The 55,193-nt window shown below is 62.3% G+C and carries 54 protein-coding genes and 2 pseudogenes (2 of these 56 running past the window's edge); 22 read left to right on the top strand and 34 right to left on the bottom strand.

The features are described from left to right. A protein-coding gene (locus B9A31_RS16105) for a purine-cytosine permease family protein (RefSeq protein WP_084297143.1) crosses the window boundary here: on the bottom strand, positions 1 to 1,072 show its 5' portion. The gene continues 341 nt to the left of window position 1, outside the view; only the first 1,072 of its 1,413 coding nucleotides appear in the window; it begins with the start codon at positions 1,070 to 1,072; the stop codon falls past the left edge of the window. 294 nt (positions 1,073 to 1,366) lie between these two features. Then, on the bottom strand, positions 1,367 to 1,819 hold the full coding sequence (locus B9A31_RS16100) for an Lrp/AsnC family transcriptional regulator (RefSeq protein ID WP_016715700.1): 453 nt from the start codon (positions 1,817 to 1,819) through the stop codon (positions 1,367 to 1,369). 112 nt (positions 1,820 to 1,931) lie between these two features. Here B9A31_RS16100 and B9A31_RS16095 point away from each other — a divergent pair, with 112 nt between their 5' ends. Both B9A31_RS16095 and B9A31_RS16090 read left to right on the top strand, forming a co-directional pair. Then, positions 1,932 to 2,546 (top strand): LysE family translocator, encoded by a 615-nt coding sequence (locus tag B9A31_RS16095; protein WP_016715701.1) that lies wholly within the window; start codon positions 1,932 to 1,934, stop codon positions 2,544 to 2,546. A 66-nt stretch (positions 2,547 to 2,612) separates the two neighbouring features. Further along, positions 2,613 to 3,245 carry a LysE family translocator gene (locus B9A31_RS16090; protein WP_025754496.1) on the top strand — a complete coding sequence of 211 codons (633 nt, stop codon included), beginning with the start codon at positions 2,613 to 2,615 and terminating at the stop codon, positions 3,243 to 3,245. A 3-nt stretch (positions 3,246 to 3,248) separates the two neighbouring features. On the opposite strand, the gene B9A31_RS16085 is transcribed toward B9A31_RS16090, so the two are convergent. The 10 genes from B9A31_RS16085 to B9A31_RS16040 form a co-directional block, all read right to left on the bottom strand. Beyond that, positions 3,249 to 5,030, bottom strand: coding sequence for an ATP-binding protein (locus B9A31_RS16085; RefSeq protein WP_016715703.1), 1,782 nt, complete (start codon positions 5,028 to 5,030; stop codon positions 3,249 to 3,251). Positions 5,031 to 5,130: 100 nt separating this feature from the next. Continuing rightward, positions 5,131 to 5,694, bottom strand: a complete 564-nt coding sequence (locus tag B9A31_RS16080) for an NUDIX hydrolase (RefSeq protein ID WP_084297142.1) — start codon at positions 5,692 to 5,694, stop codon at positions 5,131 to 5,133. Positions 5,695 to 5,715: 21 nt separating this feature from the next. Continuing rightward, on the bottom strand, positions 5,716 to 6,462 hold the full coding sequence (locus tag B9A31_RS16075) for a GntR family transcriptional regulator (RefSeq protein ID WP_016715705.1): 747 nt from the start codon (positions 6,460 to 6,462) through the stop codon (positions 5,716 to 5,718). An 88-nt stretch (positions 6,463 to 6,550) separates the two neighbouring features. Continuing rightward, positions 6,551 to 6,940, bottom strand: coding sequence for a carboxymuconolactone decarboxylase family protein (locus B9A31_RS16070; RefSeq protein ID WP_016715706.1), 390 nt, complete (start codon positions 6,938 to 6,940; stop codon positions 6,551 to 6,553). 72 nt (positions 6,941 to 7,012) lie between these two features. Beyond that, on the bottom strand, positions 7,013 to 7,498 hold the full coding sequence (locus tag B9A31_RS16065) for a flavin reductase family protein (RefSeq protein WP_016715707.1): 486 nt from the start codon (positions 7,496 to 7,498) through the stop codon (positions 7,013 to 7,015). Between the two features lie 12 nt (positions 7,499 to 7,510). Continuing rightward, the gene (locus B9A31_RS16060) at positions 7,511 to 8,992 is read right to left on the bottom strand and encodes an aldehyde dehydrogenase (protein WP_016715708.1); all 1,482 of its coding nucleotides are present in this window, start codon (positions 8,990 to 8,992) and stop codon (positions 7,511 to 7,513) included. Then, positions 8,989 to 9,822 carry an alpha/beta fold hydrolase gene (locus B9A31_RS16055; protein ID WP_019097888.1) on the bottom strand — a complete coding sequence of 278 codons (834 nt, stop codon included), beginning with the start codon at positions 9,820 to 9,822 and terminating at the stop codon, positions 8,989 to 8,991. The genes B9A31_RS16060 and B9A31_RS16055 overlap by 4 nt, the downstream gene beginning before the upstream one ends. A gap of 69 nt (positions 9,823 to 9,891) precedes the next feature. Beyond that, complete coding sequence (locus tag B9A31_RS16050; RefSeq protein WP_016715710.1) at positions 9,892 to 10,488, bottom strand: amino acid synthesis family protein; 597 nt, start codon at positions 10,486 to 10,488, stop codon at positions 9,892 to 9,894. A gap of 282 nt (positions 10,489 to 10,770) precedes the next feature. Beyond that, positions 10,771 to 11,811, bottom strand: a complete 1,041-nt coding sequence (locus B9A31_RS16045) for an LLM class flavin-dependent oxidoreductase (RefSeq protein WP_016715711.1) — start codon at positions 11,809 to 11,811, stop codon at positions 10,771 to 10,773. Between the two features lie 75 nt (positions 11,812 to 11,886). After that, positions 11,887 to 12,372, bottom strand: coding sequence for a flavin reductase family protein (locus B9A31_RS16040; protein ID WP_019097851.1), 486 nt, complete (start codon positions 12,370 to 12,372; stop codon positions 11,887 to 11,889). Positions 12,373 to 12,689: 317 nt separating this feature from the next. Between B9A31_RS16040 and B9A31_RS16035 the strand changes: the two genes are divergently transcribed. Continuing rightward, a complete protein-coding gene (locus B9A31_RS16035; RefSeq protein WP_019097850.1) occupies positions 12,690 to 14,096 on the top strand; it encodes a purine-cytosine permease family protein in 1,407 nt (468 codons plus the stop codon). A 52-nt stretch (positions 14,097 to 14,148) separates the two neighbouring features. On the opposite strand, the gene B9A31_RS16030 is transcribed toward B9A31_RS16035, so the two are convergent. Both B9A31_RS16030 and B9A31_RS16025 read right to left on the bottom strand, forming a co-directional pair. Then, entirely contained in the window at positions 14,149 to 15,774 is a 1,626-nt protein-coding gene (locus tag B9A31_RS16030) for a methyl-accepting chemotaxis protein (RefSeq protein WP_016715714.1), read from the bottom strand. 232 nt (positions 15,775 to 16,006) lie between these two features. Then, complete coding sequence (locus B9A31_RS16025; RefSeq protein WP_019097849.1) at positions 16,007 to 17,203, bottom strand: NAD(P)/FAD-dependent oxidoreductase; 1,197 nt, start codon at positions 17,201 to 17,203, stop codon at positions 16,007 to 16,009. 257 nt (positions 17,204 to 17,460) lie between these two features. On the opposite strand from B9A31_RS16025, the gene B9A31_RS16020 reads away from it, so the two are divergent. Further along, the gene (locus tag B9A31_RS16020) at positions 17,461 to 18,000 is read left to right on the top strand and encodes an RrF2 family transcriptional regulator (protein ID WP_019097848.1); all 540 of its coding nucleotides are present in this window, start codon (positions 17,461 to 17,463) and stop codon (positions 17,998 to 18,000) included. A gap of 28 nt (positions 18,001 to 18,028) precedes the next feature. Here B9A31_RS16020 and B9A31_RS16015 read toward each other — a convergent pair whose 3' ends face one another. Next, on the bottom strand, positions 18,029 to 18,940 hold the full coding sequence (locus B9A31_RS16015) for an AraC family transcriptional regulator (protein WP_084297141.1): 912 nt from the start codon (positions 18,938 to 18,940) through the stop codon (positions 18,029 to 18,031). A 102-nt stretch (positions 18,941 to 19,042) separates the two neighbouring features. Here B9A31_RS16015 and B9A31_RS16010 point away from each other — a divergent pair, with 102 nt between their 5' ends. The 5 genes from B9A31_RS16010 to B9A31_RS15990 all read left to right on the top strand — a co-directional run bounded on the left by B9A31_RS16010 (position 19,043) and on the right by B9A31_RS15990 (position 23,533). Then, on the top strand, positions 19,043 to 19,603 hold the full coding sequence (locus B9A31_RS16010) for a carboxymuconolactone decarboxylase family protein (RefSeq protein WP_025754491.1): 561 nt from the start codon (positions 19,043 to 19,045) through the stop codon (positions 19,601 to 19,603). 100 nt (positions 19,604 to 19,703) lie between these two features. Continuing rightward, positions 19,704 to 20,768, top strand: coding sequence for an acyl-CoA dehydrogenase family protein (locus tag B9A31_RS16005; RefSeq protein ID WP_019097847.1), 1,065 nt, complete (start codon positions 19,704 to 19,706; stop codon positions 20,766 to 20,768). Then, the gene (locus B9A31_RS16000) at positions 20,765 to 21,586 is read left to right on the top strand and encodes an ABC transporter ATP-binding protein (RefSeq protein ID WP_025754489.1); all 822 of its coding nucleotides are present in this window, start codon (positions 20,765 to 20,767) and stop codon (positions 21,584 to 21,586) included. The genes B9A31_RS16005 and B9A31_RS16000 overlap by 4 nt, the downstream gene beginning before the upstream one ends. Next, positions 21,573 to 22,778, top strand: coding sequence for an ABC transporter substrate-binding protein (locus B9A31_RS15995; RefSeq protein WP_019096625.1), 1,206 nt, complete (start codon positions 21,573 to 21,575; stop codon positions 22,776 to 22,778). Before B9A31_RS16000 ends, B9A31_RS15995 begins: the two co-directional genes overlap by 14 nt. Next, a complete protein-coding gene (locus tag B9A31_RS15990) occupies positions 22,778 to 23,533 on the top strand; it encodes an ABC transporter permease (RefSeq protein WP_027609059.1) in 756 nt (251 codons plus the stop codon). The genes B9A31_RS15995 and B9A31_RS15990 overlap by 1 nt, the downstream gene beginning before the upstream one ends. Positions 23,534 to 23,582: 49 nt before the next feature. Here B9A31_RS15990 and B9A31_RS15985 read toward each other — a convergent pair whose 3' ends face one another. Together B9A31_RS15985 and argC are read right to left on the bottom strand one after the other, a co-directional pair. Next, positions 23,583 to 24,269: a GNAT family N-acetyltransferase gene (locus B9A31_RS15985; protein WP_016715721.1), complete on the bottom strand. Its 687-nt coding sequence runs from the start codon at positions 24,267 to 24,269 to the stop codon at positions 23,583 to 23,585. A gap of 80 nt (positions 24,270 to 24,349) precedes the next feature. Further along, the gene (gene argC / locus B9A31_RS15980) at positions 24,350 to 25,291 is read right to left on the bottom strand and encodes an N-acetyl-gamma-glutamyl-phosphate reductase (RefSeq protein WP_027609058.1); all 942 of its coding nucleotides are present in this window, start codon (positions 25,289 to 25,291) and stop codon (positions 24,350 to 24,352) included. Positions 25,292 to 25,407: 116 nt separating this feature from the next. Between argC and B9A31_RS15975 the strand changes: the two genes are divergently transcribed. The 3 genes and pseudogenes from B9A31_RS15975 to B9A31_RS15965 all read left to right on the top strand — a co-directional run bounded on the left by B9A31_RS15975 (position 25,408) and on the right by B9A31_RS15965 (position 27,016). Then, on the top strand, positions 25,408 to 26,289 hold the full coding sequence (locus B9A31_RS15975) for a LysR family transcriptional regulator (RefSeq protein WP_016715723.1): 882 nt from the start codon (positions 25,408 to 25,410) through the stop codon (positions 26,287 to 26,289). Between the two features lie 75 nt (positions 26,290 to 26,364). Beyond that, positions 26,365 to 26,658, top strand: a pseudogene (locus B9A31_RS15970) (LysR substrate-binding domain-containing protein); the annotation flags it as partial. Positions 26,659 to 26,752: 94 nt separating this feature from the next. After that, positions 26,753 to 27,016: a hypothetical protein gene (locus tag B9A31_RS15965; protein WP_084297140.1), complete on the top strand. Its 264-nt coding sequence runs from the start codon at positions 26,753 to 26,755 to the stop codon at positions 27,014 to 27,016. 123 nt (positions 27,017 to 27,139) lie between these two features. On the opposite strand, the gene B9A31_RS15960 is transcribed toward B9A31_RS15965, so the two are convergent. Beyond that, positions 27,140 to 27,790 (bottom strand): TIGR04211 family SH3 domain-containing protein, encoded by a 651-nt coding sequence (locus B9A31_RS15960; RefSeq protein WP_027609057.1) that lies wholly within the window; start codon positions 27,788 to 27,790, stop codon positions 27,140 to 27,142. 200 nt (positions 27,791 to 27,990) lie between these two features. On the opposite strand from B9A31_RS15960, the gene B9A31_RS15955 reads away from it, so the two are divergent. Further along, entirely contained in the window at positions 27,991 to 28,470 is a 480-nt protein-coding gene (locus tag B9A31_RS15955; RefSeq protein ID WP_027609056.1) for a VOC family protein, read from the top strand. 262 nt (positions 28,471 to 28,732) lie between these two features. Here the strand turns inward: B9A31_RS15955 and B9A31_RS15950 are convergent, their stop codons facing one another. Continuing rightward, positions 28,733 to 30,478, bottom strand: a complete 1,746-nt coding sequence (locus B9A31_RS15950) for a BCCT family transporter (protein WP_019096413.1) — start codon at positions 30,476 to 30,478, stop codon at positions 28,733 to 28,735. A 316-nt stretch (positions 30,479 to 30,794) separates the two neighbouring features. Here B9A31_RS15950 and B9A31_RS15945 point away from each other — a divergent pair, with 316 nt between their 5' ends. The 4 genes from B9A31_RS15945 to B9A31_RS15930 all read left to right on the top strand — a co-directional run bounded on the left by B9A31_RS15945 (position 30,795) and on the right by B9A31_RS15930 (position 32,984). Continuing rightward, positions 30,795 to 31,112: a hypothetical protein gene (locus B9A31_RS15945; RefSeq protein ID WP_019096412.1), complete on the top strand. Its 318-nt coding sequence runs from the start codon at positions 30,795 to 30,797 to the stop codon at positions 31,110 to 31,112. A gap of 8 nt (positions 31,113 to 31,120) precedes the next feature. After that, positions 31,121 to 31,321 carry a DUF1289 domain-containing protein gene (locus B9A31_RS15940; protein ID WP_025754486.1) on the top strand — a complete coding sequence of 67 codons (201 nt, stop codon included), beginning with the start codon at positions 31,121 to 31,123 and terminating at the stop codon, positions 31,319 to 31,321. 51 nt (positions 31,322 to 31,372) lie between these two features. Next, positions 31,373 to 32,014 carry a LysE family translocator gene (locus B9A31_RS15935; RefSeq protein WP_019096410.1) on the top strand — a complete coding sequence of 214 codons (642 nt, stop codon included), beginning with the start codon at positions 31,373 to 31,375 and terminating at the stop codon, positions 32,012 to 32,014. 181 nt (positions 32,015 to 32,195) lie between these two features. Further along, a complete protein-coding gene (locus B9A31_RS15930) occupies positions 32,196 to 32,984 on the top strand; it encodes a substrate-binding periplasmic protein (RefSeq protein WP_084297139.1) in 789 nt (262 codons plus the stop codon). Here B9A31_RS15930 and B9A31_RS15925 read toward each other — a convergent pair whose 3' ends face one another. From B9A31_RS15925 to B9A31_RS15910, 4 genes are read right to left on the bottom strand one after another with little or no spacing between them, the layout of a single operon-like run. Then, positions 32,985 to 34,007 (bottom strand): XdhC family protein, encoded by a 1,023-nt coding sequence (locus B9A31_RS15925; protein WP_084297138.1) that lies wholly within the window; start codon positions 34,005 to 34,007, stop codon positions 32,985 to 32,987. It lies immediately after the preceding gene. A gap of 12 nt (positions 34,008 to 34,019) precedes the next feature. Then, a complete protein-coding gene (locus B9A31_RS15920; protein WP_084297137.1) occupies positions 34,020 to 35,363 on the bottom strand; it encodes a c-type cytochrome in 1,344 nt (447 codons plus the stop codon). A gap of 18 nt (positions 35,364 to 35,381) precedes the next feature. Beyond that, positions 35,382 to 37,631 (bottom strand): xanthine dehydrogenase family protein molybdopterin-binding subunit, encoded by a 2,250-nt coding sequence (locus tag B9A31_RS15915; protein ID WP_084297136.1) that lies wholly within the window; start codon positions 37,629 to 37,631, stop codon positions 35,382 to 35,384. Then, on the bottom strand, positions 37,631 to 38,086 hold the full coding sequence (locus B9A31_RS15910) for a (2Fe-2S)-binding protein (RefSeq protein WP_016715736.1): 456 nt from the start codon (positions 38,084 to 38,086) through the stop codon (positions 37,631 to 37,633). Before B9A31_RS15910 ends, B9A31_RS15915 begins: the two co-directional genes overlap by 1 nt. A 245-nt stretch (positions 38,087 to 38,331) precedes the next feature. Here B9A31_RS15910 and B9A31_RS15905 point away from each other — a divergent pair, with 245 nt between their 5' ends. Then, on the top strand, positions 38,332 to 40,518 hold the full coding sequence (locus B9A31_RS15905; RefSeq protein WP_019098311.1) for an OsmC domain/YcaO domain-containing protein: 2,187 nt from the start codon (positions 38,332 to 38,334) through the stop codon (positions 40,516 to 40,518). A 250-nt stretch (positions 40,519 to 40,768) separates the two neighbouring features. Then, complete coding sequence (locus B9A31_RS15900) at positions 40,769 to 41,584, top strand: class I SAM-dependent methyltransferase (RefSeq protein WP_028699604.1); 816 nt, start codon at positions 40,769 to 40,771, stop codon at positions 41,582 to 41,584. A 268-nt stretch (positions 41,585 to 41,852) separates the two neighbouring features. Here the strand turns inward: B9A31_RS15900 and B9A31_RS15895 are convergent. From B9A31_RS15895 to tssB, 11 genes and pseudogenes are all read right to left on the bottom strand, one after another. Further along, positions 41,853 to 42,113, bottom strand: a pseudogene (locus B9A31_RS15895) (contractile injection system protein, VgrG/Pvc8 family); the annotation flags it as partial. 74 nt (positions 42,114 to 42,187) lie between these two features. Then, positions 42,188 to 42,712 carry an Hcp family type VI secretion system effector gene (locus B9A31_RS15890; protein WP_019098308.1) on the bottom strand — a complete coding sequence of 175 codons (525 nt, stop codon included), beginning with the start codon at positions 42,710 to 42,712 and terminating at the stop codon, positions 42,188 to 42,190. Between the two features lie 132 nt (positions 42,713 to 42,844). Further along, the gene (icmH, locus tag B9A31_RS15885; protein ID WP_027615143.1) at positions 42,845 to 43,708 is read right to left on the bottom strand and encodes a type IVB secretion system protein IcmH/DotU; all 864 of its coding nucleotides are present in this window, start codon (positions 43,706 to 43,708) and stop codon (positions 42,845 to 42,847) included. 1 nt (position 43,709) lies between these two features. Beyond that, entirely contained in the window at positions 43,710 to 45,047 is a 1,338-nt protein-coding gene (gene tssK, locus B9A31_RS15880; protein ID WP_084297135.1) for a type VI secretion system baseplate subunit TssK, read from the bottom strand. Between the two features lie 56 nt (positions 45,048 to 45,103). Next, positions 45,104 to 45,904: a type VI secretion system lipoprotein TssJ gene (tssJ, locus tag B9A31_RS15875; RefSeq protein ID WP_027609049.1), complete on the bottom strand. Its 801-nt coding sequence runs from the start codon at positions 45,902 to 45,904 to the stop codon at positions 45,104 to 45,106. Then, positions 45,901 to 46,470 (bottom strand): FHA domain-containing protein, encoded by a 570-nt coding sequence (locus B9A31_RS15870; RefSeq protein WP_019097027.1) that lies wholly within the window; start codon positions 46,468 to 46,470, stop codon positions 45,901 to 45,903. The genes tssJ and B9A31_RS15870 overlap by 4 nt, the downstream gene beginning before the upstream one ends. Next, positions 46,467 to 47,483, bottom strand: coding sequence for a type VI secretion system baseplate subunit TssG (gene tssG, locus B9A31_RS15865; RefSeq protein WP_019097028.1), 1,017 nt, complete (start codon positions 47,481 to 47,483; stop codon positions 46,467 to 46,469). The genes B9A31_RS15870 and tssG overlap by 4 nt, the downstream gene beginning before the upstream one ends. Beyond that, positions 47,447 to 49,213: a type VI secretion system baseplate subunit TssF gene (gene tssF / locus B9A31_RS15860; protein WP_025753236.1), complete on the bottom strand. Its 1,767-nt coding sequence runs from the start codon at positions 49,211 to 49,213 to the stop codon at positions 47,447 to 47,449. Before tssF ends, tssG begins: the two co-directional genes overlap by 37 nt. A gap of 3 nt (positions 49,214 to 49,216) precedes the next feature. Next, positions 49,217 to 49,627, bottom strand: coding sequence for a type VI secretion system baseplate subunit TssE (gene tssE / locus B9A31_RS15855; RefSeq protein ID WP_019097030.1), 411 nt, complete (start codon positions 49,625 to 49,627; stop codon positions 49,217 to 49,219). Further along, on the bottom strand, positions 49,624 to 51,114 hold the full coding sequence (gene tssC / locus B9A31_RS15850; RefSeq protein WP_027609047.1) for a type VI secretion system contractile sheath large subunit: 1,491 nt from the start codon (positions 51,112 to 51,114) through the stop codon (positions 49,624 to 49,626). The genes tssE and tssC overlap by 4 nt, the downstream gene beginning before the upstream one ends. 17 nt (positions 51,115 to 51,131) lie before the next feature. Beyond that, a complete protein-coding gene (tssB, locus tag B9A31_RS15845) occupies positions 51,132 to 51,635 on the bottom strand; it encodes a type VI secretion system contractile sheath small subunit (RefSeq protein ID WP_084297134.1) in 504 nt (167 codons plus the stop codon). Between the two features lie 325 nt (positions 51,636 to 51,960). Between tssB and vasI the strand changes: the two genes are divergently transcribed. The 3 genes in view from vasI to tssM are tightly spaced (each overlapping or abutting the next) and all read left to right on the top strand, a layout consistent with a single transcriptional unit that may run on beyond the window. Further along, on the top strand, positions 51,961 to 52,611 hold the full coding sequence (gene vasI, locus B9A31_RS15840; protein WP_027609046.1) for a type VI secretion system-associated protein VasI: 651 nt from the start codon (positions 51,961 to 51,963) through the stop codon (positions 52,609 to 52,611). Beyond that, positions 52,599 to 54,062, top strand: a complete 1,464-nt coding sequence (gene tssA, locus B9A31_RS15835; RefSeq protein WP_019097034.1) for a type VI secretion system protein TssA — start codon at positions 52,599 to 52,601, stop codon at positions 54,060 to 54,062. Before vasI ends, tssA begins: the two co-directional genes overlap by 13 nt. Next, on the top strand, positions 54,059 to 55,193 hold the 5' end (the start) of the coding sequence (gene tssM, locus B9A31_RS15830) for a type VI secretion system membrane subunit TssM (RefSeq protein WP_028614267.1). 2,492 nt of this gene lie beyond the right edge of the window; 1,135 of the gene's 3,627 nt are visible here — the first part of the coding sequence; it begins with the start codon at positions 54,059 to 54,061; its stop codon lies beyond the right edge, outside the window. Before tssA ends, tssM begins: the two co-directional genes overlap by 4 nt.

The raw sequence follows: 55,193 nt of genomic DNA, 5'->3' as shown, positions 1-55,193 counted from the left end.
GCACCAGCACCATGTCGACGAAGTGGCCGATGAAGTCTGCCGAGGCGAACACCGCCACCACACAGCAGGCCGACAGCACGATCAGCGAAAGCACCGCGCGGCTCTTGGCGGTCGGGATCCAGCGGTAGGCGAAGGTTTGCACCAGGGTGATGATCGACAGCACAGCACCATACAGGTTGAGGGCGTTGTGGCTGATGACACTGAGCAGGAACAGCACCAGCATGACCGGGCCAAGGGTGCCGGTGGCCAGCTTGACCGCGTCCATGGTGTCCATGCCGGTCGGGATCGCCAGTACCGCCACGGCGCCGAAGATGAACGACAGGCTCGAACCCAGGGCCGAGCCAAGGTAGGTGGTCCAGAAGGTCGAGCTGACTTTCACATCCGCCGGCAGGTAGCGGGAGTAGTCCGACACATAGGGCGCAAAGGCGATCTGCCACAGCGCCGCGAGCGACACGGTGGCCAGCCAGCCGGCCAGGTTGAAGCCGCCGCGGGTGAGGAAGTCGTCGCTTTGCACATGGGTGAAGATGTAGCCGAAGCCCACCACGATGCCGATGCCCAGCACCCAGGTGCCGATACGGTTGAGCACGTGGATGAAGCGGTAGCCGATGATGCCGATGATGCCCGAGCCCAGCGCACCGATGACGATGCCCACCGGTACCGGTACGGCGTCGACCACGCCATGCAGCGACTTGCCGGCGAGCACGATGTTGGAGGCGAAGAAACCGATATACATGACCCCGGCGATCACCACCACCAGCAGCGCGCCAAGGGTACCGAACTGGGCGCGGCTCTGGATCATCTGCGGGATGCCCATTTGCGGGCCCTGGGCCGAATGCAGTGCCATCAACACACCACCAACCAGGTGGCCGACCAGGATGGCGATGATGCCCCACACCAGGTTCAGGTGGAACAACTGCACGCCCAGCGCGCCGGTAACGATGGGCAACGGCGCGATGTTGCCGCCGAACCACAGTGTGAACAGATCCCTTACCTTTCCGTGGCGGTCTTGCGGCGGTACGTAGCCGATCGTGTGTTTTTCTATGAGGGGTGCCGAATTGGCTGCACTGGTCATGACTGACTCCAAGGCAAGGTAGGGCATCGGGAACTGCCCGGGGGCGTGCCGGCGAAGGGCGACGCGTTCTTGTTGGAGGGATGATGCGGGGCGCGGGGATAACGAGAAATTAGTAAATATGTACCCATAAACCTTAAAAAACCTAAGGCTGACAAAAGCTTAAACGGTGGACTGTAGCAAGGAGGGTGCCAGTTGGCGGGAGGGCTTGTAGTAGAGGGGTTTGTGGTCTGGCGGGCTGATTTTAGTGGGCTGTGCTGGTGCGCTGCGCCCGTTTTCAGGGCGCAGGCAACACAGCTACATCGGCAACAACCGATCCTGAATCACCTCTTTCATCACCAGTGTCGAGCTCAAGCGCTTCACATTGGGAATGCTGGTCAGCTTCTCGTCATACAGCTTCTGAAACGCCGGCAAGTCCTTGGCCACCACGTGCAGCAGGTAGTCCGGGTCACCGAACAGTCGCTGCGCCTCGACAATCTGCGGGATCTCGGCCACTGCCGCTTCAAAGTCCGCCACCGGCTGGCGGGTGACTTCGCGCAGGGTCACGAATACCAGCGCGGCAAAGTTCAGCCCCACAGCGCTCGGCGCCAGGCGGGCGTGATAGCCCAGAATCGCCCCGGACGCCTCCAGTGCCTTCAGGCGCCGATGGCAGGGCGAGAGGCTGAGCCCCACGCGATCAGCCAGTTCGGTCACCGAGAGGCGACCGTCTTTTTGTAGCTCGGCAAGAATCTTTCGATCGGTCCTGTCCATTGAGAAGGATCTTCCAGTAATTGAGCCACGAAGGGGAATATACGAAAGAAAATCCCTGAACGGAATCCGTAATCTTTCGACATCCCAAGGCAGTGGAAAAAGGAAGATTCAAGTGGCTATCAGTGTTCTGACGGCATTCTGGGCCGTGTCGATGCTGTTCGTGATTACCCCGGGGGCAGACTGGGCCTACGCTATTTCGGCGGGCATGCGCGGGCGCTGGGTGATGCCGGCGGTGGCGGGCATGCTGTCGGGGCATTTCCTGGCCACCCTGGTGGTGGCGGCGGGTGTCGGCAGCCTGCTGGCCGGCCACCCGTTGGCGCTGACCTTGCTGACCCTGGCAGGGTGCAGCTACCTGTTGTGGTTGGGCGGCAACCTGTTGCTGAGCCCGGCATTACCCGAGGCCGGGCAGGGCGGTGTTGGAGAATCGGGCTCGCGCTGGGCGTTGAAGGGTTTTTGCGTCAGCGGGTTGAACCCGAAAGTGTTCCTGCTGTTCCTGGCCCTGTTGCCGCAGTTCACCGACCCGCAGTCAAGCTGGCCGGTGCCGTTGCAGATTCTGCTGCTGGGCCTGGTGCACCTGTGCAGCTCGCTGGTGATCTATTCGTTGGTCGGCTATGGCGCCAAGGCGGTGCTGAGCACCCGGCCGGGGGCGGCCAGGCTGGTCGGGCGGGTGTCGGGGGTGGCGATGATCACGGTGGCCTTGGGCTTGATAGTGGGGCAGATCAACTGAGTTCACCGGTTTCAAAAGGCTTCAGATAAACTCGCAGCAGTCCACAGCACAACCAGGATGTGCCCGATGCCCGAGATAACCCAACTGTTAACGTTTGCCCTGATCTGCCTCGGCATGGTGCTGACCCCGGGGCCGAACATGATCTACCTGATTTCCCGCTCGATCTGCCAGGGGCGCAAGGCCGGCTTGATTTCCCTTGGCGGCGTAGCGCTGGGTTTCGTCATCTACATGTTCTGCGCTGCACTGGGCATCACCGCCCTGGTGATGGCTGTGCCTTTTGCCTACGATGCGCTGCGCATTGGTGGCGCGCTGTACCTGCTGTACCTGGCCTGGCAAGCGCTGCGCCCGGGCGGTCGCTCCCCGTTCCAGGTCAAGGACCTGCCGGCGGACAGCCCGCGCCGGCTGTTTACCATGGGCTTTGCCACCAGCCTGCTGAACCCCAAGATCGCCGTCATGTACCTGTCGTTGATGCCGCAGTTCATCGAGCCAGGGCATGGCAGCGTGCTGCTGCAGTCGCTGGTGCTGGGGTCGACGCAGATCGCCATCAGCGTTTCGGTCAATGCACTGATCGCAGTCATGGCCGGGTCGATCGCCGTATTCCTCGCCGGTCGCCCGTTGTGGCAGCAGGTTCAGCGCTGGCTGATGGGGACGGTGCTGGCGGGCCTGGCCGTGCGAATGCTGGCCGAAGGGCGGCGCTGATCGCTAGGCCTCAGGCGGCGGCTCCTGGGGCAGGTACAAGGTAAAAGTGGTGCCCTGGCCCGGCACACTGTTCACCTGCACATCGCCCCCGGACTGCTTGGCAAAACCGAACACCTGCGACAGCCCGAGCCCGGTGCCTTCACCCGGTGCCTTGGTGGTGAAGAACGGGTCGAAGATGCGCTCCAGCAGTTCGGCGGCAATGCCGACACCGCTGTCGCTCACCGAAATCGCCGCGAACTGGCCCGGCTGTGGCGCCTGGCCACGCAGGGTGGGCAGGTGCTGGTCGGCCTGCAGGCGCAGCTGCAAGGTGCCTTCGCCGGCCATGGCATCGCGGCCGTTGAGCATCAGGTTGATTACCGCGGTTTCCAGCTGGTTGAGGTCGGCACGGATATGGCAAGGCGCCTGCGGCAACTGCAGCTCGACCTGGATCCGCGCACCGGTGGCCGTGTCGAGCATGTCGGCCATGGCTTCCAGTCGTGGCCCGACCTCGAACACTTGCGGGCTCAGGGCCTGGCGGCGGGCGAAGGCCAGCAACTGACCGGTCAGCCTGGTACCGCGGTCAACGGTGTCGGACATGGTTTTGAGGTAGCGCTCGCGACGCTGTGCGTCGAGGTTGGGGCGCTGCAGAAAATGCAGCGATGAGCGAATGATGGTCAGCAGGTTGTTGAAGTCATGGGCCACGCCGCCTGTCAGTTGGCCGATGGCTTCGAGCTTCTGGGCCTGGCGCAGCACGGCTTCTGTGTGTAGCAACTGGCTGGTGCGTTCATCCACGCGCTGTTCGAGGGTGGCATTCAGCGCCTCCAGTGCCGCCATGGCCTCGCGCACTTCGGCGTGGGCCTTTACCCGCTGGACATGCGCCCAGGAGCGCTCGGTGACTTCGCTGATCAGTGCCTGTTCATAGTGGGTCCACTCCCGTGGCGCCTTGTCGTGGATGGCCATCAGCGCGGTCAGCCGGCCGCCTTTGATCAGGGGCATGCAAATAGTCGCGGTAATGCCGATGGCCTGGAAGGTGGCAGCTTCCTCCGGGGACAGCTCGCTCAGGTTGTCCCGGATGACCAACGGCAGGCCACTGCGCAGGCGGCCGACCGCCAGCTTGCCGAAATCCTCCAACCGATAGCGGCCCAACAGATGCGGCGAGCCTGGCGCCACGGCGTCACCGCAGATGGTGAAACCGTCCTCGTCGGGCTCCATCACCGCATAGGCGCAACTCGACAGTTGCAGGTGTTCGACCAGCAGGCGCGTGGTAGTGGCAAGGATCTGGTCCGGGGCGGTGGCGTCGGCCACGGCACGGCCCAGGTCGTCGAGGAATTTCAGGCGCTGGTTGGCGAGCACGCTGGCGGTGGTTTCGGTGACTGTATCGAGCATGCCCAGCACCTTGCCGTCGTGGTCACGGATGGGGCTGTAGCAGAAGGTGAAATAGGCCCGTTCGGGGCTGCCGTTGCGGTCGATGACGAGCGGGAAGTCTTCGATGTACACCGCCTCGCCGGCCAGGGCGCGGTTGGCCATGTGGCCGATGTCGGCCCAGGCTTCCTGCCACACGGCGCGGAAGGGGATGCCCAATGCCGAAGGCTTTTGCCCGAGAATCTGCGAAAAGGCGTCGTTGTGCAGGGTGAGCAGGTCTGGCCCCCAAAGCACGGCTTGCGGGAAGCGCGAGGCCAGGCACAGGGCCAGGCTGGTTTTCAGCGGGTCGGGCCAGTGCTGCAGCGGGCCCAGTGTGGTGGCGGCCCAGTCGTGGTTGCGGATGCGCTCGGCCATCAGCCCGCCGCCGTCTAGCCATTTTGCCATTTGCTCTGCTGGTCCTTTTGCGTAAGGCCTTAAGGGTGCATCCAGAATAGACGTTTGGCGAGAATTTTTGGTGGCTTGCCGGCGATAGGGCCGATACAGGCTAGCGAATGAAGTGCACCTTGCCAGTGTCGTCATTGCCCATGTAGATGCCATAAACACCGGCATGCCGTTCGAGGATATAGCGCTCGAGAATCTGCCGGATTGCCGGATAGTAGATCTCGTCCCACGGGATCTCGTCCGGTTCGAAAAACTTGTACGCCAGCGTCTCGGCCCCGTACTGCCCGGTTTCTTCGATGACGATGGCGCGGAAGATGATATACACCTCGCTGATTTTCGGCACGCTGAAAATCGAGTAAGGCGAAACGATGTCGGCACGTACGCCGCTTTCTTCCCACACCTCGCGCAGCGCCGCCTGCTCGGTGGTTTCGCCGGCTTCCATGAAACCAGCCGGCAAGGTCCAGGTACCCGGGCGCGGGGGGATGGCGCGCTGGCACAGCAGGTACTTGCCATCGCGCTCGATGATGCAGCCGGCGATGATCTTCGGGTTCACGTAGTGGACGTAGCCGCAGCCGTTACAGTGCAGGCGTTCGTGGGTATCGCCTGTGGGAACGCCCCGGGCCAGTTCCGTGGTGCAGTGCGGGCAGTAGCGCGGGGCGTTGGGCATGATCAGCGGCCTATGCGGTTCTTATATACGTGGATCCTTCAGGGCCAGGGGCTCGACCATGTCGCGCACCTTGGCGTTGTCATCCTGCTTTTGACGCAGGTAGTCCAGCGCTACCTTGGCGGCAGCGCGGACGTGGTCGACAGAGGCCTGGTGGGCCACCAGCGGGTCGCCGCCCTTGATCGCCTCGACGATCTTTTCCATTTCGCGGTTGCTGGCGCCACGGCGGTTTTCCTGCGACACCGAGGTGGCACGCAGGTAGCTGATGCGCGCCTGCAACTGGCGCAGCTGCTGGGCCGCCACCTGGTTACCGGAGCCTTCCAGCAGCACATCGTAGAAACCTTGAACCGAGTCCAGCACCTGTTGCAGTTCGCCTTCTTCGAGGGCCTCGCGGTTGACCTCCAGCGCACGTTCCAGGGCACGGATGTCCTTGGCTTTGGCGTTGAGGGTGAACAACTGCACGATCAGCCCTTCGAGCACGCAACGCAGCTCGTAGATGTCGCGGGCATCTTCCAGGGTAATAATGGCTACACGCGGGCCCTTGGCGTCGGCGAATTCCACCAGGCCTTCGGATTCCAGATGTCGCAGCGCTTCGCGCACCGAGGTACGGCTGACCCCAAGGCGGTCGCAGAGGTCACGCTCGACCAGGCGGTCGCCTGGCAGCAGGTGGAAGTTCATGATCGCGGCGCGCAGCTTGTCGAGCACGATTTCGCGCAGGGTAACGGGGTTGCGGTTGACCTTGAAGCTGTCGTCGAGTGGCTGGCGTTTCATCAGGTGCGCTCTTTATGAGGCTGTTGCGCCAACATCGCGGAATACCCCGAACCGAGGCGTTCCATGCAGTGGTTCGAACAGCCCGTTGTTAACGGGTTGGCTCCGCATCGGCTTCGGCAAACGCTTCACGGGCCAGGCGGAAGCTGTCCACCGCCGCGGGTACGCCGCAGTAAATGCCGACCTGGAGCAGGATTTCGCGAATCTGTTCACGGCTCAGGCCATTGCGCAGTGCGCCCCGAATGTGCAGCTTGAGTTCGTGGGGCCGGTTGAGCGCGGAAATCATGGCCAAGTTTATCATGCTGCGCTCTTTGAGCGACAAGCCTTCGCGGCCCCAGACGTGGCCCCAGCAGTATTCGGTGACCAGTTCCTGCAAAGGCTGGGTGAACGCGTCGGCGTTCTGGATCGAGCGGTTGACGTAGTCCTCGCCCAGCACCTGGGTGCGGATGGCCAGGCCTTTCTCGTACTTTTCGTTGCTCATCTGCAGTACTCCGGAATAAAACAGGGGCCGCAACCGAGGGTGAGACGATGAGCGCGGCCCCTAAAAGAGTGATCAGCCAAGCGGGGGCAGGGCGCCCAGCTTGCCTTTGTGGTACACCATCGGCGTTGCCGGCTGCTCGGGCAGCACCAGGTTTTTCACAGCGCCCACGATGATCGCGTGGTCCCCGCCGTCATACTCGCGCCACAGTTCGCACTCGATGATCGCCGTAGCCTTGGCCAGCAGCGGGTTGCCCAGCTCGCTCAGGTGCCAGTCGATGCCTTTGGCCTTGTCCTTGCCCTTGCCGGCGAAGGCATAGGCTTCGGCGGTCTGGTCGGCGGACAGCAGGTGGATCGCAAACTGCTTGCTGTCGCGCAGGATCGGGTAGGTGTCGGAGGCGTAGTTGGGGCAGAACAGCACCAGCGCCGGGTCGATCGACAGCGCGCTGAAGGCGCTGGCGGTGATGCCGACGATGGCGCCGTCGGCGTCCAGGGTGGTGACTACCGTGACGCCGGACGGGAAGGAGCCCATCACGTCTTTGTAGATGCCGGGTTCGATCATCTCGTGTTCCTCTTAGCGCATCACGAACGGGTCGGGCATCGGCGCGGTGGACAGGTTGATCCACACGGTCTTCAGCTCGGTATAGGCCAGCACCGAATCGATGCCGCTCTCGCGGCCGTAGCCGCTGTTCTTGAAGCCGCCGATCGGCGCCATGGCCGACACGGCGCGGTAGGTGTTGACCCAGATGATCCCCGAGCGCACGTCGCGGGCCAGGCGGTGGGCACGGCCCAGGTCGCGGGTCCAGATGCCGGCGGCAAGGCCGAACTGCGAGTCGTTGGCGATTTCCAGTGCCTCTTCTTCGGTCTTGAAGCGGATCACCGCAGCAACCGGGCCGAACACCTCTTCCTGCATGATGGTCATCGCGTTGCTGTCGCACTCGAACAGGGTCGGCTCGTAGAACCAGCCGTCACCTTCGACCTCGGCACGCTTGCCGCCCATGTGCAGCTTGGCGCCTTCGGCCTTGGCTGCAGCGACCAGGCCTTCAACCACCGCGAGTTGTTGCGCGGTGGCCATGGGGCCCATTTCGCTGGCGTCGTCCTGCGGGTTGCCGATGCGGATGCGCTTGGCGCGGGCGATCAGGCGTTCGACGAACACGTCGAAGATTTCGTCCTGTACCAGCAGGCGCGAACCGGCCACGCAGCTTTGGCCGGAGGCGGCATAGATGCCGGCCACAGCGCCATTGATGGCGCTGTCCAGGTCGGCGTCGGCAAAGATGATGTTCGGCGACTTGCCACCCAGCTCCAGCGACAGCTTGGCAAAGTTTTCGGCGCTGCTGCGCACCACATGGCGCGCGGTGGCGGCGCCGCCGGTGAAGGCGATCTTGCGCACCAGCGGGTGGCGGGTCAGCGCCGCGCCGGTGCTTGGGCCGTAACCGGTGACCACGTTGACCACACCTGCCGGGAAACCGGCCTCAAGGGCCAGGCGGGCCAGTTCGAGGATGGTCGCCGAGGCGTGCTCGGACGGCTTGAGCACAATGGTGTTGCCGGCGGCCAGGGCCGGGGCCAGCTTGATCGCGGTGAGGTACAGCGGGCTGTTCCACGGGATGATGCCGGCCACTACGCCAATCGGCTCGTGCACGGTGTAGGCGAACAGGTCGGGCTTGTCCAACGGCAGGGTGCCGCCTTCGAGCTTGTCGGCAAGGCCCGCGGTGTAGTGGAAGAACTCTGGCAGGTAGCCCACCTGGCCGCGGGTTTCGCGGATCAGCTTACCGTTGTCGCGGCTTTCCAGCTGGGCGAGGTGCTCCTTGTTTTCGGCAATCAGGTCGCCCAGGCGACGCAGCAGCTTGCCGCGCGCGGTAGCGGTGATGCTACGCCATTCCTTGCTGTCGAAGGCACGCTGGGCGGCCTGCACCGCCAGTTCGACGTCGGCTTCATCGGCGTCGGGCAGTTGCGCCCAGGCCTGAGCGGTGGCCGGGTTGAGGCTGTCGAAGGTCTTGCCGCTCTGGGCATCGCGCCATTGGCCGTCGATGCACATCTGGAAACGAACGAGGGTCATGCAACAATCCCCTTGGCGGATTCTGTGAGGGTGCGGGCTTGCGCGAGGAAGTCCAGCAGCATCTTGTTGACTTCACGCGGTGCTTCTACCGGCATCATATGCCGTTGCTCGGCGAGGACCACACTGTGCGCACCAGGAATGCTGGCGGCGAGCTGGCGGGTCATGGCCGGGGTAGAGCCCGAGTCGAGTTCGCCGGTGGCGATCAGCGTCGGCACCTGGATGCTGCCCAGGTCGTTGGCGCGGTACATGTCCTGGGTGGCGAACAGCGAATAGGTGGTGTGATAGCCCTGCGGGTCGTTGCTCGCCAGCACTTGGCGGATGGCGGCGACCTGCGCCGGGTTGGCAGCCTTGTATTCACGGCTGAACCAGCGGTCCAGGGCTGCGTCGACGTTGGCGTCGGGGCCCAGCTGCGCAGCCTGGGCGGCGCGGGCAATAACGCCGGCGCTCTGCTCGGGGGTGCGGTTGAACACGCTGTTGAGTACCACCAGTGCTGCCAGGCGTTGCGGGTAGTTCAGGGCAAATGCACGGGCAACCAGGCCGCCCATGGAGAAGCCGATCACGGTGGCTTGTGTGATTTGCAGGTGGTCAAGCAGTTCGGCGAGCTGGGCGGCATAGCCTTCCAGGCCGATGTCGGCAGCCGGCAGGGCGCTTTGGCCGTGGCCGAGCATGTCGTAGGCGATGACGCGGTAGTCGTTGGCCAGGCCAACGATCTGACCGCCCCACATTTCCTTGTTCAGGCCCACGCCGTGGATCAATACCACGGGTTGGCCCTGGCCGACGGACAGGTAGCTGGTGCCGGCAGGGGTGTGTTCAGCGACAGGCTGAATCATGGAGGGCGCTCCTTGAAGGTCGGGCGCGGCGGGTAAGCACACCACGCCCCGGCCCCGTTTTGGTTGTTGTTATTGAGCGTTGGCTTTTTCGGCAGCCAGTTCTTCCAGGTCGATGTAGCGGTTGCCGATGCGCGGGTGCAGGCGGCCGCCGTCGGCAGCGCCCAGGACCACGACGATTTCATCGGCACGCGGGGCGTCTTCGATCTGCATTTCCAGGGTGATGTAGTGCGAACGCAGGCCCTCGTCGTCCTTCTGCATCATCGGGATCTGGATCGAGGTGCCTGGGCCGCCACGTTTGTTGGTGAAGCTCAGGTAGCTCTTGGCCTGTACCGCTTCGCGGTAGTGGTTGCCGAAGCGCAGGGTGTGGATCACCGCCGAGGCGTGCTCGATTTCGCCATCGGCGCCCACTACTGCAGCTTTACCGTAGGCTTCGATCTTGTCGGCACCGCCGATGGCGGCAGTCAGGCGCTCGACCATCAGGGCACCCAGGTCCGAGCAGTTGGCGCGGATTTCCGGCTTCAGATCTTCAACGAAACCGCGACCGGCCCATGGGTTCTTGATCACGACGGCCAGGCCGACCATGGTCACCGGCTTGTCGGTGGCCTTGCCGCCTTCGATGCGGGTCTCTTCGGAGTAGGTGACGATCTTGCGGATTTCGAAACTCATGGGTGGCTCCTAGTGAGGGTTATCAGCTCTTGTTGTCTGATGGTATACCATAATATTTGTAGTGCAAGAGGGGGCTGAACATTTCTCTTGCTGGGAGACGAAAGGTGGCGTGATGCCTTGATTCTTGTCGTGTCTGTACTGGCCTCTTCGCCGGCAAGCCCGCTCCCACAGGGATCGCACAGTCTTCCTGCCTTGCGCCGATTTCATAAAAAAGCCCGCTCACGCAGGCCTCAGAGGCCCACGGGAGCGGGCGCGTCCCGCAATGATTCAGGCAATGGGAATTCAGGCGAACGCCGGCACCACTTCCTTGATGAACAGCTCCAGCGACTTCTTCTTCTCGGCGTGGGGCAGGCTGTTGTCGCACCAGAAGCTGAACTCGTCGACACCGAGCTCCTGGTAGTACTTGATGCGCGCAATGATTTCTTCCGGGGTGCCGATCATGGTGTTCTTGCGGATATTCTCCAGCTCGAACGCTGGCACTTCGGCGAACTTCGACTCCGGGCTTGGCTCGAGGAAGCCGTTGACCGGGGTGGTCTTGTTGCCGAACCAGGCGTCGAAGGTGCGGTAGAAACGCGAAATGGCCTGGGCGCCGACCTTCCAGCCTTCCGGCTCGGCCGGGCTGTGCACGTGGGTGTGGCGAAGCACCATCAGTTGCGGGCGCGGTACGTCCGGGTTGTTGTCCAGGGCGGCCTGGAACTTGTTCTTCAGGTCCAGCACTTCTTCGTCCCCCTTCATCAGCGGGGTGACCATGACGTTGCAGCCGTTGGCCACGGCGAAGTTATGCGAGTCCGGGTCGCGGGCAGCGATCCACATCGGTGGGGTGGCGTTGAACGGCTTCGGTACGCTGGTGGAAGTGGGGAACTTGTAGACTTCGCCGTCGTGGGCGTAGTCGCCTTCCCACAGCTTGCGCACCACCGGCACCATCTCGCGCAGCGCCTTGCCGCCGTCGGTGGCCGGCATGCCGTTGGCCATGCGGTCGAATTCGAACTGGTAGGCGCCACGGGCCAGGCCCACTTCCATGCGCCCGTTGCTGATCACGTCGAGCAGGGCGCATTCACCCGCCACGCGGATCGGGTTCCAGAACGGCGCGATGATGGTGCCAGCGCCCAGGCGGATCTTGTCGGTGCGTGCGGCCAGGTAGGCGAGCAGCGGCATCGGGCTTGGCGAAATGGTGTACTCCATGGCGTGGTGTTCGCCAATCCACACGGTGCTGAAACCGCCGTTTTCGGCCATCAGGGTCAGTTCGGTCAGGTCTTCGAACAGCTGGCGGTGGCTGACCTGTTCATCCCAACGTTCCATGTGTACGAACAACGAAAATTTCATGGGGCTTTCCTCAACGCTTGAAAGGGGCTGGCGCCGGGCAGGGGAGGCGCCAGGGGGCTCGATTCATGATTGGCTTCAGGCAAAGGCCGGCAGGCTGGCCATCTTGCCGCGGCAGTACACCATCGGCCGTGGCGCTTCTGCTGGGACGATCAGGTTGTGCACCTTGCCGACCATGATGGCGTGGTCGCCACCTTCATATTCACGCCACAGTTCGCATTCGATAACGGCGGTGGCGCCGGCCAGGATGGGGTTGCCCAGTTCGCTCAGGGTCCACTCGAGACCACTGGCCTTGTCCTTGCCCTTTTTGGCGAACGCATAGGCTTCTGCTTGCTGTTCACCTGAGAGCAGGTGAATGGCGAAACGCTTCTGCTTCATCAGCACAGGGTAGGAATCGGAGGTGTAGTTGGGGCAGAACAGCACCAGCGGCGGATCCATCGACAGGGAGGAGAAGGCGCTGGCAGTCAGGCCGACAACCGAGCCGTCATCGTCCAGGGTAGTGATGACGGTAACGCCGGAGGGGAAGGAGCCCAGGACGTGCTTGTAGACGGTTGCGTCGATCATCGGGTGTACCTCTAAAGGGCTGCGGTGGTCCGCGGTTTTTATCATTGATGTGTCTGATGGTATACCGTAATACCTAATTTGCAAGCGGAATTTTCAAGCCTGTTGTTCCACGATGAACGGCGCAAACTCACGAATAACGTGGCCTTGAGTGGTGAGGTGGTTTGTCGCAGGCGTTTCACGAGCAGATCAGCGGCCGTTTTTTCCTGCGGATCAGTGTTGTCAAAAGTTTGGAATACCATAATATGGTCCGCAGCTGAGAGGCCGCCCTGGATGCGGTTTCCTTACAACGATAAAAACGACCTTTCGAGCTGAATCCTATGTCCCAACCGTCGTCGCAACACCCGTTTGTCGAGAATCACACGGTCGATTACGTTCCACCTGCCGAGCGCCATGGGAAGGCGCGCGACCTGTTCACCCTCTGGTTCAGTACCAATATTGCGCCACTGCCTATCGTCACCGGCGCCATGGTGGTCCAGGTGTTCCACCTCAATCTGTTATGGGGGCTGATCGCCATTGTGCTGGGCCATCTGGTCGGGGGCGTGGTCATCGCCCTGGCCTCTGCGCAGGGACCGCAGCTGGGCATTCCACAGATGGTACAGAGCCGTGGCCAGTTCGGCCGCTACGGCGCCTTGCTGATCGTGTTCTTCACCGCGCTGATTTATGTCGGCTTCTTCATTTCCAACATTGTCCTGGCGGGCAAGACCATCCATGGCATCACCCCAAGTGTGCCGATGCCGGGCGCGATCGTGATCGGTGCCCTGAGCGCCACTGCCATTGGCGTGATCGGTTATCGCTTCATTCATATTCTGAACCGTATCGGTACCTGGGTGATGGGTTCGGCATTGCTGGCCGGCTTCATCATGATGTTCGCCCAGGACCTGCCGGCCGACTTCTTCAGCCGTGGTGCATTCAACCTGTCGGGCTTCATCGCCACCGTATCGTTGGGCACGATCTGGCAGATCAGCTTCTCGCCATACACCTCCGACTACTCGCGCTACCTGCCGCGTGAAGTAGGCATTGCCCAGCCGTTCTGGGCCACGTACTTCGGCGCCACCCTGGGCACTATCCTGTGCTTCAGCTTTGGTGCGGTAGCGGTGCTGTGTGTGCCGGAAGGCACCGACGCCATGGATGCGGTGAAGCAGGCCACTGGCTGGTTGGGCCCGATCCTGATGGTGCTGTTCCTGCTCAACATCATCAGCCACAACGCCCTCAACCTGTATGGCGCGGTGTTGTCGATCGTGACTGCGATCCAGACCTTCATGGCCGAATGGACACCAAGCATCAAGGTGCGGGTGTTGCTGGCATCGGTGATTCTGGTGGGCTGCGGGATGGTTGCACTGAATGCCTCGGCGGATTTCATTGGCCACTTCATCGGCCTGATCCTGGCGCTGCTGCTGGTGCTGGTGCCGTGGGCTTCGATCAACCTGATCGACTTCTACCTGATCAAGAAGGGACAGTACGACATTGCGTCGATCTTCAGTGCCGATGGCGGTATCTATGGCCGCTTCAATCACCACGCGATCATTGCCTATGCCTGCGGGATTCTGGTGCAGCTGCCGTTTGCCAATACGTCGCTGTATGTGGGGCCGTATTCCAACATTGTCGAAGGGGCGGACTTGTCTTGGTTGTTCGGGTTGATCGTCACGGTGCCGCTGTATTACTGCCTGGCGACGCGCGGCAAGGCTGTCGAGAAGGCTGGGCGGGTTGTGAGTGTTAACGACTGATAGATGACTTTTGCTGTAAATGGGGCTGCTTTGCAGCCCCTGTTGTTTCAGGTCAAACCTTGAACTGCGCCACCATGCCGTTCAGGTCCACCGCCAGTCGCGACAGATCCTGCGCCGCCGCACTGGTCTGGTTCGCACCCGCCGACGTCTGCATCGCCAGATCACGAATGTTCACCAGGTTACGGTCCACCTCGCGTGCCACCTGCGCCTGCTCCTCCGAAGCACTGGCAATCACCAGGTTGCGCTGGTTGATCGCCGCAATCGCCTCGGCAATCACCTCCAACGCCTGGCCGGCGCCTTGTGCCACTTCCAATGTGCCCGATGCACGCCCCTGGCTGCTGTGCATCGCCGTCACCGCCCGCTCGGTACCGTTCTGGATACCGGCGATCATCTGCTCGATCTCCGCCGTCGACTGCTGGGTGCGGTGGGCGAGGGCGCGAACCTCGTCTGCCACCACCGCAAAGCCACGGCCCGCCTCGCCTGCGCGGGCTGCTTCGATAGCGGCGTTCAGCGCCAGCAGGTTGGTTTGCCCGGCAATCGCGCCAATCACATCCAGCACGCGGCTGATCTCGTTGGCATTGCTGGCCAGTTGCTCGATTTCGGCCGAGGTGCCCGTTACGTCAGCCACCAGATGCTGAATGGATGCCAGCGCCTGATTGACCCGGTCGCGGCCATCGCGGGTGGTCTGGTCGGCGCCCTTGGAAGCATCGGCAGTGCTGACCGCATTGTTCGCGACCTCTTCGACGGCGGCGGTCATCTGGTTGACGGCGGTGGCCGCCTGGTCGATTTCCGCGCTCTGCTGGTGCAGGCCGCGGCTGGTGTCTTCGGTAACGGTGTGCAGCTCTTCCGAAGCCGAGGCCAGCTGGTCGGACGACGCGGCGATCTTGCGCAGGGTATCGCGCAGGCTTTCCTGCATGCGGGCCAGGGCGCGTAACAGCAAGGCTGGCTCGTCGCGCCCGGTCACGCGTATTTCCCGGGTGAGGTCACCGGTGGCCACGCGTTCGGCAACAGCCACGGCATCGGCCAGTGGTGCCACGATGCTGCGGGTAAGCACGGTGGCAATGGCGGCCAGGGCAAGCATGATGACCAGCAACGAGGCGATGATGGCGGTGAACGCTTCGTCGGCTACATCGCTGCTGCGCTGCGAGGCGTCTTCGGCACCTTTGCTGTTATAGGCGAGCAGGGCGGTCATGGCCTTCATCATGGTGTCGGCGCGCTGCGTGAGGGGGCCGTTGATCTGCTGCTTGGCATCGTCCATGCGGCCTGCAGCAATGTCCTGCAGCACTTTCACCTGCAGGTCGAGGTACTGCTGGTGTGCGTCATTGAGGGTGTTGAACAGGGCGCGGTCGTCGGCCGCGATGAGGGTGTCGGCGTAGTCTTTCAACCCACCCTTGAGCTCGGCGTTGATGCCTTCGAGCAACTGCAGGTTGCGTGCGCGCTCGGCGGGGTTGTCGTCCAGTGCGGCGCGCAAGGTGATAGCCCGTGCGCGGCCGAGGTTGCTGCTGATGTCACCCAGGGCTACCACGGCGGGCATCCAGGTGACACGGATCTCGTCGGTGGCCTTGTCCATCTGGCGGGTTTCATAGAGTGCGATAAGGCCCATGAACAGGACCAGGATGCCCAATAGGGCAAATACGCTGGCAGCGCGAATGCCGATCTTCATATTCCGTAACTGCATGGAATGCTCCTTGACGGTGGCGTGCGGGCCTCAGGAGCTTGGTCGTAAAGCCGGGTCACCGGTATGGCGCCAGGCTCTTGAGGCGCTGCGGATTAGTAGTGTTACCTCACCCTCTTGAATACTTTTTTGGTTTAAATGATGCCATATGGCCATCATTATTGGACAGTCCAACAATGTAACTACATAATTGACAAAACCGTCGTTTATTGACGGTTTTGTCAGGATCTTGCTGTCAAACGATCGCAATCATCGGGTCGGCAGCAGCCAAGGCCACGGCACGATCAGCCGCTGGCGGGTAGATCCATACCGAGTTGATCTGGCGCTTGAGGTCCTTGCCTTCCTGGCCTTGCAGCTTCAGTTCGCGCTCCCAGCCTTCGCTGTACGCCGCGCCCCATTCACCCAAGTCAAGGCAGGTGACGTACTTCGGTTGGCGGTATACCACCGGTGCCACCCCAAGCAGATCAGCCATGGCGTTGTTGCCGCTGTGGCGACCCATGGGAATGGCGTGCTGGCAAGTCATCAGGGCGTGGTTGCCGACTTCATCGACGGCGGCCCAGGCGGTATCACCGGTGGCGTAGATGTGCTGCTGGCCCACCACTTTAAGGTGGTCATCGACCTTCAGCCGGCCGAAGTTGTCACGCTCCCCGGCAACCTGTGCGGTCAGCGGGCTGGCGTTGACACCGACGGTCCAGATTACGGTGCTGCTGGCGATGTACTCGCCGTTGTCGAGGGTGACGCCGCCTGCATCCACAGCCACCACCGAGGTATTGGTCAGCCATTCGACGCCAGCCTGCTGCGACGCGGCGACGATCGACGGTTTGATGCCTTCGCCCAGGGCCGCGCCAATACTGGCGCCACGGTCAACCAGCAGTACTCTGACATCGTCACCCAGGACGGCACGCAGTCGGGCGGGCATTTCGGTCGCGGTTTCGATACCGGTGAAACCACCGCCACAGACCACCACGGTGTTGCGGGCAGGCGAAGCTGGCAGGGCCACCAGGCCCGTAAGGTGCTGCTCCAGGCGAACAGCCGATTCCATCTGGTCGACATCGAACGTGTGCTCGGCCAGGCCCGGGACTGCCGGGCGCGCTACCTGGCTGCCGGCGGCGAGGATCAGGCGGTCGTAGGCGATCTGCTGGCGCTGGCCGTGGCTGTCGATGTAGCTGACGCTGCGTGCATCTGCATCGATGGCCTCGGCGTTGCCAGTGATGAAGCGCACGCCAACGACTTCGAACAACTCACCCACGGGGGCCTTCAAGGTATGCGCGTTGGCTTCATAGAAGCGCGGACGGATACGCAGTTCTGCTTGCGGGGCGAGCACGCTGATGCTCAGGTCGTCGCGTTGGGCCTGGTCGAGCAGGCGAGCGGCGCTCAGGGCGCTCCAGACACCGGCAAAGCCGGCACCGATGATGAGGATGTTCGTTTTCATGTAAGGGCTCCGCAAGGTTCGAAGAGGGCTTCGAGGACGGGTGAGTGTCGTTCGAATAACTACGACTGTATTTGTCGTAGTTATTCCCTGCAAGTCTTTTTTCGAACACGCCGGTGCCTCGTGACGCCCAAAAAGGGAGCAACTGTCCGTGTTTAATGGTTCAGAGGGATGGGGTGAACCGAAAGGCGGCCACTGTCTGCTTTGCCCATCCAATGCGATCGGCGTATTATTTGCGACAAGATTGGTCGGAGATTGATATGTCGCTCTACAGTGCTGGCGTCGAATACGGCATCCATTGCCTGCTGTTCCTGGTGGACGAACGTGGTGATTCGCGCGAGTCCAGCGTGCGTGACCTGGCAGAGTTGCAGGGGGTGCCTCAGGAGTATCTGGCCAAAGTTTTCACCAAACTGGCCCGTGCCGGGTTGGTCGCGGCCACCGAGGGTGTTCGCGGCGGTTTTCGCCTGGCGCGGCCGTCGGACGAAATCACGGTGCTGGATATCGTCAATGCCATCGACGGGCCGAAGAAGATTTTCGACTGCCGCGAGGTGCGTGAGCGTTGCAGCCTGTTTGACGGTTCGCCACCTGGCTGGGCGACCGAGGGTACCTGTGCGATCCATGCGGTGATGCTGGGGGCGCAGAAGCGCATGGAGGAAGCGCTGGCGCAGCAGACCATTCTTGACCTGGCCCGGCGGTTCGGGCGCAAGGCGCCGGCCGAGTTCGGGCAGCAGGTGAGTAGCTGGATGGGTGAGCGGCGCGAAGGCAAAGGTGGCGGGGATATACCGGTCAGCCAGGTCTGAATGTGGTGCCTGTACAGGCGTAACGCTTTCAGCGCCCCTCATGTTGGCGCCGAAATGCCCCCGGCTGCACCCCCACCGCCTTGGCAAACGCCCGGGTAAACGCCGCCACCGACTGGTACCCCACCTGCGCCCCCACCTGCTCCACGGTATTCCCCGCCCGCAGCAACTGGCTGGCATGGCGCATACGCAGAGCCAGCAGCACCTGCCCCGGCGATTGCCCGGCCAGCTCATTGAAACGCTTGAAAAACGCCGAGCGTGACAAGCCGGTGCAGGCAGCCATGCGTTCCAGTGTCCAGGCCTGCCCCGGTTGCTCGATCAATTGCTCCAGCAAACCGGCAAACGCCGGCTGGCGGGCGAGGGCGACCAGCCCGCCCAGTGACTGCCCGGCAATTACCTGCTGGCGCAGCACGTAGAGGAACAACAGGTGCGTCAGCCGCTCCAGCAACGCCTGTGACGGCCCAGCGGCTCGCCGGCATTCTTCCAGAATCAGCTCGAACAGCGCCCGCGCCGCACTGCCAGCGGGGTCTTCGGCGCGCAGCAAGATCCAGTCAGCCAGGCCTTCGACAATCAGCGAAGACAGGCCGGACTGAAAGTGGAAGAAGCCGCAGACCAGCCCTACGCCGTCACTGGCCTCACTGTCCAGCGCCTGCATGGCCTGGCGCGGCTGGGCACAGGCATCGGCCGGGTCCTGGTCGCTGGACAAGCGATAGGCAAGGTCGCGTAACAGGAATACTGCATCGCCCTTTTCCAGGCGCACCGGTCGCGCCTCGCCGTCGATGTGCAGCCAGCAATGCCCTTGCACCACCAGATGGAAGCTGGCTCGGCCCATGCCTTGGGTGCTGGCGTGCCAGCCACCACAGTAGCGCCCGACATGAAACAGGCTGGCATCGAGCTCCAGGCCCTCTAATAACCAATCGACAAGGTGGCTGGACGAAATCATCTAATACAAACACTCAGGAGCAAGGAAAGGCGACTGATGAATATGGAGGGTAATTCTTATAACCAACAGACTGTAGTGACCCCCATCAAAGGAGACCACTCCATGTCCTCCCGCATTACTTTACACACCCTGCAAAGCGCCCCGGAAGCGGCCCGTCCATTCCTCGAGAATGCCCAGAAAAACTCAGGCTTCATCCCTAACCTGCTGGGTGTGCTGGCCAACGCCCCGGCGGCGCTGGAAACCTACGTGACCGTTTCGGCGCTCAACGGCAAGTCCGAGCTGAGCCTGGCCGAGCGTGAAGTGGTGCAACTGATTGCCGCTACCCAGCATGGCTGCGACTTCTGTGTGGCCGGCCACACTGCTGTGGCACTGAACAAGGCCAAGCTGCCGCAGGAAGTGGTCGATGCCCTGCGTGCCCGGGGCGAACTGCCCGACGCCCGTTACGAAACCCTGGCAGCGTTTGCCCGCGAAGTGATCGCCACCCGTGGCAATGTCAGCGAGGCCACCTACCAGGCCTTCCGCGCAGCCGGCTTCAGTGAAGGCAACGCACTGGAGGTGATTCTGGGCGTGAGCCTCGCAACCCTGTGCAACTTTGCTAATGTTTTCGCCCAGACGCCGCTCAATGAAGAGCTTGGCAAATACCGTTGGCAGCCTTCTGCGTAACCCTCCCGTGATAGCGGCCTTGATGCGGTCGTTGTAAGAAGCGGCCTTGTGCCGCGAATGGGCCGCAAGGCGGCCCCGGCGTTCCCAAAGGAGCAAGACCATGCAAGATTGCGCATTTCGTCACTGGCTGGATGCCAATGCCGAGGCCATCGACCGGGGCCTGTGCGAACCGCAACAGGTGCTGGCACAGATCGCCGAATCACAGCTACTGCGCATTGGTGTCGACCCGGCCTTGGGTGGCACGGGCGGGCAAGTGACCGACGCCGTCGAGGCCATCGCCGCGATTGCCAGCCGTTCGTTGGCTTCAGCCTTTGTCTGCTGGGGCCAGCGTGCCTTCATTGAATACCTGTTACACAGCCCCAACCAGCCATTGCGCGAGCGCTTGCTGCCGCGCCTGTTGACGGGCGAACTGGCGGGTGCCACCGGGCTGTCCAACGCCATGAAGTTCCTGTCCGGCATCGAAGCGCTGCAGGTGCGTGGCCGGCCGGTAGCTGATGGCTGGCACCTGGAAGGGCGTTTGCACTGGGTGACCAACCTGCGCAAGAGCGGTTTCGTGGTGGCGGCGGCCATCGAAGACGAAGCCGGCGGTACGCCGTTCGTGCTGGCCATTCCTTCCGAGGCCCAGGGCCTGACACGCTCCGATGACTTGCAACTGATGGGCCTGCAATCGAGCAACACGGCGGCGCTGGCTTTCCACCAGGTGCCGCTGGCGCGTGACTGGTTGCTGCACGAGAACGCCCGCGAGTTCCTGCCGCGGGTACGCCCGGCTTTCCTGGCATTGCAATGCGGGATGGCCATCGGCTTGGCGCGACGGGCGCTGGAAGAGGTGCAGGGGCATCTGCATGGACGTGCCTCGTTCCTCGATGAAGCCCGTCAGGTACTCAGCGAGCGCCTGGAAAACACCGTGAGCGAGCTCAAGCAGGGGTTGCTCGATGGCCGCTTCCAGCAGCAGCCAGCGGCTTTGTTCAAGTTGCGCATCACCCTGGCTGAAAGTGCCGCCGATGCCGTGCAACTGGAGTTGCAGGCCAGCGGTGGCAAGGCCTACCTCAGCGAATATGGCGAAGGCTTTGCCCGCCGCTGGCGCGAGTCGGCCTTCGTGCCGATCGTCACCCCCAGCCTGGTGCAATTGCGCGCCGAACTGCAACGCCAGGCGGGCGCCGCATGAGCCACGTGTTGCTCGAAGCTCGCGATGTCAGCCTGGGCTACCCGCGTGAGGGTGGCTGGCAGCAAGTGCTGGCGCAGTTTGACTTGCAATTGGCACCGGGCGAAGTGGTGAGCATTCTTGGCCCCAGTGGCGTCGGCAAGTCCAGCCTGCTGCGGGTGCTGGCGGGGCTGCAGCAGCCCCGCGGCGGCAGCGTGACGTTGCACGGCCAACCCTTGCAAGGGCCGCACCCACGGCTGGCGGTGGCCTTCCAGGACCCGAGCCTGCTGCCCTGGCTGAGCCTGGAGAAGAACGTCGCCTTTGGCCTGGACTTCGCCCGCCAGCCCAAGCTGGATGCTGCCGAGCGGCGCGCACGTATCGACCATGCGATTGCCGCCGTGGGCCTGGCCCACGCCCGTGGCCAGTACCCGGCGCAGTTGTCCGGCGGCATGGCCCAGCGCACGGCGCTGGCCCGTTGCCTGGCCCGCCAGCCCGAAGTGCTGTTGCTGGACGAACCGTTCGGCGCGTTGGATGAAGTGACCCGGGCCGACATGCAGCAACTGCTGCTGCAACTGATCGCCACCCACAACACGGCGGCGGTGCTGATCACCCACGATATCGACGAAGCCCTGCTGTTGTCCGACCGGGTTCTGCTACTGGGCAACCACCCAGCGCACATCCTCGGCCAATGGCACATCGACCTGCCGCAACCACGCGCGCAGCGGGTTGAAGAACTGGGTGCCTTGCGTATCGAAATCCTCAAAACCCTTCGGCGGGCAAGCCGCACCGTAGAACCTACCCCAACCCCGTTGCCCTCGGAGGCTGTCCATGTGCATGGATGACTGCTGTTCCTCTTCTTCGCGTCGCGATTTCCTCAAGCTTGGCGCCATGCTTACGGCGGCGGGTGCACTGCCATTGCTGTCGAGCCTGCAGGCGCGCGCTGCCGCCGAGCCGGACGCGCCGGTGCGCATCGGCTACCTGCCGATCACCGATGCCACGCCGTTGCTGGTGGCGCACAACAATGGCCTGTTCGAGGCCGAAGGCATCAAGGCCGAGCGCCCGGTGCTGTTGCGCAGTTGGGCACAGGTGATCGAGGCGTTCATTTCCGGCCAGGTCAACGTCATCCACTTGCTGTCGCCGATGACGGTGTGGGCGCGTTACGGCAGCAAGGTGCCGGCCAAGGTCGTGGCGTGGAACCACGTGGGCGGTTCGGGCCTGACCGTGGCTCCGGACATCACCGACATGAAACAGCTCGGTGGCAAGACCGTGGCCATCCCGTTCTGGTACTCGATCCATAACGTGGTGCTGCAGCAAATGCTCAACGACAACGGCCTGACGCCAGTGTCGAAGCCGGCCAACGCTCAGTTGGCTGCCAACGAAGTCAACCTGCTGGTGCTGCCGCCCTCCGACATGCCGCCCGCTTTGGCCAGCAAGCGCATTGCCGGCTACATCGTCGCTGAGCCGTTCAACGCCCTGGCCGAAAACCTCAAGGTTGGCCGCGTGCAGCGTTTTACTGGCGATGTGTGGCGTAACCACGCGTGCTGCGTGGTGTTCATGCATGAGCATGATCTGAACAACCGCCCGGAGTGGTCGCAGAAGGTGGTCAACGCCATCGTCAAGGCCCAGCACTGGACCCGCGACCACCGCGCTGAAGCCGCTGCCTTGCTGTCCAAGGCCGGCCCCAACAAGTACACCCCGCATGAGCCTGCCGTGCTGACCAAGGTGCTGGCCCCGGCCGCCGAGGACCGTGCCGGCTACATTGCCAGTGGTGCCATTCGGCATCAGCAGTGGGACGAAAAGCGCATCGACTTCCAGCCGTATCCGTTCCCCAGTTACACCGAGGAACTTGTCAAACGCCTGAAAACCACCCTGATCGAAGGCGACAATGCGTTTCTTGCCGGGCTTGATCCGGCGCAGACGGCCCGCGACCTGGTCGACGACCGATTCGTGCGCAATGCCATCGCTGCGGTGGGTGGCCCGTCGGTGTTCGGCATTGCCGACAACTTCGAGCGTAGCGAGGAGTTTGCGGTCTGATGCGCACGCATGTCGTACATGCCGGCCTTGGCCTGGCCGGGTTGCTGGGTTTGTTGCTGCTGTGGTGGGCCGGTGTTGCCTTGTTCGGCCAGGCCGACGGCCTGTCGGCGCGCTTTTCTCCGGCGGCAACCTTGGCCAGCCTGTTCGAGTTGCTGGGGCAGGGTGAGGTCTACGGGCATATCTGGGTCAGCCTCAAGCGCATCCTGGTCGGGCTGTTGCTGGCACTGCTCATCGGCGTGCCGCTGGGTTTGCTGGTCGGCAGTTACCGGCACCTGGAGGCGGCAACCACCCCGGCGTTCCAGTTCCTGCGCATGATCTCGCCGCTGTCGTGGATGCCGGTGGTGGTGATGCTGATGGGGGTGGGCGACCAGCCTATCTACTTCTTGCTGGCGTTCGCCGCGTTGTGGCCGATTTTGCTGAACACGGCGGCCGGGGTCAGGCAGCTGGACCCACGCTGGTTGCAACTGAGCCGCAGCCTGAGTGCCACGCGTTGGGAGACGTTGTGCAAGGTGATCGTGCCGGGGGTGATTGGCCACGTGCTGACCGGTGTGCGGCTGGCCATTGGCATTTTGTGGATCGTGCTGGTGCCGTGCGAAATGCTCGGGGTGAGTGCGGGGTTGGGGTATTTCATTCTCGATACCCGCGACCGGCTGGCGTATTCCGAGCTGATGGCGATGGTGCTGCTGATTGGTGTGCTGGGGTTTGTGCTGGATGCCTTGGCGCGAGGGCTGCATCGGCGATGGGTGCATGACTGAGGGGCCAGTGGGGCCTTTTCGCGGGTAAACCCGCGAAGAGGCCCTGGGATCAATGCACAGTCTTGCGCTGTCGCACACATTCTTGGGCTTGAACGGTCAATTCATCCAGCCGCTCGTCCCGCATCTGTTCGGCTTCGATCATCGCATCCTCACCCTGTTGGTTAAGCAGGTAGGTATGAATCTGCAGCACTTCTGCCGTCTGATAAATCGGCGCAATGTCCAACCGCCCGATCAGCGCGCCACTGGCCTGCCCGGTACTGCTCATCAGTACCTGCGGCCCATTGGCGGCTACAACTTGCATGCCCATCGCCTCGAACCAAGGCACCTGATTGGCAAAGGCATTCAGTTCCACACAGGCATGGCGCGCCTGCAGGTCGCCCAGCAAGGCTCGTGCGATGCCCTGGCGGCGATGGCTGGCGTTTACGGCCAGGAATGCAAGCGCACATGACTGGTCATCATCCTTGGCCGGCAGCGACAGGGCAAAGCCCAGCAACTGGTCCGGCGCTTCGGCATCCAGCGCCAGGGTCAGCGCCACGGCCAGGCCGCGGGTGCCGTCCAGCGCTTGCAGGTACTGGTGCACTTCCATACCAACGCCGTACTGGTACAGCGGGTACAGCGGGTTGTCGGCGGTGATGGCAACACTGCTCAATTCACCGACATTGTGGATCACCAGTTCGCGGATCTGGTTCTGGAAAGATTCGGGCGGCACGCTGTCGAGGCGGCTCAGGATGAACATCGGGGGGCAGGCTCCGGCGGGTAGGAATACAGCCCACGCCACGTAGGCGCGGGTTGTACAGTTTAACCGGTTTTGCCCCATCAGCCTTGTGCCTGTAGTGCACCGAGCATCAGGTCGAGGTTTTGCACCGCAGCACCCGAGGCACCTTTGCCCAGGTTATCGAACACCGCAGTGAGCAACACCTGCCCATGTTCGGGGTTGGCGTACAGTGCCAGGCGCAGGTCGTTGCTGTCGTTCAATGCTTCGGGGTCAAGGTTGGCTGCTACGCCTTGTTGGTGCAGCGGCATCACCTGCACGTGGCGGGCCCCCTGGTAGTGCTGCTCCAGGCAGGCCTGCAGCTGATCGGCGCTGACCTGGCCGGGTAGCAGGCGCAGTTGCAGCGGGATGCTCAACACGATGCCCTGGCGGTAGGCCCCATAGCCGGGCATGAACACCGGCCGTGCCGACAGCCCGGCGTGCAGCTGAATTTCGGGTACGTGCTTGTGTGCCAGTTCCAGCCCATACAGTTGCAGGGTCGGTGCCTTTTCGGTACTGGGGTGTTCGTGGCGCTGGACCGCCGCACGGCCACCGCCGGAGTAGCCGGAAATGGCATGGATGCCCAGCGGGTAGTCGGCGGGTAATAACCCGGCCTTGACCAGCGGGCGCAGCAGGGCAATGGCGCCAGTAGGGTAACAGCCTGGGTTGCTGACGCGTTTGCTTAGGGCGATGCGCTCGGCTTGCTGCTCGTCGAGTTCTGGCAGGCCATAGACCCAGCCCGGTGTGGTGCGATGCGCCGAGCTGGCGTCGATCACCCGCACCTGCGGGTTATCGATCGCCGCCACGGCCTCACGGGCGGCGTCGTCGGGCAGGCACAACAGGGCGATGTCAGCGCTGTTGATGGCCTCGCGGCGGCGTTGCGGGTTTTTGCGTTCGGCTTCGGGGAGGGTGAGCAGGCGCAGGTCGCTGCGGCCTTGCAGGCGTGCATGGATCTGCAGGCCGGTGGTGCCTTGGTCGCCGTCGATGAAAACAACAGGGGTGTGCATGGTCAGGGTCCGGTAGGGTTGGGATGACCTATGCTCGCCTGTGGCTGAGTTAATGGAAATTTGAATATCATGATGCTGATGTTCATGTTTCATGAATGAAAAGGCCAGCACAGACCATGCGTGAAATCAGCCTCGACCGCCTGCGCACGCTGGTGGTCATCAGCGACCTGGGCTCCTTCGCCGAGGCCGCTCGCCAGCTCAACCTGGCACCGCCCACCATCAGCCTGCATGTGGCTGAACTGGAGTCACGTATCGGTGCCCCGTTACTTAGCCGTGCCCGCGGGCAGGTGCGTCCTACTGCCATTGGCGAAACACTGCTGGCCCGCGCCCGGCGCTTGCTGGCCGACGCTGACCTGGCGCTGGACGAAGTACGCCGACAGGTCGAGGGGCTGACCGGTCGGGTACGCCTGGGCGCCTCCACCGGTGCCATCGCTCACTTGTTGCCACAGGCGCTGGAGCACCTGCGCGTGGAGCACCCGGGGATCGACGTGCAGGTCCAGGTGCTGACGTCCCAGGCATCGCTGGCGCGTTTGCGTGAAGGCGCGCTGGATATCGGCCTTGTGGCCTTGCCTCAAGTCGCTGGCAAAGGGCTGACAGTGACGCCCTGGCGGCGCGATCCGATCCTGGCCTACGTGCCGGTCGACTGGCAGCCACCGGCCAGGGTTACCCCGGCCTGGCTGGCGCAAAGGGCGTTGATCCTCAATGACAGCAGCACCCAGCTCTCGCGAGTGACAGGGGAGTGGTTTGCGGCAGCGGGGTTGTACCCAGAGCCTCGGATCGAGCTGAATTACAACGATGCGATCAAGAGCCTGGTCGGCGCCGGGTACGGGGCGACGTTATTGCCGCAGGAGGGCGAGGCGGCCGAGCTGGACCGGCGTATTGCACGTCGGCCACTGCGGCCTGGGTTGTGGAGGCAGTTGGGTATCGCTTGCCGGGAAGGCCAGGTTGAGCGGGCAACGGCGTATGTGTTGCAGGCATTGGAGCGGTTGCGGCAGTAGCGATTACCGGCTTTACCCTCGCTCTCGTGCCCGCACCACGGTCACCGTCTCGCCACCCACTCCCCAGTTATCGGGAGTTTTCGCCAGGATGGCCGCCACATCGAGATCGAAACCCAAGGCGCATTCACCTGCCTGGGCGACTTCCTTGCCACGGCAACGCTGGTACGCCATGGCGGCGGCTTGATGCAGGCTTACCGCTTTACCGTGCAGGACGCATTGGCCAGCGGCGAGTTGGTGGAGGTGCTTGCTGAGTTTGGCGGGACGACACGGCCGTTCATGTTGATCTACCCGCACGGCCCGCACATGCCGTTGCGGGTCCGGGTGTTCATTGATTTTCTGTTTGCCGAAGGTGCACGGCCCCAGGGCTGAGCCGAAGCGCCGGGGCGTAAGCCCGACTATGCTGTTTGCTGCGTCGAGCCAATGTCATCTCGATGACCCTTCCGGTTTCCCAGGAGAACACTCCATGAAATCCATCGTACTGCTGGTGATTGCTTCTGTGTTGAGTTTTGCCGCCCATGCCGACCCGGCGAGCAACTGTGCAGCCAAGGTCAAGGAGCTTGAGGATTTCCACAAGGCCAGTGGCCAAGCGATGCACAGCGGCATGGCCCATGATTTCAAAGTCCACATGCAAAATGCCAAGGATGCTCAGAGCAAGGGTGACTATACCCAGTGCCAGGCCTCGGCGGACCAGGCCAAGACCATCTACAACAAGGCACGTAGCAAATAAGCCTTCGCGGGCCTCATCGCGGGTAAACCCGCTCCTACAGGTACATCACCGGCCTCGAACCTGTTGAAAATCCTGTGGGAGCGGGCGAGCCCGCGAAGAAGCCAGTGCAGGATGGCCCCACTGTCAGAACCAGCGATCGTTCTTCTTCCGCCCCCGGGTCAGCGCCGGCAGGATCAACCCCGCCAGCAACCCCGCCCCGGCAATGCTGCCGCCATACACCATGTAGCGCATCATCACCTGTTTGTTCTCGTCACCCAGGCGTGCCTGGGTATCGCGCAGGTCCGACTGGCTCTGGTCAAGCTGCTCGCTCAGTGCCTTGTTGCGCGCCTCCAGTTCGTCGTTCAGCTTCTTGCGTGAATCCAGGGTTTCCTGCATGCCCTGCACGCGGCTTTTCCAGCTGTCGTCGATGGTCTTCAACTGCCCGGTCAGTTCCGCGACCTGGGCATCGAGCTGCGGCAGGCGCTCGTTCTGCCCCGGCACGGCCTGCAGGTCGTTGCTGAGGATCCACACCACATCGCCGTTCTGCCCGCGCACCTGGCTGTAGTTGCCCTGGCTGCCGATCAGGGTCAGCTTCTGCCCGGATTTGAGGGTGCCGACGATGCGGTGCCCATCGGTCGGGCCACTACGCACGTAGGTGCTCAGGCTGTCGCTGACCCAGCGTGCATCACTGGCGGGCTCTTCGGCGTACGCCGGTACGGCGAGGGCCACCAGAGCGGCAATCAGGCCGCCGCGCAGGGCAGGGAGGGCGGAAGCGGTTGGGCGGAAATCGGGCATGTTCGGTCTTCGCTGAAACAGGACAAAAGTAGGCCCGGTGACTGGGCCGATGAACCGGTCGGTGAGTTGACCGTCAGCGAAAGACCGTTTTTTTGTAAGCAGGTTCACTACCTGATATCGGAAATGTCTGCAGGATGTTGCAGGAGCTTTATCGGAGCTAGCGCTAGAATGAAAGGTTGACACCTTCATGGAGCAAGACCATGACTGCCAAGAACACCGTCTGCCTCTGGTTCGACAACGATGCCGAGGAGGCTGCCAACTTTTACGCCAGCGTATTCCCGGACAGTAAAGTGATTGCCCTGCACAAGGCGCCAAGTGACTATCCTTCGGGCAAGGAGGGCGATGTCATCACGGTCGAATTCACCGTCATGGGCATACCCTGCGTGGGGCTCAATGGCGGCAAGGCCTTTACGCATTGCGAGGCGTTTTCGTTCCAGGTCAGTACCGAAGACCAGGCCGAAACCGACCGCTTGTGGGATGCCATTGTCGGTAATGGCGGGGAGGCCAGCGTCTGCGGCTGGTGCAAGGACAAATGGGGGATTTCCTGGCAGATCACCCCTCGTATCCTGATCGAAGCCATCGGCCATCCCGACCGCGCCGCAGCCAAACGGGCGTTCGAGACCATGATGCAGATGGGCAAGATCGATGTGGCAAAAATTGCGGCGGCATTGAAGGGGTGATGCCGGTCTATGCGCTCTGGTTATCGTTTTGTCCTGGAAAACATCGCTTATCGAGGCGTGCCGCCGTTCCTGAGCTCAGGTGGCGGCACCGATTCATCCGCTGCTTTCGTGGACGAGATCGACCGCCTGCTGGGCCTGGAACTGGGTGCCCGTGCATTCCAGGCGCGCTACCGGGGCGTGGCATTGGAGCTCACACCCTTGGAGTTCCGCATGCTGGCAGCGTTGGGACCGCGCAGCAGCCCCGGTTTACAGGCCGGCCCGGTCAGCTACCGGTCACTTCGGCTTCTGCCGCGACCTTCACTGAGGCCTTCTTCTCCTGCACCACGATGTAGAACTCCTCGCCATGCTTCACCGCGCCATACAGCACGGCCTTCTCGATCAGCTCGTTACCGCGCAGGTGGCGCAGCATCATCGGGTCTTTGCGCAGGTCGCGGTACAGGGCCAGGCACAGCAGCACCATCACCACCACAAAGGGCAGGGCCACGACGATGGTCAGGTTCTGCAACCCCGTCAGCGCCTCGCCGGGGGCCCGTGGGTCGCCAATCGCCAGCATGATCGCCGCCACGGTACCGGTCAGCGCGCCCCAGAAAATCACCGTGCGCCGCGAGGGCGCTGTGGTGCCGTGTTCCGACAGTGTGCCCATCACCAGCGAGGCGGCATCGGCACCGGAAACGAAGAAGATGCCCACCAGGATCATTACCAGCACCGAGGTCGCTGAAGCCAGCGGATAGCTGTCCAGCAACTGGTACAGCGCGTGGTTGCTGTTGACTGCGCCATTGGCCAGCTGGAATGCGCCTTCGCGCACGGCATCGATGGCCGCACCGCCAAAAATGGTGAACCACACCAGGCTCACCAGGCTGGGCACCAGCAGTACACCCGTAACGAACTGGCGGATAGTGCGGCCGCGGCTGATGCGGGCGATGAACATGCCCACGAACGGTGTCCAGGAAATCCACCAAGCCCAGTAGAACACGGTCCAGCCGGCCAGCCAGCTGTTCATCTGCTCACCGCCGCTGGCGTTGGTACGGGCCATCATTTCCGGCAGCATCTTGATGTAGATGCCGAGCGAGGTCGGCAGCAGGTTGAGCATCAGCAACGTCGGGCCGACAATGAACACGAACACTGCCAGCACCAGCGCCAGCACCATGTTGGTGTTGGACAACCACTGGATGCCCTTGCCGATGCCCGACACCGCCGAGGTGACGAAGGCAATGGTCAGCAGGGTGATGATCGAGATGTAGAACAGCTTGCCGGGGCTCTCGATCCAGCCGTTGTACTCCAGGCCGCCGGCAATCTGCAGGGCCCCAAGGCCCAATGAGGCCGCCGAGCCGAACAGCGTGGCGAAAATAGCCATCATGTCGATCATGCGCCCTAGCGGGCCGTTGGCGTGCTTGCCGATCAACGGCCGGAAGGCCGCGGAAATCAGCTGTGAGCGGCCACGGCGGAAGGTGCCATAGGCAATCACCAGACCGACGATGGCGTACATGGCCCAAGGGTGCAGGGTCCAGTGGAACAAGGTGGTGGCCATGGCCACCTGCATCGCTTCACTTGTCTGCCCGGTGGCCGAGCCGGGCGGCGGCGACACATAGTGCGACAGCGGCTCGGCCACGCCGAAGAACATCAGGCCGATGCCCATGCCGGCGCTGAACATCATGGCCACCCAGGACACCGTACGGAATTCTGGCTGCTCGCCATCACGCCCCAGTGGCACCCGGCCATAACGGCTGGCGGCCAGCCACAGCACGAACACCACGAACAAGGTGGATGTGAGCACGAAGAACCAGCCGAAGTTGAGAATGACCCAGGACTGCGCGCTGGAAGCGCTGCTGGCGAGGCTGGCCTGGTTGAGGAAGCCCCAGAGCACGAACGCGATTGCCAGGAGGCTGGTGAAACCAAACACGACGCCGTCGAGTTTGCCCTCGAAATGCCGGTCCTGGCGGGCCTCTGCGGTTTTCGAGGGGTCCGTCACGCCGAGGTCGAGCGTTTCGGTGATGTGTTCCTTTGCCATGAATGATGAGGCCCCTTTGTGGCTTACCTGCATGCACAGGCTTGTTGTTGTGTGGGCTACCGAGTTCGATGACGGCCTCGGCGGGGTGGAATGCTGGCGCGATTATCCTGCGCGGGAAAAGGCGCCCCCTGTCCCGATAACGCCCTGGGGCGTCCATTGCGCGACTTGGCAAATACTTTTAGTTCTGGGGGCAATAGCCCTTTCTGCCTCGGGTTCTGGTACCCTGATGGGCATTACCCGGGCCCGCTCATCCGAGCACCGTAGAAGCGCTGCTGCTTGCGGGCCTGGCCGTACCAGGAAACGGAGATTCGTCAAAATGGCCACTGATCGTGTGAGCCTGATTCATTTCGATAAATTGAGCATGAGCCCTGCCGCTGCCGATCGGTTCCAGAAAGCCCTCGACGCGCTGGCAGCGCTCAAGCTGCAGGACCGTTACGTGTACCTCATCGCTCCTTATCTGGGTGATATCGCTGACGCGTCTGACGCCGAGCAACTGGACACCGCCTTGGGCCAGTGCATCCAGGTGGTTGATGAGCTGCTGGCTGCCAGGTCGGTGAGCAAGGTCAAGGCCGAGGAAGTGCGCCAGGTGTTTCACAGCGCTGCCGAGCGTGCGCGGGCAGAACTGCCTGGCTGAGTGGTGGGATGGCCAAAGACATCGAAAACCCCTGCGTTTCGTTATGCCAGCTCAACAGCGAGCTGTGCGTGAGCTGCGGCCGCACCCGTGACGAAATCCGCAAGTGGCGGGGCATGAAACGGCCGGAAAAGATGGCCACCGTGCAACGCGCGGCAACGCGGATGAAGGCTATCGTCAAGAAGGCAGCCAAGCGGCAGAATACCGACTGAACCCTCGCGCCCTGTACAGGGCCTTTCCTGATTTGCCTGAAGAGCCTGAAAATGGATGTTCACTCGCTGTTAGCGTTTACCCTGGTTGCCGCCATCGCGATCGCCAGTCCCGGCCCGGCCACACTCATGGCCATCAACAACAGCCTGGCCCATGGCCAGCGCAGCACGATCTGGTCGTCGCTGGGCAATGGCTCGGGCCTGTTCTGCCTGTCGGCAGCCGCCATGCTGGGCCTGGGCGCCCTGCTGGCCAGTTCTGAAGTGCTGTTCAATGCCGTGAAAATCCTGGGGGCGGGCTATCTGTTCTACCTGGGGGTGCGGCAGTTGCTGAAAAAAGGCCCGATGCTGGCGCAGGCTACTGCCGAGGGTGCGGCCAAGGTTCGCCCCTCGCCGCTGAAGCTCTACAAGTCGGCGTTCCTTACCGCAGTGACCAACCCCAAGGCGACCATGTTCTTCACGGCGCTGTTCCCGCAGTTCATCGACCAAGGGGCCGCACTGTTGCCGCAATTCCTGGCCTTGACCGGTATTTTCGTGGCGTTGTCGCTGGTTTCGCTGAGCTTGTATGCCGCGCTGGCTGCACGGGCGAAAGGCGTGCTGACCCGGCCGTCACTGTCGCGCTGGGTGAGCCGGGTGGTGGGCACTACCTTTATCGGGTTTGGTGCGGCGATCCTGGCGATGCGTCGTCAGGGCGCCTGAGTGCCAGAGAGGGTAATCGACGGCTCGTTCACCGTTAGCCGATGAAAGGCCCATCTACTTTTCGCACAGGGTCCAGACTGTCTGCAGCCCGCACAGATGAATGCTGCAGTTGATCACAGGATGTGGCAGCCTTTGGCCACCACGCCGGGTCACCGGATGTAACTTGTGCCGAGGGTTGTAGATGATCGAGCGTTGTTTTCGCCACGGCTTGCTCCTGTTGTCGTGCCTGCTGCTGCCGTTGGCTGCGGTAGCTCAAGAGCCTTGCCGGCGGTTGACCGCCACCGGCAACCCGGAGTACCCCCCGTACCTGTGGCGCGACCCGCAAAACCCCCAGCAACTGATCGGTGCCAACGCTGACCTGCTCAAGTACCTGGGCAAGCAGTTGGGGCTGGAGATCGAGGTGATTTACGTCGGGCCGTGGTCGCGCGCCCAGGAAGAGGTGCGCACCGGCCGGATCGACTTGATGGCCGGGTACTTCATGACCCAGGCCCGGCAGCAACAGATGGACTTCATCACCCCGCCATTTCTGCACACGCCCAGCGTGGTCTGGGTTCGCCAGGACAATGCCTTTGCCTACCACCAATGGGCAGACCTGAAAGGTCGCAAAGGCGGGACCTTGGTCAACAACAGTCACGGTCAGCAGTTCGACGACTTTGCCAGGGCCAACCTCATCCTCGAAGCAGTACCCAGCGCCAGGCAGGCATTCGAAAAACTCATGCACAAACGCAGCGACTATGTCGTGTACGAGCAGTACCCCGGCATGGCGCTGGCGCGCACCTTGGGTATTGCCAGCACTGTGCAGGTGCTGGAACCGCCAATCTCCAGCGAAGGGCTGTACCTGGCGCTTTCGCATGATTCGCCCTGCAATCGGCCGCATTTGCGTGAAGCGCTGGCGCGGCAAATGGAAAAGATCGTGGCCGGGGCGTTGCCGCAGCAGTTGTTGCAGCAGAACCTGAAGCGGTGGCAGTAATCAGCGAGGAAGGTGCGCGGCCTCCCGTGCGTGCTTGGCCCGGGTCACGTTGACCGCGCCAGGCAGGGTGACGTCGTTCTTCGCCGCGAGGATTTCGGCCATGACGCTGACGGCGATCTCGGCCGGTGTCTTGCTGCCGATGTAGATGCCAATCGGGCCATGCAAGCGTTGCAGCGACGCCTCGCTTTCGCCGAAGTGCTCGATCAGGCGTTCACGGCGCAGTTGGCTGTTGCGCCGCGAGCCGATGGCGCCAATGTAGAACGCCGGGCTGTGCAAGGCTTCGAGCAGGGCCAGATCATCCAGTTTGGGGTCGTGGCTGACGGCGACGATGGCGCTGCGCAGGTCCGGCGCGAAGGCGCGGACTACGTCGTCGGGCATGCCGGCCAGCAGGTTGACGCCGGGCACGTTCCAGCCTGCTGTGTACTCAGGGCGTGGGTCGCACAGCGAAACGTTGAAACCATTGAACAGGGCCATGGTGGCCAAGTACTCGGCCAGTGCGCCACCACCGATCAGCAGTAAACGATAGCCCGGCCCAAGGGTGCTGAGCATGTGTTGGCCATCGAAGCTGAACAGGTCAGGCGTGCTGGTGGGGGTAAGGCTGATATCACCGTTGTGCAGGTTGAGCCCGCGGCGGACCAGGCTGCCCTTATCGAGGCAGGCCAGCAGTCGTTCGAGGTGCTGCAGCGGCGGTGCGAACTCCAGCACAAGCTCCAGTGTGCCGCCACAGGGCAGGCCGAAACGGTGTGCTTCATCGGCGCTGACGCCGTAACGCACCACTTGAGGAAGGCCGTTGGGCATGCCGGGGCCGCCGTAGGCGGTGGTGTAACGGTGAATGAGGTCATCCTCGATACAGCCACCGGAGACACTGCCGACCACCCGGCCGTCACTGCGCAAGGCCATCATCGAGCCCACCGGGCGCGGGGAGGAGCCCCAGGTGCGGGCGACCGTGGCCAGCAGGACGCGGTGCCCGGCGGTGAGCCAGTCTCGGGTGGTGCGCAGCACCAGCAGGTCGATGCTTTCCATGGAGGCTCCCGTTCAGCGCATATGCAAAATGATCGGGCTACTGCTGGCCGGGTCGGTATGCCCACGCAACGTGCCCACCGCCTGTGCATTCACGACACCGCCCTGGTTTCCCCAGGCCGTGCGCACGAAGCTCAGCACATCGGCAATCTCCTGGTCATTCAGTTGCTCTCGGAACGCCGGCATGCGGTAGGCATCAGGCAACCCCGCCGTCACCACCCGCTGCGAACCGTTCAGGGTAATGTTGATCGCCGAAGCGTCTTCTTTCGCCAGCGCCGAGGTTGCCCCCGCCAAAGGCGGCATCCATTGGTCCTGGCCCTTGCCCTCCAGCCCGTGGCACGAGGCGCAGCGAGTCACGTAGGTATGTGCGCCCGGGCTGTTGAGCTGTGTTGCTGCCGACTCGGCCACGTACTGCCACGGCGCCCCATCGCGCTGCGGGTCGCCGGGAAGCGATTTCAGGTAGTGGGCGATGGCCCTCAGGTCATCGTCGCTCATGAACTGCGTGGAGTTGTTGAACGCCTCGGTCATCGAGCCGAATACGACGGCATGGCGGTTGCGGCCGGTTTTGAGAAACTGCGCAATCTCGTCTTCGCTCCAGCGCCCCAGCCCTGTGTTGTGGTCGGCACGCAGGCTCGGTGCGTACCAGCCATCGAGCAGGGCGCCCGCCAGGAATGGTTTGCCGCTGTCATCCAGCGCCTTTTCGTTGAAGGCCAGGCCACGGGGCGTGTGGCAACTGCCACAGTGACCAGGGCCCTGAACGATATAGGCACCCCGGTTCCACAGCGCATCCTGCCCGGCCTTGTCGGCGTAAGGCGTGGTGGCGGCGAACAGGCCGTTCCACAGGGCAATGGGCCAGCGCAGGTTCAGTGGCCAGGGGATGTCGCTGGCCAGGTTGGCCTGCCGGGCCGGTTGCACGCCGTGCATGAAAAATGCGTACAGCGCCTTTACATCGTCGTCACTGAGCTTGGCGTAGGACGGGTAGGGCATGGCCGGGTACAGCCTCCGGCCGCCGGGCGCGACACCCTGACGCACGGCGCGGTCGAAGTCGGCGAGGCTGTAGCTGCCGATACCGTTGTCGCGATCAGGGGTAATGTTGGTGGCGTGAATAGCCCCCAGCGGGGTGGCCATTTCCAGCCCGCCTGCGAACGGTTTGCCGTCCGGCAGGCTGTGGCAAGCCACGCAGTCGCTGAGCCGGGCCACGTACTCGCCACGGCTGACCAGCGCCGGGTCGGCGGCACTGGCCTGTGCATCGACGAACGGCGAGGCAGGCTCGCGGGTGACATACCAGGCCATCAGGCCTGCCGCGACCAGGCACGGCAGTGCCAGCCAGCCAGCGGTTCTTGCGAAGCGATGGGTCATGGGGCGATCCTTGTGCGGTCAGCTGAAGGTATGGCGGCTCAACGGCAGGCTGCGCACGCGCTGGCCAGTCAGTTGCGCGACGGCGTTGGCCACCGCCGGGGCTACGGCCGGCAACGGAGGCTCGCCAATGCCGCCCATCTTCGCCCCGCTTTCGACAATGCGCACATGCACCCGGGCCATGCGTGAAGGCGGCAGGATCGGGTACAGGTCATAGTTGCGCGCTCGTGGTTTGCCGTCCACGTATACCGCCTCTTCCACCAGCGTCTGCGACAGGCCCAAGGCGACGGCGCCGTTCACCTGATGCTCGATGATCGCCGGGTTGACGATGCTGCCCGGGTCGATGGCTTGCCAGATGTCGTGCACCTTCACCTGGCCGTTCTCGATCGACACCTCGGCGATGACTGCTGCCTCCGAGCCGAATGGCGAGGCCATGGCCACGCCGCGTGCCCGCTTGCTGCCATCCTCGGCGGTGAACGGGCCGCGCTTCCAGCCACCGGACAGGTCGGCGACCGCGTTCAGCAGATTGGTCAGGCGCGGGTTGTCGCGCAACAGGTGCAGGCGCAGTTCGAACGGGTCCTTGCCGCCTTTGTCGGCCAGTTCGTCGAGGAACGACTCGTAGAAAAAGTCGTTCAGTGAGTTGCCCACCGAGCGCCAGTAGCCGAGCATGGCCGGGCCTTTTACGTAGATCTGCGCGATGCGCTTGTTGGCGATGGCGTAGGCCTTGCCCGACAGCCCTTCAAGTGCGGTCGGGTCGATCTTTTCACCTTGTTTGCCGGCCAGGGCCTCGGTCGGGCCTTCGGTGGCGCTTACCGCTTCGAGGGCCACTGGCATGCCGTCGGCATCCAGGCCGGCGCGGAACTTCACCACGGCGACCGGGCGTAGCACATCACGCAGGAATTCCTCTTCGCGGCTCCAGATAAGCTTCACCGGCCGCCCGACCGCCTTGGCCAGTGCGATGGCCTGCGGGTAGGGGTTGGCCGAGTCGTACAGGAAGTGGCGGCCAAAGAAGCCGCCCAGCAATGGCGAATGCAGGTTGATCTGCGCAGCCTCCAGGCCTGTACGTTTGGCAATGTCGTCGCGGAACATGTCCGGTGCCTGGTTGGGCAGCCACACGTCCAGGGTGCCGTCCGCGTTGAAGCGGGCGAGGGCAGAGGGCGGTTCCAGCTGGGCATGGTTCAGGTACTGGTTGTGGTAGCTGGCCTCTACCTTGGTCTTGGCGTTGCTCAAGGCACCCGTGATATCACCCTCGTTCTCTTCATCACGTGCCGGGCCCTCGACCGTGGCCAGGTGCTCGCGCCAGCCATCGCTGGAGAAGTCTGCCGGCATCGCCCGCACCTTGGTGTCGGCGGTCGCCTCTTGCCAGTCCACCTGGATAGCCTCCACCGCGCGTTTGGCATGCCACCAGCGTTCGGCGACCACGGCGACAGCGCCCGGTAACTGATGCACGGAATGCACGCCCTTCATGGCCTTGACCTGCTCTTCGTTGCGCAGGCTGCCCACGGTCATGCCCAAGCGTGGCGCGTGCTGCACGGCGGCGTGGAGCATGCCGTCGACCTTGATGTCGATGCAGTACTGCGCCTTGCCGGTGGACTTGTCGTAGGCATCCAGGCGACGCACTGGCTTGCCGATCCAGCGAAACTGGCTGGGGTCGCGCAATTTGACGCTGTCCGGGGCGGGTACTGGCAGGTCCATGGCGCGGCCGGCAAGTTCGCCATAAGGTACTGAGCTCCCGCTCATGGTATGTACTACGTTACCCGGTGTGGTAGAGAGCTCCTCGACCGGCACGCCGAGCTGTTCGGCGCCCGCCTGCAGCAGCATGGCCCGGGCGAGGGCACCCAGGCGGCGCATGGTCGGGTAGCTCATGCGCACCGACATGCTGCCGCCAGTGATGCGCATACCGTTTTCCATGACGACATAGGCTTCGCCCGGTGGAGCGGCGTCGACCACGAAATGGGCAGGGTCGACATCCAGCTCTTCACCTACGATCTGCGCCATGGCAGTGAAGGGCCCTTGCCCGCCCTCCATGAAGGGGCTGAGCAGGCGCACCGTGCCATCCGGGCGAATTTCAAGAAACGCGGGCACTTGGGTGCCGCGTTGCGGGGCGGCTGCAATCGCCGCCTGCACGCGTGCTGGCCCCATTGGCAGGCCGAATCCCAGCACCAGGGCACCGACGGCCGTGCCGGCAAGAAAGCGCCGACGCGACAGGTTGACGGTTTCGCCCATTTGCAGCTTGAGCAGTTCGGCCGGTGTATCGACGGGCGTGTTCATCAGGCCTGCTCCCCTTGGGCCAGTGCATTCACGGCAGTATGGATGGCGTTGTAAGTGCCGCAGCGGCACAGGTTGACCATGGCCGCGTCGATCTGCGCGTCACTGGGCTTAGGGGTGTGCTTGAGCAGCGCCGTGGCCGCCATCACCTGGCCGGACTGGCAGTAGCCGCACTGGGCCACCTGGTGCTCGACCCAGGCCGCGACCACCCGTTTGCCGACGGCATCGGCTTCGATTGCCTCGATGGTGGTCACCTCGCGCCCGACCACACCGGCCACCGGGGTGACACAGGCGCGTACTACGTTGCCGTCCACCAGCACCGAACAGGCGCCGCACTGGGCCAGGCCACAGCCATACTTGGTGCCGGTCAGCCCCAGGTCGTCGCGGATCACCCACAGCAGGGGCGTGTCGGCGTCCACCTCGACCTGGTAGGTCTTCTGGTTGATGCGTAGTTCCATGGTTCACCTGCCAATCATCGGTTGCTATCGCTGTGTTTTTTCTGGGCGGGGAATACGTTGTTCCCCAGAGAAGAAACGCTAGCACAGGGGGATGACCGCTGGTCTGGTGGCGGGGGCAGGTTCAGAGGATCAGGCAAGCAATCCGGTGGAATGCGCAAGCGACGAGGTAAACAGGACTTCCAGGCTGAAAACCCGGATAATGCCGGCCACTTTCGTTTTGCACGCTTAAATCACGGTAAACCCGCATGGAAATCAAGGTCAATTTTCTCGACAATCTCCGTCTCGAAGCCAAGTTCGACGACTTCACGGTGATCGCCGACCAACCGATCCGCTACAAGGGTGATGGTTCGGCCCCAGGCCCGTTCGATTACTTCCTGGCGTCTTCGGCCTTGTGCGCGGCTTACTTCGTCAAGCTGTACTGCCAGACCCGCGACATCCCCACCGAGAACATTCGCCTGTCGCAAAACAACATCGTCGACCCGGAAAACCGCTACAACCAGATCTTCAAGATCCAGGTCGAGCTGCCCGAAGACATTTCCGAGAAGGACCGCCAGGGCATCCTGCGCTCGATCGACCGCTGCACCGTCAAGAAGGTGGTACAGACCGGCCCCGAGTTCGTGATCGAAGTGGTCGACAACCTCGACGCCGATGCCCAGGGCCTGCTGATGCCGGTGTCGGACAGTACCACCTACATCCCTGGCAAGGACCTGCCGCTGGAGCAGACCATCGCCAACATGTCGGGCATCCTGGCCGGGTTGGGGATGAAGATCGAGATCGCTTCGTGGCGCAATATCGTGCCCAACGTGTGGTCGTTGCATGTGCGTGATGCGCAGTCGCCGATGTGCTTCACCAATGGCAAGGGTGCCACCAAGGAAGCCGCGCTGGCATCGGCGCTGGGTGAATTCATCGAGCGCCTGAACTGCAACTTCTTCTATAACGACCAGTTCTGGGGCGAGGACCTGGCCAACGCGCCGTTCGTGCATTACCCGAACGAGCAGTGGTTCAAGCCTGGCCCACGCGATGCGCTGCCCGCCGAGATCCTCGACGAGCACTGCCTGGCAATCTACAACCCCGACGGTGAGCTACGCGGTTCGCATTTGTACGACACCAACTCGGGCAACACGGCGCGCGGCATCTGCTCGCTGCCGTTCGTGCGCCAATCGGACAAGCAGGTGGTGTACTTCCCGTCCAACCTGATCGAAAACCTGTTCCTCAGCAACGGCATGAGCGCTGGCAACACCCTCGCTGAAGCGCAGGTGCAGTGCCTGTCGGAAATCTTCGAGCGCGCGGTCAAGCGCGAAATCCTCGAAGGCGAGCTGTGCCTGCCGGATGTGCCGCAGGACGTACTGGCCAAGTACCCGGCCATTGTTGCCGGCATTCAGGGCCTGGAAGAACAGGGCTTCCCGGTGCTGGTCAAGGATGCTTCGCTGGGTGGCGAATTCCCGGTCATGTGCGTCACCCTGATGAACCCGCGCACCGGCGGCGTGTTCGCCTCGTTCGGCGCCCACCCAAGCCTGGAAGTGGCACTGGAGCGCAGCCTTACCGAACTGCTGCAGGGCCGCAGCTTCGAAGGGCTGAACGACCTGCCGCAGCCGACCTTCGAAAGCCATGCCCTGACCGAGCCGAACAACTTCGTCGAGCACTTCATCGACTCCAGCGGTGTGGTGTCGTGGCGCTTCTTCAGTGCCAAGGCGGACTTCGAGTTCGTCGAGTGGGACTTCTCCGGCCACGGCGAGGATTCCAATATTCAAGAGGCCGCAACCCTGTTCGGCATCCTCGAAGACTTGGGCAAGGAAGTGTACATGGCGGTGTACGACAACCTGGGCGCCACCGCCTGCCGCATCCTGGTGCCGGGCTACTCGGAAATCTACCCCGTCGAGGACCTGATCTGGGACAACACCAACCGCGCCTTGTCGTTCCGCGCCGACATCCTCAACCTGCACAGCCTTGAAAGCCGCGCCCTGAAGCTGCTGCTCAAGCGCCTGGATAACTGCGATGTGGATGACTACACCACCATCACCACACTGATTGGCGTGGAGTTCGACGAAAACACGGTGTGGGGCCAGCTGACCATTCTGGAACTGAAGCTGCTGATCTGCCTGGCAGTGCAGCGCTTCGAGGAGGCCAAGGAACTGGTCGAGGCGTTCCTGCAGTTCAACGACAACACTGTTGAGCGCGGGCTGTTCTACCAGGCCCTGAACGTGGTGCTGGAAGTGCAACTGGATGACGAGCTGGAGATGGACGACTACGAAGCCAACTTCCGCCGCATGTTCGGCAACGCACGCATGGATGCTGTGCTGGGCTCGTTGGATGGTAGCGTGCGCTTCCATGGCCTGACCCCGACCAGCATGAAGCTCGAAGGCCTTGATCGCCACCTGCGCTTGATCGAAAGCTACAAGAAACTGCACGCAGCCCGGGCCAAGTTCGCCTGAGTGCACAATCGGTTGCAGGGCTCGCAGCCCTGCCCGATATCCTGACGCCTGCGCGTTTACTGTGGGAGCGGGCTTGTCGAACCGCCGCGAACACCGGCGCAGCCGGTGCCATATATCGCTTTGATCACGGTCCTATCCCCAATTCGCCTTTCCGCTTGGCCTGAGAGGCGCGTAACATTTTGCTCCCCAAATCCATGGCGCGTTAACCGCCAGAAGGACCTCGGCCGCGCACAGCAAAAAGGCGCAGACCATGACCACCCCTTTGGATACCAATGCCCTCAAAGCCCGTCAGCAAGCCGCCTGGGCCAGCGGTGACTACGCGGTAATCGGCACCACCCTGCAACTGGTTGGCGAGCGCCTGGCAGAAGCCTGTGACCTGCGCTGGGATGAGCAGGTGCTGGATGTTGCGGCCGGTAATGGCAACGCCACACTGGCGGCTGCCCGACGCGGTTGCCGCGTCACCTCCACCGACTATGTCCCCGAACTGCTAAAGCGTGGCGAAGAGCGGGCACGGGCCGAACACCTGAATGTGCTGTTTCAGGCTGCCGATGCTGAAGCGTTGCCGTTTGCCGATGGCACCTTCGATGCGGTGCTTTCCACGTTCGGTGTGATGTTTGCCCCTGATCAGGCCCAGGCCGCACGTGAGCTGGGGCGGGTATGCCGGCCCGGTGGTCGTATAGGCTTGGCCAACTGGACCCCGCAAGGTTTTGTCGGGCAGATGTTCAAGACCCTCGGGCGGCATGTGCCGCCCCCCGCCGGGGCCTTGCCGCCCTCGCGGTGGGGTGACGAGGAACAGTTGCGCGTGATGTTCGAAGGGGTGCTGGGTGAGCTGAATGTCAGTCGCCAGCACTTCAACTTCCGCTACCGCTCGGCGGCGCATTTCATCGAGGTTTTTCGTACCTGGTACGGGCCGGTGCACAAGGCGTTTGCTTCGCTGGATGCGGAGAAGGCCAGTGCTTTGGAGCGAGACCTTGCTCAGTTGCTGGATGACTGCAATGTGGGAGGGCCTTCATCGTTGGTGGTGCCCAGCGAATACCTTGAGGTGGTGATCATTCGCGGGCGGTAGCCAACACACCTTCAAAAGCCTCGGCGGGTGGGGGTGCCGCGCGGACATTGAAGAGCTTGCAGATGAGGTACCAACAGATGGCGACGGTAAGGTTTCGGGGCCATGGGCCATGAAGTGGCGCAGATGCCATTTCGTGTCAACGTCAGTTATACCAAGTGACAAGGCCTGCTCGGCAGATAGTAACTTTGGTCCGTAATGCTCGTTGTGCCAAGCGTAGACTTGAGTTTGTAGCGAGGCGAAAGCAGGGAGTTTCTTCTCATAGTCCAAGGTGATGTCGGGGTTCGCCCTGGCTGAAGCTGCTGACCAGGCCGTGTACGTACCGTACGGGGCGTTCACCCTGCCAGATGGTGAACAGCACGGGTTTGTCGAGCAGGTGGCCGAAGTCGATGCCGTGTTCGAAGCTGATCAGCTCCAGGGTCAATGTAAACGGTTGGCTGAGCGCTTCTTCGAGCTTGAATGACACCACTTCGAACTCAGCGTTGCAAACGAGTGGCTGGAAGCTTTATCGCAAGTCAGATTGGCTGGGCATAAGCAGTCCTTGTCGGCCGTCTGAGGTTTCAGAAGTCCGGGCAGGCTGGCCTGCCCGGTTGCCGTACTGTCAGATCACACGGCTGTCTCTTTGGGCTTGCGCCAGTCATCCGCGCCTGCGGTGCTTGCAGTGAGGTGCTCCCACTCGATGCCGCGGTAAGCCATCGAAACTTTGAAGAACTGGGTGAAGTCGCTGTTGCCCTTGTCCTGCACGTGTGGCATTTCAAGGTCGATGTCGATGATTACCGCGTCGATCAGTTTGGTCGTGAAGAACCGTTCCTGTGTGCCTTCGACCGAGGTCCGGTACCAACTGAGCTCGACGTTGGGCAGCATTTCACCGCTGGACAGCGCGCTGTACAGCAGCGGAACTGCCTTGTTCAGGGCGCAGGTGATAATCAGCGGCCCATGTACCCGCTGGCCTGCTGGCTGACCACTTTGAGGGTCCGTGGGCACGGTGATGCGGTGTTTGACTTCCTGCACCAGAATCTGGTCTTCGTGGCCTTCTACGAAAATGTTGCCGACGGAGTCGGCAGTGAATGCACCTGCGGTGATGTTGCCTTGTGTCTTGCCTTCGATCTTGATGTAAGCGGGTGTTGGCATGGCAGTTTCTCCTGCGTCCATGTGGATTAGCACGCACACCACAGGTGGCGTGGCCATCGAAAACGATGGGCTTTTCAATGAGGCAGATGCCTCGCTAATGGGGTGAATTCGGTGGGTGCATGTAGCCTTCGCCTACTGCTGCAGGATGGCGTTTAGCGACTCCAGTACTTCGGTGGTAATCAGGTGCAGCCGGTAGCTGTAGATGCCGTAGGCCACCGCCATGGCGATGGCGGAAATCACCAAAGGGCTCCACCAGGGCCATTGCCGGTTCATGCGGAAGTTGCGTGGGGCCACATTGGTGTAGGGGTCGCAGACTTCTTCAGGGGTGGGGCCACGCAGTTCGCGGATGATCCCGTGCAGTTGGTGAATGAGTGCAGTGATGGTTTCTTCACCTTTCGGCGCCAGCGCATACTTGCCCCTCAGCCCAAGGCAAAGGGCGAAGTACATGAACTCCAGCACGTCCTGATAACGCTTGGGCTCCTGCATCAGGCGCGAGATCACGGTGAAGATCTTTTCTCCGCCCCAGGTCTCGTCGTGGAAGATGCTCAGCAAGGGTTCCTGGCTCCAGCAGCTGCTTTTGCCCCAGGGCCGCTCCATGACGGCTTCGTCGATGAACAGGCACAGGCCGTAGGTATACGCCAGCAGCTGAGCAGGCTCGTATCCGTGCTGGCGCATTTCTTCCTGAATGTTGTCGATCTGGTTGCGCACTTGCTGGTGCACATCTTTGATATTTGGCAATTCGTCCAGCGTACGCAGGCGTATGACCAAGCCAAACAGCGGTGATGCGGCATCCAGCATCAGGTTGGCGAACCCGCCCCGCAGCTGAAACTGCGGGTCGGCGGGATAGCCTTCGTAAACAGGCTCAGGCTTTTGCGCAGAGGCTTGTGCGTTGGCCGGCGCGGCCTGGTCGTCGGGTGCTGACGGTTTAAGGGTTGTAGTCAGCTGACTGACTTCAGCATTTGTTGCATCGGTGCGGGTAGTCGTGTCATCTGCCATATCACTGACTCCTGATCGCCCAGAACTGCAGTTCGAGGCCCGGGAATTCGCCCGCAATGTGGAGACCAAAGCCATTGGCCTCGGCCATGCACGCCCAGGCCGGGTCGCGCCTGTTCACTTCGAAGTAACTGAAGCCCGCGTGAAAAGGCAGGTCGCGCGGCGCCACCGGCAAAGGCAACAAGGGGATGCCCGGCAGTTGCAGCGGCACCAGGTCGTACAGCGACTCCAGTGAGGTGATCTTGGCTTTCTGGATGAACATCTGGCGCAACACCTGCGGTGGCAGGTCGGCGCGCACGGCAAGGATGAAGTCGGCTTCGTCGATCAGACGGCGGTCTTCCAGCCTGGTCGTCATCACACCGAACGCTTCGTTCACCAGCGGCAGTGAAACGGCGCGCGGCTGCAGGACGGTGCTCAGGGCGCGGCGCAAGGTGTCTTCCAGCGGCTTGAACGAAGTACGCAGCGCCGTGTGGTGGTACGCGGGGTAATCTTGCGGGAGCCTGTTTTCGTCGGTGAACGTGACAAACTCGCCACAGGCCTGGCTCATGCACAGGTAAAGCTGCTCGGGATGCGTTTGCGCTTGCCGGGCCAGGTGCTGAAAGCACGGCCACCAGCGGTTCATGGCCTGCAGCAGGTTGAAGTCGCGAATGTCGGCGATACCGGACTGGCCCGAGGCGCCAATACGCTTGGCAAGGCCTCGCGCTCGCTCGCGCAGGGTGTTGGTCATTTCGTCTAGGAACCGCTGCAGTGCCGGCACCGCTCGCACCGACACGCTGGTGGGGTAGAAGGTTTCGTCCAGTTGCAGGCTGCCGTCGGGGCGCCGCTCCAGGATGCGTGCCATGGCCAGGCGTGTGTAGGCACTGCTGTCATCAGCCTTGCGTTTTAGCTGCAGGTTGGGCATGGCAAGGTCTACCTGTACCAGGTCACCGTCCGCAGAATGGGTGTCCTTGATCTCCTGTGGCTGGGCGGTGTAGCGGAAGTTGGCGGCATTGTCGGGCCAGCTCACTTCGCAGCCGCCCTCGGTGCGCAGCGGCAGGCACAGATACACCTCGCTGTCCTTGCACGCGTCGTCGTCGATTTCCAGCGGTGGCGGCGGCGGCAGGTCGGCGGGGATGTCGAACACCGTGCCGTCCGGCATGACGCCCCGCGCCCGGGTGATGGCGATCTTGCCCAGGCTCAGGTACTCGTCGTTCAGCTGTAGCTCGCTAAAGCCGTAGTAGGCTGCGTTCAGGCTGGCAAGGCGCTGGTGGAGAGCTGCTTCACCCGCCCGGGCTGCTTGCTGGAAATGCTGTGGTTTTACGAACAGGCCTTCGGGCCAAAGAACGGGATTGCGTGAACTCATGGGCACTCCGTGTCAACGTGAGTAAGCGGGAAGGGCAAAGGGGAGTAGACGTGTCATCAATCTTCTTCCTTGAGCACGATGTGCGTGTCGTTGACCAACACCGACAGCATGATCTGGCGGCCACGCGGCGGAATGCGCAGCACTTGCCGCCAGCTGGCGTCCTCAAGGCCTCGGTAGTCGGCAATCACCGCCACGAAACGGGTTTCGGCATGGATGGGTTCGAACGGGATGTACTTGAACTGGCCAGGGCGCAGCAGGTAATCGTCATCACGGATGTAGGTACTGCGCAGGGCTTTGGCCGGGTCCTGGTCCAGCAACTGGTACACGGTGTTACGCAGTAGCGAGTCGTCGCGCAGCTGCAGGATCTTGATGGCAATCGGCGTGGCGACGGGTTCCGAGGCCACGGTTGTGGTGTGCGGCAAGGTCAACGTTACGGTCGGGTCGTCGTAGCTGCCAGGGGTGCTCTCTTCCAGAGGAGAGCGAGCCGGTTCATCGTTGCCTTCCTCGTCCACCTCGACGGGGGACATGGCTGGAAACTGCTCGTGCAGGTACTCCAGTAGGGTCACGATCTTTTCCGTCAGTGCATAAGGGTCGCCCGCACTCAGGGTGACGGCGTAGGGGCTGGGCTCCAGGGTGCTGTGCTGTTCTTCGGCCGCTACCTCAAGGCTGTTCGGATTACCATTGAGGGTAGGGCTCGCGTTGATGCTGAACGCAACTTGGGTCGGGTGATCCTTCGGCGGCCCGATGGGCAACGTGTGGTCCATGGCAACTTGGCCCATCCTGCTTAACGAGGTGCAGCCGGCACCCCCGAACATTGCAACCAGCAGGGCCGCGACCAGCAACGGTTGGCGGGTCATGGGCGGTCTCCGGCAATCAGCCGCAGCAGCGGGCTCGACGGGGAAGCCTCTGACTCAGCGGCTGCATCCAGCGCTGCCAAGGGATCGTTGCCCATGGTGGGCTCGAAGGCCGAGCAGATCTCGGCAGCCGGTTGCGTAGCAGAGGGTTCGATCGGCCAAGAGGCTGCTGTTTCTTCGGCGATCAGGCGGTCGAGTACCCTCTGATCCGGATAGAACATGTCCTCCAGCGAACGCGTGGCGGCGGGGTCCTGGGCGTACTGAACCTGTAGCCGATAAGCACCCACCCGAAGCTGGTCGCCTTCAAGCAGGCGTCTGGGTGGGTATGCACCCAGGCTGGTGGCGCTGCCATTCAGATAGGTGCGCTGGCAGTGATCGATCACACAGAAGCTGCCTTCTATCCAGCGGATCTCGCAGTGGATGGGCGCAACGCTCTGATTAGGATCGTCGAGCTGCCAGCTTGTCTGTCCGCTGCCAATGGTTCCGCCCTTGCAATCGAATCGGTGCCTGGCGATAACGCCATGTCGCAGTTGGTCCAGGTTGGTGATGCTCACGGTCAATGTGTTCATGAGCGCCCCCTGAACCGTACAACGGGACTGATCTGGCCATGCCGGTCGTCGATGAAGCTGGTCCAGCCCAGGTAGGCGCCCTGGCTGCGGTGCAAGCAGAAGGGTGACAGCGCGTTCTGCTTCAGGCGCAGCTCCAGGTCGTAGGCAAGGCCGTCACGCAGCAGAACGTCGATCAATGCACGCAAACGGCCGAAGTTGATGCCGCTGGGTAGCAGGTCCCGCAGTTGCGCCTGGTCGAGTTCGCTGATCACGATGGTGAACTTGCTGCTGCGTGTGCGTGTACGGCTGCCGATCATGAACGTGCTGCCCAGCTGGCCGTTGGCGCGCCCCAGGCTTACGCGTTGCCCGGCCGCAGTGGGTACCGAGCGGGTTTCGAATTCGCGGATCTGCACATGCTTGAGGTCGAAGCAGTGCGCAATGATGCCGGCCACGGTGCCTGGCGCACGGCTGCGGCTGGCGATGACCCCGGCAAAACTGAGCAGGCGGCTCCAGGGCAGTGCCGTATCCCCTCGCAGTTGCTTGTCGTTCAGCCCCAGCAGGGCAAAAACGTACTGCGAGAACCCGTCACGGGCACCCGGCTGGAAGCGGATGTAGTACCGGTATTTGCGCCAGCTGCGGTGCAACAGGCTGAGCAGGTAGTGGTTGAAAAAGTCGAAGAATGCCGGCCGTACACCGATGCCTTGCGCATGTTCATAGGCCACCTGCTCCAGGTAATAGGTGGGCAATGGTGAATCGGTACCGTGTAACCCGAGGAACGTGGCAACGACCCGGTAGCGCGCCTCTTCGTCGGGCATGCGTTGGGCTTTGTAAACGTCCGATACGGGGAAGGTCAGCCGTGGGTCACAGGCCAGGCGCACGCGCAAGCGGGTAGCCTCGTCAGGCCAACGGGGTTCCAGATCGTCGCCATGCAACCCATGCAGCCGCTCCAGCAACTGGAAGAAGTTGTACTGGTGCGCCTCGGCGAGCAGTCTGTCGGCTAGATCAGCGGTTGTTTGCCGGTCTGTATTGGCCATGTGTAGTGCTCGTTGTTGGTGATGTTGATCACTTCCAGCTGATGGAAGGAATTGATGCTGGCGTACAAGGCAAAGAAGTGGGCAAGCACGCAACTGAACAGGTACAGGTCGCCTTCGCAGAGGAAGGCGGCCTGGTCCAGCTTCAGCCGGGTGTGCAAGCCGCGAATGGGTTGCCCCTTGATAAGCCAGTCCATGGGCTTTGTATGGATGTCGCGCATGCCGTCCAGGCGCTTCTGGGTGGTCCGCGCCTGCTGGATGTCGTGCAGGGCGACGAAGTCGTAGGCGCGGATCACCGCTTTGAGCGGCTCGACCGAGAGCAGGGACAGGTAGTTGAGCGACATGTTGGAAATCAATGCCCATTGCAACTGGCCGTCCAGCACCGGGCGACAAGGGCGGGTGGGCTTGCAGATGTTGGTGTACGTGGCCAGTGGCGGCGTAAATTCGGTACGCGCGTTGATGTCACCAATGCCCAACGCCAGCGGCAGGTCTCGGTTGGTGCACGTCAGGTCGATGGACGCAGTTTCCAGCTCGCCGATATAGCTGTTGGCATCGGCACGAACGAAGGCGATGCGGTGCGTGACGCCATCGCCGCGCAGGCACGCCTCCACCTGGTAGCGGTAGTACAGCGCAGTGCGTCCTTGAACGTGCTCGATCTCATGGGCGAACGACTCGAAGGGACGGAACGTTCGCAGGTGCTCACCGACACTCCCGTCGGCCGTCGTTCGCGTGCTGATGACCTGGTCGACACTGAAAATTTCGTAACCGTGCGGCTCGGCTCCCTTGGGTTTCAGTGGGGCCAAGGCGTCCTCGCTGGACAGGTCGATGGGCTCGGCACTGTGCTGAAACAAGTTGACTGCAGGTGCGCAGAACAAACTGAAATCTGCGTTGCTGACACGCAGTGTGTCGGGTAACTGGCGCGTGAAGTGAAACTCGAGGCTTACCGCCAGGCTGTCATGCGCTGGCCAGGCTTTATCCAGCCCGGTAACGCTGAAAAAGTGGAAGCGCTGGGGGAAGACAAAGTACTCCTGCAGGATCCTGTAGCCATCAAAGACGTTCTGCGGGTAGGGCAGCAAGGCGTCGTCGGGGCTAAAGCCCGGGAAGGAGATGCTGCCGGCCGGCAGCCGACGAACTTCACCCTTGACGATCACGTTGATGTGCTTGAGGTATTGGGAAACCCACAGGTACAACGTGCGGGCGGTGCGAATATCACCGCTGAGGTAGAAGTCGAGACTGGAGCAGCCCAGGCTGTTCAGTGGCCGGTCGACCAGTGCCTGCAGTCCGATGCGGATCACCGCGTTATCGAGTGTCTGGGTTGCACTCACCGTGTCGATCTTGAACGGATGAATGTTCACCGCAGTGCACGTGCGGAACTCGCAGGCTACGCCGTCCACGGGTTCCGAGCACAACCTCGACCCCTTCGGAATGTGCTGTGACTGACTGAGGGACTGCTTGACCGGGGTGAACTGGATGATCGTCGCGCTGGGCAAGGGCCGCAGGTAATTGGGCCACAGCAACTGCAGCATGGGGTGAGTCAGCTCCGGCAGGTCGTCTTCCAGTTTGAGCCGCAGTTTGGCGGTCAGGAATGCAAAGGCTTCCATCAGGCGTTCGACATCGGGGTCACTGGCACCTGTGCCAAGCAGCCTTGCAAGTTGTGGGTTGTCCTTGGCGAAGTCGTTCCCCAGTTCGTGCAGGTAACGCAGCTCTTCGCTGAAGCGGTCTTTCAGTGACATCGGTCACCTCACTCGGGTGTAGCGGTTGTGCCCGTTGACCAGCAGCTCGAGTTGCAGCTGCTCTGCGTGGTTGTTGACCTGCACCTGGCAATCGAGCCTGAAATGCAGCTCCAGCGGGGCATGGCTATCGGGCACTACCTTGAGCGTGCGTATCTGGATACGTGGTTCGAAGCGCTGGAGGGTGCGGCGAATATCCGCGCTCACGTGTACGAGCAAGTCGCCGCGGTTCACGTCATGCCAGTTGAAGTCACGCAAGCCCAGCTCAGGACTGCTCTGAGAGCACCCCTGGCGGGCGTTGAGCAGCGTTTCGAGGTGGCGTTTGATGGTGGCGAACGTGTGCGCAGCGCTTTCCTGTCGAGTGGCCTGCGGACGGGTACTCTGATCCACCGTCAAGCGTTCAAAAAAACCACTCATTGCGTATCGAGCCGCCCGACCAGAGAGATCTCGAAGTTCGCGCCCATGTACTTGAAGTGCGGACGCACGGCGATCGAAACCTGATACCAGCCTGGGTCACCGGCAACATCCGAGACTTCAATACGGGCGGCACGTAGCGGCCGGCGGCTGCGAACGTCGGCAGAGGGGTTTTCCTGGTCGGCGACATACTGCTTGATCCACTTGTTCAGCTCGGACTCAAGGTCTCGGCGTTCCTTCCAGCTGCCGATCTGTTCGCGCTGCAGCACTTTGATGTAGTGTGCCAGGCGGTTGACGATGAACAGATAGGGCAGCTGGGTCCCCAGCTTGTAGTTGGTCTGTGCCTGCAGCCCCTCGGGGGTTTTCGGGAAGTTCTTGGGTTTTTGCACCGAGTTGGCTGAGAAGAACGCTGCATTGTCGCTGTCTTTGCGCATGGTCAGGGCGATGAAGCCCTCTTCGGCGAGCTCGAACTCCTTGCGATCGGAAATCAGCACTTCGGTAGGAATCTTGGCCTGCAATTGCCCCAGTGACTCGTACAGGTGGACTGGCAAGTCTTCGACCGCACCACCCGATTGCGGGCCGATGATGTTCGGGCACCAGCGGTAGCGGGCGAAGCTGTCGTTGATGCAACTGGCCAGCAGGAAGGCGGAATTGCCCCACAGGTAGTGGTCATGCCGCCCGGCGATGTCTTCGTTGTAGTTGAAGCTCTCGATTGGCTTTTCTTGCGGATGGTAGGCGGAGCGCAGCATGAAGCGTGGTCCGGTCAGCGCGACATGACGTGCGTCTTCGCTTTCGCGAAAAGCGCGCCACTTGGCATGACGTGGGCCGGCGAAGAGGTCTTTTATTTCCTTGAGGTTGGGCAACTCTTCAAAGCTGCTCAAGTTGAAGAACTCGGGGGAAGGTGCGGCCAGGAAGGGCGCGTGGGACATGGCACCTACGGAGGCCATGTAACTCAACAGTTTGATGTCCGCGGAGGCAGGGCCAAAGTTGTAGTTGCCTACCATGGCCGCAACAGGCTCTCCCCCGAACTGGCCGTACCCGGCGGTGTAAACATGTTTGTAGAGGCCGCTGCAGGTAATGTCTGCGGCATTTTCGAAGTCGTCGAGCAAGTCCTCTTTGCTGATGTGCAAAATTTCGAGCTTGATGTTCTCCCTGAAGTTCGTGCGGTCGACCAGAAGTTTCAGGCTTCGCCATGAGGATTCAAGCCGCTGAAACTCGGGTTGATGCAAAATGGCATCCATCTGTTTGCCGAGAACCCGGTCAACCTCAGCAATCATCTGGTCGACCCGGTGCTTGTTGATCAATTGATCCGGGTCATTGCTCTTGAGGATTTCGGCGATGAAGGCAGATACGCCCTGCCTGGCAACCTGATAGCCCTCCTGAGTAGGTACCAGTTTGGTTTCTGCCATGATCTGGTCGAGCAAGGTGCCATTGCCCAATGTCTCGATGGTTGCGTCTGTGGTGAGGGTGGTGGTGTTTGGATTAGGCATGGGGACGCTCCATTGTCTCAGTCTTTTTCTGGCGCTTCAGGTACCAGGTCCAGTTCTTGTGCGAGCTGTTTACGGGCTTGCTCGTTGTTCAGCAGGTGTTGCAATTGCTTGCGGAAGGCCGGGACGTTGCCAAGCGGGCCTTTCAGGGCGACCAGCGCCTCGCGCAGTTCCAGCAGCTTGTTCAGCTCGGGTACCTGCCGCGCGATATGGTCCGGCCCGAAATCGTTGATGGACCTGAACTGCAGATGGACCGCCAGCTCGGCATCCGGGGCTGCACTGAGCACGGAAGGCACAGATACCGCCAGGCTCACGTTGGCGTCGTTCAACACGCTGTTGAACGTGTGTTTGTCGACTCGCATCACCTGGCGGTCCTCGAGCGCGCGGTCTTCGTCCAGGCCGAAGTCGCCCAGTACCAGCATTTTGTGGGGCAGCTCCACCTCAGCCTGCTCATCGCTCGTAGCGGGGACGTATTTGATATTGACGCGTTCTTTAGGCGCGACAGAACCCGTATTCCTAGACATTGGTACGTAACTCCCTGTTGGTTTGTAGGATGTTTAATTATGGGGCATGTTTAATGTGCTGTTTCTCTTGTAGGAAGTTTCTTACATATGTTTATCTGGCGGGGTGAGTTGCCTTGTTCCTATAAAACCATGCAGGGTGAAGTGCTCTTTGGTCGAGCGTGAAGATGTAAGTAAATATTTGTTTGTGTTCAGTCGTCGCTGTGTATTAGTCTCCGTCCGGTTTTGTTTTGGCTGGCTATTTTTTGGCGCGTGAGCCTATATGTGTTTATAGGAAAATGGGTGCGGTCATATAGGCGTTTGTACTGTTTTTGGAGAGTGAATCAGGATGATTAACCGTTCTGTATATGGCGCCGGTCTTTCGTTGCTGTTTTGTTTGCAGCCGGTACTGGCAGGCCCCACGCGGGACTGTTCACGGATTGTGTCGAACGTCGAGCGACTGGCCTGTTTCGACCAGGCTGCGAACACGCCGGCATTCACGGCAGAACGGCAGTGGTCTGCACCAGAGCAGCAGGCCCCGAGCGTGTTGCGCGTGATGGCGAATGAAGCAGCGCGGGCGCCAGATGACCTGACGTTTCACATCGGTAGCCGAACCGATGACGGTGCCGGCGTTTCAGCGCTCGTGATATCAGCGCCTGCCATCGCATCGGGTAACGAACCTGCTTACCTGGCAATCAGTTGCATCCAGGCCATCTCCCGGTTGCAACTGATTGCCAAACGCCCCATCGAGGCAAGCTGGGTCAAGGTACGGCTGACAGGGCAGGGCTGGTCTACCCGTGAAACGCCCTGGCAGGTCATGGAGAACGGGCAGGTAATCGATGCCGGCCGGGGCTTGCCAGCGATCGAGCAGATCAGGAAGCTGATTGGCGCTCATCGCATCGAAGTTGTGAGTGAGCACAGCGAGCTCGACGGGTTGATCTTCGATGCACAAGGGCTGAGCCCGTTGATCAGCCAGGCGCGAAACACATGCCGGTGGTAGCGCAGGTGTCAGGGGGCAAGCTCACGCGACTGCTGGCGCCGATCGATCCGGCAGTACCGGCTGGCCTGTTCGATGTCGAGGACGAAACCTACCAGGCGATCGACCAGGAGATGGTCAAGCTGGGCGGGCTGCAGGAGGCGATGATCGACTGGGTGTACATCGAAGAGGCGTCCTGTCAGTACCTGAGCCGGCAATGCAAGCACCTGCGAATCGTCGCGCACTTGAGTGCCGCCTGGTTACGCAGCCGCTGCTGGGAGCGTTGGGGAGATACCTTGGCGTTGCTGGCCGGCATGATCGAGTGCTATTGGGAACCCGCCCACCCCAAGCCAGGGCCGAAAGGCTTCCTGACCAAGCGCAGGCTGGTCGGGCTGGTGATCAACCGCTTGACCGAGGCGCTGCCGCGTCTCGACCGTTTCACTTATACCCCTGCCCATGCCGCAGCAGCGCAGGCGGCGTTGAAACACCTGCAACAACAGCACGCGGCACAGCTGGAGGCTGCTGTTCTCGACGGGCTGGAGCGCCTGCTGTGCAAACACTCTGAACGTGTCAGCGGTGCCGGCGAGGCTGCCGTGCCCAAGGCGCCCGCTGTAAACGTGAAGCCTACGCCGCTGGCCGATGTCATCGCCGCGCCCATGCCGCGTGTGTCGATGGGCAGTGAACGTGAGACACGACGGGCCATACTGGCCATGGCCGAACTCATCAACCAGCAGGATCCTTACGACCCAACCGGCTACCAGTTACGGCGTTTCGGTTTGTGGGCACACATTCAGGCGGCGCCTCCGGCCAGGCAAGGCACCCGCACGGAATTGATGGCGGTGCCACTGGATATAACGCGGGTTTATGAAGAGGCCATTGCCAGCACAGCGATTGACCCGGCCTTGCTTCAGCGCATCGAAAAGAGCGTGGCGGCGTGCCCCTACTGGATTCGTGGCAGCTTTCTGGCTGCAACTGTCGCCACGCGGCTGGCGATGAGCGATGTGGCTGAGGCCATCCGTTGCGCGACCGCCCGGTTTGTACAGCGCATGCCGGCACTTCAGCAGCTGTGCTTCAGCGACGGATTGGTATTTGTCGATGACCAATGCCTGGCGTGGCTCAAGGGCGCGCAAGGGCCTTCTGGCCAAGCGGCCCCGCCTCACGCGTTTGGTGGCCTGCACGAGGAACTGGCCGGCCAGCTGGACAGCGGCGGCGTAGAGCCCGTGCTGCTGAGGCTGCAAGCACTGCAAGCGGACCTGGGTACCCCTCGGGACCGCTGCCATACCACCATGATCGCAGCCGACTTGCTGGCCGCACGGGGCGTGTCATGGCTGGCCCAGGACTTGTGCGCCGGCGTTGCCCGTACGATGCAGCAAACCACCGCCAGTGCGTGGGAGCCAGAGGTATTCCAGCGGCTTCAGCAGTACGCAGCCCCTCCAACGCAGGCTGATCAACACAAGGACCAGGAGCCTCGATGAATCATATATGGAAGCAATTCAAAGGTTGGGGCTTGCCGTGGGTAACGCGCATTGGCCTGGCGCTGCCGGTGTTACTTGGGTTGGCGGCAACGCTGCTGCTGGTCGCCATCTGGTGGCTCGGCCCGCAATGGACGTGGCGTGAGCAACAGCCACTGGCCAGTGTGGCGCACCGCAGCGTGGCAAGCCTGGTACTCATGCTCGTGCCGCTAATAGGCTGGCTGGTGGTGCTGCGTAGACGCTTTCGTCGATTGCAAGCGGAGCGCCGGCAGGCACAGGCTGCCGAACGGGATCGCGCGCTGCCGTTGGTGCAGGCGCAAGAGAAGGCGCTGAGCCAAGGGCTTGACCGGTACCTTGACAATGCCGGTGGGCCACGTGCCTTGTACCGGCTGCCCTGGTACCTGGTGATGGGTGATGAACAGGCCGGTAAAACCAGCTTCATCGACTGCACCGATCAGCGTTTTACCCTGACGCGTATCGATCAGGTCCAGGCACAAGGGCGGCAGACTGAAGCGCTGGCCTATCCGGTGGGCTGGTGGGTCAGCGACGATGCCGTGCTCATCGACCCACCCGGTGCGTTCATCCGTCAGCAGCCAGCGGCAGGCTCGACAGCCGACGCCCCCACCGAGCCGGAGCCCTCCTTCGTGCCGGGGGCCCAGGCCAGGTTGTGGGACCACCTGTTGGGCTGGCTACTGCGAAATCGCAGCCAGCGAGCGCTTAACGGCGTGGTGCTGGTCGTCGACTTGCCGGAACTGCTGCATGGCACGCCTGAGCAGCGCGTTGCGCTGGCCCACAGGTTGCGCACCCGCCTGTACGAAGTGAGCAGCCACCTGGGATCGCGCTTGCCGCTCTACGTGGTACTGAGCAAATTCGATTTGCTGGACGGCTTCGATCAGTTCTACGGCAAGCTTTCGGCCGCCAGGCGCGAAAACCTGTTGGGGTTTACCTTCAAACTGGATGCGGTTGACGCGTTCGACGTCTGGCTGGATGAGTATGACGAGCACTACGGTCGGTTTCTCGGCACGTTGCAGGAGCAGCTCATCGATCAACTGGATGTACTGGTGAAGGCTCCACCCTGTGGGCGCCTGTTTTCGCTGTATGGGCAGCTGGTCGGGTTGCGCCCCATACTGCTGG

Source organism: Pseudomonas sp. URIL14HWK12:I5, assembly GCF_900176445.1.
In the GTDB taxonomy this organism is placed as follows: Bacteria; Pseudomonadota; Gammaproteobacteria; order Pseudomonadales; family Pseudomonadaceae; genus Aquipseudomonas; species Aquipseudomonas monteilii.
This window is presented reverse-complemented; position numbering and strand designations above follow the sequence as displayed.

Coding starts and splice junctions, on each gene's coding strand:
- tssE (WP_019097030.1), bottom strand. CDS start 49,627: ATGAGTGGTTTTTTTGAACGCTTGACGGTGGATCAGAGTACCCGTCCG.
- B9A31_RS15935 (WP_019096410.1), top strand. CDS start 31,373: ATGGATGTTCACTCGCTGTTAGCGTTTACCCTGGTTGCCGCCATCGCG.
- B9A31_RS15905 (WP_019098311.1), top strand. CDS start 38,332: ATGGAAATCAAGGTCAATTTTCTCGACAATCTCCGTCTCGAAGCCAAG.
- tssK (WP_084297135.1), bottom strand. CDS start 45,047: ATGAGTTCACGCAATCCCGTTCTTTGGCCCGAAGGCCTGTTCGTAAAA.
- B9A31_RS16030 (WP_016715714.1), bottom strand. CDS start 15,774: ATGCAGTTACGGAATATGAAGATCGGCATTCGCGCTGCCAGCGTATTT.
- B9A31_RS15890 (WP_019098308.1), bottom strand. CDS start 42,712: ATGCCAACACCCGCTTACATCAAGATCGAAGGCAAGACACAAGGCAAC.
- B9A31_RS15995 (WP_019096625.1), top strand. CDS start 21,573: ATGTGCATGGATGACTGCTGTTCCTCTTCTTCGCGTCGCGATTTCCTC.
- tssC (WP_027609047.1), bottom strand. CDS start 51,114: ATGCCTAATCCAAACACCACCACCCTCACCACAGACGCAACCATCGAG.
- B9A31_RS15925 (WP_084297138.1), bottom strand. CDS start 34,007: ATGGAAAGCATCGACCTGCTGGTGCTGCGCACCACCCGAGACTGGCTC.
- B9A31_RS15950 (WP_019096413.1), bottom strand. CDS start 30,478: ATGGCAAAGGAACACATCACCGAAACGCTCGACCTCGGCGTGACGGAC.
- B9A31_RS15990 (WP_027609059.1), top strand. CDS start 22,778: ATGCGCACGCATGTCGTACATGCCGGCCTTGGCCTGGCCGGGTTGCTG.
- B9A31_RS16025 (WP_019097849.1), bottom strand. CDS start 17,203: ATGAAAACGAACATCCTCATCATCGGTGCCGGCTTTGCCGGTGTCTGG.
- B9A31_RS16090 (WP_025754496.1), top strand. CDS start 2,613: ATGCCCGAGATAACCCAACTGTTAACGTTTGCCCTGATCTGCCTCGGC.
- B9A31_RS16085 (WP_016715703.1), bottom strand. CDS start 5,030: ATGGCAAAATGGCTAGACGGCGGCGGGCTGATGGCCGAGCGCATCCGC.
- B9A31_RS15985 (WP_016715721.1), bottom strand. CDS start 24,269: ATGTTCATCCTGAGCCGCCTCGACAGCGTGCCGCCCGAATCTTTCCAG.
- B9A31_RS16010 (WP_025754491.1), top strand. CDS start 19,043: ATGTCCTCCCGCATTACTTTACACACCCTGCAAAGCGCCCCGGAAGCG.
- B9A31_RS16060 (WP_016715708.1), bottom strand. CDS start 8,992: ATGACCCTCGTTCGTTTCCAGATGTGCATCGACGGCCAATGGCGCGAT.
- B9A31_RS16020 (WP_019097848.1), top strand. CDS start 17,461: ATGTCGCTCTACAGTGCTGGCGTCGAATACGGCATCCATTGCCTGCTG.
- tssA (WP_019097034.1), top strand. CDS start 52,599: ATGCCGGTGGTAGCGCAGGTGTCAGGGGGCAAGCTCACGCGACTGCTG.
- B9A31_RS15920 (WP_084297137.1), bottom strand. CDS start 35,363: ATGACCCATCGCTTCGCAAGAACCGCTGGCTGGCTGGCACTGCCGTGC.
- B9A31_RS16100 (WP_016715700.1), bottom strand. CDS start 1,819: ATGGACAGGACCGATCGAAAGATTCTTGCCGAGCTACAAAAAGACGGT.
- B9A31_RS16065 (WP_016715707.1), bottom strand. CDS start 7,498: ATGATCGAACCCGGCATCTACAAAGACGTGATGGGCTCCTTCCCGTCC.
- tssJ (WP_027609049.1), bottom strand. CDS start 45,904: ATGACCCGCCAACCGTTGCTGGTCGCGGCCCTGCTGGTTGCAATGTTC.
- argC (WP_027609058.1), bottom strand. CDS start 25,291: ATGCACACCCCTGTTGTTTTCATCGACGGCGACCAAGGCACCACCGGC.
- B9A31_RS15910 (WP_016715736.1), bottom strand. CDS start 38,086: ATGGAACTACGCATCAACCAGAAGACCTACCAGGTCGAGGTGGACGCC.
- B9A31_RS16040 (WP_019097851.1), bottom strand. CDS start 12,372: ATGATCGACGCAACCGTCTACAAGCACGTCCTGGGCTCCTTCCCCTCC.
- B9A31_RS16075 (WP_016715705.1), bottom strand. CDS start 6,462: ATGAAACGCCAGCCACTCGACGACAGCTTCAAGGTCAACCGCAACCCC.
- B9A31_RS16050 (WP_016715710.1), bottom strand. CDS start 10,488: ATGAGTTTCGAAATCCGCAAGATCGTCACCTACTCCGAAGAGACCCGC.
- B9A31_RS16055 (WP_019097888.1), bottom strand. CDS start 9,822: ATGATTCAGCCTGTCGCTGAACACACCCCTGCCGGCACCAGCTACCTG.
- vasI (WP_027609046.1), top strand. CDS start 51,961: ATGATTAACCGTTCTGTATATGGCGCCGGTCTTTCGTTGCTGTTTTGT.
- tssB (WP_084297134.1), bottom strand. CDS start 51,635: ATGTCTAGGAATACGGGTTCTGTCGCGCCTAAAGAACGCGTCAATATC.
- B9A31_RS15975 (WP_016715723.1), top strand. CDS start 25,408: ATGCGTGAAATCAGCCTCGACCGCCTGCGCACGCTGGTGGTCATCAGC.
- B9A31_RS15915 (WP_084297136.1), bottom strand. CDS start 37,631: ATGAACACGCCCGTCGATACACCGGCCGAACTGCTCAAGCTGCAAATG.
- B9A31_RS15900 (WP_028699604.1), top strand. CDS start 40,769: ATGACCACCCCTTTGGATACCAATGCCCTCAAAGCCCGTCAGCAAGCC.
- B9A31_RS16015 (WP_084297141.1), bottom strand. CDS start 18,940: ATGATTTCGTCCAGCCACCTTGTCGATTGGTTATTAGAGGGCCTGGAG.
- B9A31_RS15930 (WP_084297139.1), top strand. CDS start 32,196: ATGATCGAGCGTTGTTTTCGCCACGGCTTGCTCCTGTTGTCGTGCCTG.
- B9A31_RS15965 (WP_084297140.1), top strand. CDS start 26,753: ATGAAATCCATCGTACTGCTGGTGATTGCTTCTGTGTTGAGTTTTGCC.
- tssG (WP_019097028.1), bottom strand. CDS start 47,483: ATGGCCAATACAGACCGGCAAACAACCGCTGATCTAGCCGACAGACTG.
- icmH (WP_027615143.1), bottom strand. CDS start 43,708: ATGGCAGATGACACGACTACCCGCACCGATGCAACAAATGCTGAAGTC.
- B9A31_RS15940 (WP_025754486.1), top strand. CDS start 31,121: ATGGCCAAAGACATCGAAAACCCCTGCGTTTCGTTATGCCAGCTCAAC.
- B9A31_RS16000 (WP_025754489.1), top strand. CDS start 20,765: ATGAGCCACGTGTTGCTCGAAGCTCGCGATGTCAGCCTGGGCTACCCG.
- B9A31_RS16035 (WP_019097850.1), top strand. CDS start 12,690: ATGTCCCAACCGTCGTCGCAACACCCGTTTGTCGAGAATCACACGGTC.
- B9A31_RS15960 (WP_027609057.1), bottom strand. CDS start 27,790: ATGCCCGATTTCCGCCCAACCGCTTCCGCCCTCCCTGCCCTGCGCGGC.
- B9A31_RS15955 (WP_027609056.1), top strand. CDS start 27,991: ATGACTGCCAAGAACACCGTCTGCCTCTGGTTCGACAACGATGCCGAG.
- tssF (WP_025753236.1), bottom strand. CDS start 49,213: ATGTCACTGAAAGACCGCTTCAGCGAAGAGCTGCGTTACCTGCACGAA.
- B9A31_RS16080 (WP_084297142.1), bottom strand. CDS start 5,694: ATGCCCAACGCCCCGCGCTACTGCCCGCACTGCACCACGGAACTGGCC.
- B9A31_RS15870 (WP_019097027.1), bottom strand. CDS start 46,470: ATGAACACATTGACCGTGAGCATCACCAACCTGGACCAACTGCGACAT.
- B9A31_RS16005 (WP_019097847.1), top strand. CDS start 19,704: ATGCAAGATTGCGCATTTCGTCACTGGCTGGATGCCAATGCCGAGGCC.
- B9A31_RS15945 (WP_019096412.1), top strand. CDS start 30,795: ATGGCCACTGATCGTGTGAGCCTGATTCATTTCGATAAATTGAGCATG.
- B9A31_RS16070 (WP_016715706.1), bottom strand. CDS start 6,940: ATGAGCAACGAAAAGTACGAGAAAGGCCTGGCCATCCGCACCCAGGTG.
- B9A31_RS16045 (WP_016715711.1), bottom strand. CDS start 11,811: ATGAAATTTTCGTTGTTCGTACACATGGAACGTTGGGATGAACAGGTC.